The organism is uncultured Chitinophaga sp. (assembly GCF_902168175.1).
Taxonomy (GTDB): Bacteria; Bacteroidota; Bacteroidia; order Chitinophagales; family Chitinophagaceae; genus Chitinophaga.
Map to the genome: position 1 here is coordinate 1 of NZ_CABHOU010000009.1, position 57,671 is coordinate 57,671.

The following is a 57,671-nucleotide window of genomic DNA, read 5'->3' on the forward strand; positions in this document are numbered from 1 at the left end:
CAGTAGCCCCGCTCGCCGACCTGATGCGCTGGAGCAAACCCGTTCTCAAAAAAGCCCCCTATGATAACGGCGGTGTTCCTGCCGGACTCATTTGCCTGAAGGGCGGCGACCTGGCCCAGGAGATTTCCGAAAGTGGTTTCCGACCGAAGAAACAGGACATCTACAGACTTTTCCCGGAAGAGTATTTCAAAGACAAATACATTCTAAGCGTCAGATAATCACCCACTTATCTGGCCCAAAACATCCTTTTCCCCGTTCAACAATGTGAAGGTAGGTGAATTGAAAACCACCGCAAAGCTGCGTGTCGCTGCGTGTCGCTGCGTGTCGCAGACTGTCGTGATTGTCGCGGAATGTCGTGATTGTCGCATATTGACTCGTCCTAAAATAGCAGAGGGTATGCTGAGAGCGTAGTGAGAGCGTGCTGAGAGCGTACCGAGAGCGTACCGAGAGCGTAGTGAGAGCGTAGTGAGAGCGTACCGAGAGCGTACCGAGAGCGTAGTGAGAGCGTGCGAGAGCGTACCGAGAGTATGGACAGCGTATCAAAGAGCATAAAAAACACACGTCCCCAGTCCTCAAAAATCTTTACATCTGTAAAGAATTGCGCCAGTTAGCGAATCATGAGATCAGCAAACCGCTATTCATTGATTTTATACGATATCTCGCGGCCTCCTGATCATTATACCTGCCAATATCCTTTCCATCCTCCAAATAAAACCTTCCTGCATAGGGGCTACCTGCTGCCAGAAGCGTCAAATTGATTATCAGGATGTTAAGAACATGTAGTACATTGACCTGGCGTACCGGGATAAAAATATTTCCGGTTTTACAATATCGGAAACGCACGCTCGTCTTCCTTAGTAAGATGAGAGAGTTGCTCTTCATACAAACAGCTATGGCAGCCGAACAAAACGAGCGCATAAAGGAAACGGTGCAAAAGGAACGGAAGCGTTTACTGCATTTCATCCGGAAACGGGTAGATAATGTGGATGATGCTGAAGACATTTTGCAGGATGTTTTCTACCAGTTTACCCAATACCTTAGGGTGGGTACTGAGGTAGATTCCATCACCGGATGGCTGTTTGCCGTAACCCGGAACAGGATCACGGACTGGTTCCGCAAGAAACGGGAAGACAACTTTTCTGATATCCAGTTTAAAAGTGACGACGGCCAGGACACTCTTTTTCTATCCGACATACTTTCTGACAACTCCCCCGGTGCCGATGCTCCCATGGTGCGCAAGCTAACGATGGAAGCGATTATGGAAGCCCTGGGTGAACTCCCGGAAGAACAGCGGTATGTGTTCCTGCAGCATGAGGTAGAAGGTAAATCCTTCAAAGAAATTTCCAAAGCCACCGGCGTGTCCGTGAACACGTTATTGTCAAGGAAAAGATATGCGGTGCTGTATTTACGTGAAAGACTGGCAGATTTGTACAACGAGTTTTTAAATTCTTAAACGAATAGTTATGAAACGATTTTCTGTGGCCCACTTTTTAAAGTTTGTCGTAATGGCAGTTGCCTGCGTTGGGCTACTGGGTTTCGTGACCATGTTCCTGTGGAACTGGCTGATACCCGTACTTTTCAGTGGTCCCATCATCTCGTTCTGGCAGGCACTTGGCCTGTTACTGCTTAGCAAGTTGCTGTTAAGCGGCTTTGGCAGAGGCGGTGGCCCCTGGGGCGAAAAAGGCCAGCAGCGATGGAAAGAAAAGATGAAAGCCAAAATGCAGCACATGTCTTCGGAAGAGAAAGCCAGGTTTAAACAGAACCTTTCCAAATGTATGGGAGGCAGATGGGCAAAACTGGAAGAGGAAGAAGAGAAGCAACAGCCCGGAGAAAGTAATAAGCCGACTGAGTAATAAATATGCCACGTCCCGGCCACTGCGCCGGGACGTTTTAAATAACCTGACTATACTGACGAACATGGAAACCGCTCACTACCTAAATCACAGCGCTATGATAGGGATATTTAAAACCAATATCGCCACGCAAAGCGAAAGTTATAACGTACTCAAAGCTATCCAGCAACACTTCGACGTAGGCCAATGTAATGTAGATATTGAAGATTGCGACAGGGTGCTGCGCATCGTAGACCTGAAAGTCCCGGAAGATAAAATGATGGAATTCGTACGCATGCAGGGCTTCCTGTGCGAGGCACTTGAATAGCCACCTTAACGTTAGGCAGCACCAAAAAAGAATAGTACATTAGCATACCACAGTACTATCACTGCCCGGGTACCTGCTTAACCATCAACTGTAAAACACTGTTCACAACGAAAAACCTTAAGACCATGAACAGGAAAGAAATAGGCACGCTGCTGAACACAAACTTCAATGCATTCGCAGACTTTATAGATTCATTATCCGATCATCGCTTTACGGTATCGCCGGAAGGTAAATGGTCGGCAGGGCAACAGCTGGACCACCTCGTTCGCAGTACCCGCCCCGTAAACAAAGCATTGAGCTTACCTAAATTCGCGCTGCGCTTTTACGGCAAACCTAAAACATCCTCCCGTGCTTACGAAGTAGTGGTAAGCGATTACCGGAAAGTACTGGCGCAGGGCGGAGAATCGTCCCGGGCCTTTATTCCCGGCGTTGTACACCTGCCACAACGGGAGTCATTACTCAAACAGTTCCATCAACAAAAAGACCGGTTAATAAGCCTGACCGAACAGCGCGACGAAGCCGAGCTTGATAATTACCAGTTACCTCATCCACTGCTTGGAAAAATTACGGTAAGGGAGATGTTGTACTTCACCGCTTACCACACCGCTCACCACCTGCACGATTTGCAAACCCGTGAGCAGTTGCGTAAGAACCCGTGGAATAGCGCATTGGAACAAGTTATATTCTGAGGAAAAAATTTGGCGGTGTATACATATACCCGTCATGAAAAAAGGGACCGGCGAAGAAAGCCGGTCCCTTTTTTGTTTTTTGAAGATACGATAATTTTATGTTGAGTAGCGCGATGCCGATGAAAGGAGCGTCGCAACGGACGCTTCATCGGAAATCTGTCGCTAAGCTACTGCCTTATTATTACTTCTGTCGATATCAGCCATGCGCTGGCTGGGGTCTATCTCCACGCTTTTCAAATCTTTAATGGGCACGCCCAGGTTGATTTCGTACGTAGGGTGCGTCCACTTCCAGGCGTCGTGCATGGTGCGCGGGATGCTTTCGGTTTCATTCGGTTTGGCGCCGAACATCAGGTCGAGGGGAATGTAGTGCGTTACCTTACGACCGTCTTTCATTTCCACTACAAAATCAACGGGCATCGGCATCAGGCCTTTGCGGCGCAGGCGCACGATAGTGCTGCCGTTTTGCTCGTAAACACTATCCAGCGCATAGTCGATGTGTTTGGTCGTGTTTACGAAGTACATTTTGTACCAGTCGAGTTGTATACCGCTTGTTTTTTCCATCACGCGAACAAAGTCGTTCACGTTGGGATGTTTAAAACGCCAGTCCCAATAGTAGCGCAACAGCCCTTTATCGCGGTTGGCCGCACCGATGATGTAGCCCAATTGCTCCAGGAACACCGCTCCTTTTGAATAGGACGAAATACTGTAACCGTTGTTGGTGCTAAAATGGTCGGCATGTGTACTCATTGGCTCTTCACGGCCGCTTTTGATCAAACTGAAGTAGTTGTCGTACGAGCCGGCCAGCGGCCATTTACCCACGAGCGTATCGATAGTAGCGTGCAGGATATTTTCTTCCCCGAAAGTCGTAAAACCTTCGTCCATCCATGGATACAGGCTTTCGTTAGTTCCCAGCATGCCCTGGTACCAGCTATGCATCCATTCATGCACGGCAACACCATACAAGCCAGCTATTTTGCCCGTACCTAATATCAGCGTAGCCATGGGGTATTCCATACCACCATCGCCGCCCTGGATAAAGGAGTATTGTTTGTAAGGATAAGGGCCGTAGTGCGTTTTAGCGTAAGCATACGCCTTCGCCATCATGTCGGGCAACAGCGGCCATGTTTTGGAAGTGGTATCTGTAGCGATGTAAAAGAAATGCGCGGTGAAGTCGTCTATCTTTTTGGTGATATGTGTATACTTTGTATCGGCTGCCCAAACAAAATCATGCACGTTAGGAGCAACGAACTGCCAGTTCAATTTGCTACCCGCAGTCACTACCTTTGTACCCGGCGCCTCGTAACCATGCCCGATCTGCTGCGGATTTTGCAGGTAACCGGTAGCGGCAATGGTGTAAGCTTTATCCATGCTGATGGTCACATCGAAGTCGCCCCATACACCGTAAAACTCGCGCGCGATGTATGGTGTTGGATGCCAGCCTTCATAATCGTATTCGCACATTTTCGGGTACCACTGCGCCATGGAATAATCCACTCCTTCTTTGTTATTGCGGCCACTGCGGCGGATCTGTACAGGCACCTGCGCCTCAAATTCCATATCGAACGTTGCACTGCTTTTGGGCAGAATGGGTTTGTCCAGCTCCACTACCAGGATAGTTTCCTGCATGTTGAAAGTCTGTTTGCGGCCATTCATTTTTAAGGAAAGTACTTTCTGGTAGCCGATTTCGTTTGGCTGTAGTTTGGAAATGCGGTCTACAACACGGCCATCCCAGTCGTAACGGTTGTTGCCGTTACGGTCTTTACCCAGCAATACTTTACCTAGCTCAAGGCTGCGTACGTCCATGGAGCTGTTAGGCTGAAAGGCATTCCAGTAAAGGTGATAGAATACTTTGTACAGGGTATCGGGCGAATTATTAAAATATTGCAGGCTTTGTTTACCTGCAAACCGGTTAGTGGCCGCGTCCATGTCGATATTCATCTTATACTTTACGCGCTGCTGCCACCTGTCGGGCTGGGCGGATGCCGACAAAGCTGTCAGCGCCAGGAGGCCCGAAAACAGAAAATTTCTCATACGAAGCAGAAATAGTTAAGCAGCGAAAATACAAATTATAGCGACTTCTCCTCCTTCCCGAACTCTTTCCGCACTCCTTCGAGGATATCCTTGAGCAGCAACTCCCCTTTTTGCCGGGCAAAAGCCTGTAGACTGGCGTATTGCATAATGTTAAGGATGGCCGCCCCCGTAAGATCGAACCGTTCAGCTAGTTGCTTCAGGTCCACGGAGTTATGAAGTTTCAGACTGGCGGGCATCGACTTTTGCCATAACTGCAGCCGCTCGTCGGGACTGGGCATTGGGAAGTGAATGATGGCGTGAAAACGGCGCAGAAAAGCCTCGTCGAGATTATTTTTTATGTTGGACGCGAGGATGAGCAGGCCCGGAAAATCCTCGACGCGTTGCAACAGGTACGACACTTCCTGGTTGGCGAAACGGTCGTGGGCGCTTTGCACATTGGTACGTTTGCCAAAAAGCGCATCTGCTTCGTCGAAAAACAGGATCCAGTTTTTATGTTCCGCGCGGTTGAATACCTTTTCCAGGTTCTTCTCCGTTTCACCGATGTATTTAGAGATCACCTGCGAGAGATCGATGCGGTATACATCTTTCCCGAACTGTTTCCCTAACAGGTTGGCCGTAAGCGTTTTGCCGGTGCCCGAAGGACCATAAAACAAGGCCCTGTAGCCGCGTTGTACTTTACGGGCGAGGTTAGCATCGCTGCTAAACTGGTGGTGATATTTCAGCCAGGTGCTGATGTCGCCAATCTGTTCGCGGGTGATGGGATGTAACACTACATCCTCCCAGGTCATTTTTGTTTGCAGTTTACGGGCAGGGAAATCCGGGCTAAAACGGGGCGGGCGTTCGCCGCCATGCAGGGTTTTGTCGAGCCATTCCTGCGAAAGCACCAGGCGTCCGCTCATTGGAGGCTCGCCTGCTTTCACCTCACCGAGGGTCAACACCTCCTCGCGGTAAAAATTCCCTTCGTCGGCGAAGTAGCTTTGTACCTGCAGGCGTTTACTGATTTGCCGCCCGGCCAGCAGCAACTGCGCCGTTTCTCCAGTTGGCAGCATTCCGCGATGCGTCACTCCTTTTACCCCGCCAAACTCCGCGAAATCGCCTCCCTGCGGCAGGTACTGCTGAATAATCGTTTCAAAAAAGTTAGGTTGAAGATGCGGCACTAACGCCAGTAATAACACCACTTGCTCTCCAGGCGTGAAGGAGGCGAAAGAAGATAACGACGAGGTGCTTTCGGCAATATCATCCAGGTATACCTTCGGTTCCATTTCTTTATGCGAGAAGTGAGCAGCCAGTCGCGCGTGCATAAAAACAGCCAGTTGGTCCAGCGCCTGCGTTAATTCGTTCATTTTTATAACTTCTTAAACCATTTAATGATATTGTTCTCATCGAACTTCAGCGGCGGCAGTTTAAATATCTGCTCGCCGGGGGCAGGTTCGTACTTAGGGGCACCTGAAGGCGGTATTTCATATGGCGAAGGAATGGGCGGCGTCCACCTTTTTCCTTTCGCTGTTTGTATGGCAGCCTTAAAAGCTGCTTTGACCGCCTTCTTCGTGTTTTCGTCCGTCGGAATAAAATCAAGTGCTTTATCTACCAGCGATTCATCTGCATCCTTCGCCGCGTCGATTACTTTCTCCCTCCAGTCTTTCGGCAACTTTTTCAGGATAGGATCGTGTTCGAGTACTTCCTGGATGGGCGTTTTGCGGGGGATGTTAAGATCCGGAACGGGTTTGTAATTGAAAGACGGATCGGTTTCGCCTTCGGGGGTGTATTGATACGGCGGTATGATTTGCGGCGTTTTGTAATCGAAGTTGAGCGGTGGCGGGCTTGTCCAGTTAAGCCTGGGCGCAAAGGTGCGCCGGGCGGTGAACATCAGTTGCACCCGCCTGTTTTTCGGCTGCTTCTGGTCCGATTTCACAGCAGGTTCGCGTTCGCCCATACTGCGGGTGCTGATCATGGCTTCCGGCAGGGCGCCGTCACCGGAGGTCAGTTCTGCCTTCACCGCTTCAGCGCGGGCCAGTCCGAGCGCTTCATTTTTCGCTTCCGTATCTACCGCATCTGTATGGCCCCACAACGTGAGGAAGGAGTCGGGATAATTTATAAGCATGGCGCTGATCTGTTTTTTATATTCTGCCAGCCTGATGATATGTTCTGGTGTAAGTACCGGTTGCCCAAACTCAAAGGCATCTATTTCAATCGAGTTTTCGTAAGAGTCCCATAAGGCTTTACCGCTCTCCCCTTCTTCACCGCCCAGCGGTTCGCGCTGGATATTACTTGTTTGTCCTCCCACCTGTTGCGCCACATGCGTCAGTTCATGCGCCATCAGTCGATTACCTTCACGCGTGCCCGGATTATAAAATCCATCGTTAAACACTACGTGGTTACCATGTGTGTATGCTTTGGCCTGCAGCGCATCAGCCGAAGCTGCCGCCTCTTTGCCCGTATGCACCTGCACCTGCGACAGATCAACGCCTAAACGCGGGGCAAAGAACTGTTGTTCTGCCGGCGACAAAGCCTTGCCTGTTCCGGGATTAAAGAACGATTGTTCATTCCCGAAAAACGGTGTTTCTTTTTGTTTGTCCTGCTGGACATGTTGTTTCCTTCTTTTACTCCGAGGTTTCATAACAATTCAGTTTTCGGTGGAAGGGGAAAGTTTTATTTACAGGTGATTAATTGAAAATCTTCCTGGATAAGCTTTGTGAGCGAGCGGCCGGTGAAGGCCTCTATGATGGCGAATATGCGCTCTTCATCGTTTTTATCTTCTTTGCTAAAGTGTTTTTCTGCGGGTAGCAGTTCACCTTCGTCCATTGCTATCTTACCATTGAGGATACCCCGTACGCGTTTACGTTCGCCATTTTCGAATAAAGAAAATCCGTAAGTGCCTGTAACTCCATCCAGCCAATAGATCAATATGTTTGTTTGGGAAGATGCAGTGGCGAGGAGTTCGTCCAGTTCGTACAATTCGGTGTCGTAAAAGTTCGCGTCCATTACGTATTCGTTTGCCTGTATCAGCGTGCAGTCATCCACGTAAGCGTAGGCTACGCCCGCCCAGGTGGCGCTGGTTGCTGCTTTCATGGACACAGTACCTCCCTCACCGGCACAAGGTATCTCCAGCAGTTGTTGCCAGGTTTTCGGGGTTTGTTCGTAATTTTTTGAGAGGCACGCACCTCCGAATTTATAACTCATCTCTTCCTTTTTATTGTTTCGGTACTAGTTTTGCTTCGGCCCTCATGAGGTATTGTTTGGTGTAAGCAAGATACAATTTCTCCATTTCCGGGTTAACCACCTTCACCGCATCGAATTTATTGGCTTCCATCAACTTGTACACCACATCCTGCGCAGCGCTTACTTCGCCTTCCAGGGCTTTGCACTCTATGATCAACAGTTCTTTTCCTTTCACCGCCCAAATGTCAGCCCTCATCAGGTCGCCGCCGGCAGCCGGAATCATTTCTATTTCGCGGAACACCTGGTAACCGAGGTTTTCGTAGTATTTGAGGTGAACCCTCGTCCATAATTCCCCAATCAGGTTATTTTTTATACTGCCATTGATGTTGGCATTCATCACCACTTTTTTGAGTACCTCCCAGCGGGCGAAGTTAATTCCTGAGCTGTCTACAACCGCATTGGCCATTGCGGTTGCTACGTCTTTCTCACCACGCGTTACCTTATTAAACACCGCCTTCCCTGAATCCTTCGTACCCTTACGCATGTTAGCTGCTACTTCTATTGTATCGCCAGTCACCTGGGCATCGGCGCCCCACATTTGTTTCGCCAGCGTTTCAAATCCTTTTTCTCCATCCGCCATTGCCAATTTTACACTTTCGGCAAAAGCATCACTGGCTTTAATCGCCTCCACCATCTCTTTATAGTCCGGAAGCGGCTGTGCCGGCATACCCTGGCGGATGCGCCAGAGCCTGTCCAAATCGCCTTTCCCACCCTTACCCGCTTTGGCAATAAGGTCCGCGATTTCTTCTTTAGTAGCCTTAATACCAGTTGTTACATCAAACAGGTTCAACACAAACGCATCTACCCAGCGGGCGTCACGTAGTTTGGAAAGATCAGCGAGAGAATAGGTATCCAGCAGCGCGTTCGCTTTTTCAAAGCCGGGGTAAGTGAAACGGCCGGCATCGCCTTCACGTAGTATTTTAAACCTCACTGCTTCGTCCATCAGGTGTTCGGCTGTACGCATGATTGTTTTGTCAGTACTTTCCAGCCCTTTGAGGATGACGTTGATGTGTTTGGACGGCAGGTTACGTTCCAGTTCGAGCAAAGCACGCAACGTGTAAATGAAATCCTCCGCATTGGCGGCGCCGTGTAAAACGAAGGTGTTCATAATATTGTTGAGTTGTGCTACAGGCACGCCCATATCATTGATCAGCTTCAGGTTATTTTTGATACCGCTTACTGCTTTAAATTTATCCGGCACTACCAGTGCCGGTATATTCACTCCATTAATTGTTGCCGTAAACCGGTTCACCAGGTCATCGATAGCGCCATCGAGTGCTTTGGGATCGTTTCTGTGTTTATAGATAAACTCATTCGCCTTCCGCAGCTCATCCGGCGTTTTACCATCCAGTGCGGCACTCAGTCTTTTAATTTGTTCCGGGGTGAGACTTGGCGGGAAGCAGGGCGATGCGCATTTCTTCAGTACGAGGATAGCCGTTGGATTATCCAGTAGCGTTTTACGGATAACCTTATCGTCGATCAGTTTGATAATCGTGCCTTCATCCGTCATCGGGCCGATCTTCAGCAGGTCGTCATACACATCGGCGGGAATGTTTTTCTCCAGTTTGATCTTTTCCAGCAGGGCCAGGTACTTATCGCGGCCGAGCAGGTTTACGGCCGAATTTGCCACGATGCGTTTGGAAAAAGGATCGTTCAGCAGGCTCATTACGCGCACATAATCCGACTGCATTTCGATGCTCTTGCCCAGCGTTTCCAGTTCGCGCAATACACGTTGCTGGGCACGGCCAACATCATTGGTAAGGCCGAGCAGGTCTTTTGCCAGCAGTTCGCCCATCTTTTGTTGTAAAACAGGAGAAAGGGCATTCGCATCAAAAGCGTCCAGCAGCCTCGGTTCCACCGAACGTAATACCTGCCGGTTTTTAGCGGTGGCCGACAAGGCATTAAAGCCCTGGCCGAATTGTTCCACCAGTGGCACCGCTCGTTTTGCTTTTGTTTCGAAACCAAGCGCTTTCAGGTGATCTGCAAAACTCAGCGCTTTACCTTCCTTCAGTGCTTTTTCCCATAAATCAAATTCCTTCACTACCATTTCCGGTTGATGACTATCGAGCAATACTTTTTGTACCCTGAAATCAGTCATTACGGCTTCCAGTGCCTTCGCGTTAGTTTTCAATGGCCCTGTTTCGATAAGCCTTACCAGTTCCGGCAGTTCTCCTATTGACTTACGGCCCATACCTGCGTAGAAGGTCATGATGCTTTTAAACACATCCTCCGAAATATTTTTACCAACATATTTAGACAGGGTGGTGAAAGCTTCCAGCACTTGTTTATCACGCATCGCTTCATTCATTACCCTCATGGCATGCGGATTACTACGCAATGGCCGCAGGAGTTCTACGTGCTGAATATATTCCCCTTTGTTTACGCGGCTTAAGGCTTCGTCTATACGGGCGATACGCCGGCCGGCCTCTTCCACTTCGCGGGCCGTTGTTTTGGCGGAGTTTTTTATTATTTCTTTTTCCGCCTCCAACGCCTTCACTACATCATTGGCCATTTTAGCGCCTTCACCAATTTTTCTTACCACAGATACAGCTGCGCCGAGGTCGAGCCCTAATGCCACCAGGCTCACCACAAACCAGAAATAGTCCGGGTTTTCGGTACCCAGTGCAAGTGCGGGGTTCATGGAAGTATTGTATGCATCTCGTTTTTGAGAAATATCCTTATAAGTATCGTATGCATCGTAAGCCCCCAGTACAATACTGGCTGCCAGTGCTGCCCAGCCTACAGGGCCGCTCAGCAATGCCAGCAATCCCACTCCGAGTGCTACTGCAGCAAAGCCCATCTTCCTGTAGAAGCCAGATGACTGGTGGGCCTTCATGGCATCCATCACATAAGAGTCTAACACCGTTCCTTCCAGCACGCCCAATTCGGCCTTTGCATTCATGATCACCGGAGGCATTTCCCATACCGTATCCGGTTTGTCGCGCAACTGCGCGCGGGTATTGGCGATGCTTCCAATAATACCTTCGCCATCGGCCGGTTTTATTTGGTCCTTCAATATCTTTCCCAAACTTTCAGGTGCCATGCCCGCATAAGCCTTTGCGTTTTTACGGATGCCCAACCCTGGATAAGCGAGCAGTGGGAACCGTTCCGCCTTCTGCATCAATAATTTTGTAGCCTCCGTTTCAGCATCGTAGTACCGGGCATAGTGAGGATTCTTTTCATTTCGCTTTTTGAGCTCGTCCACACGCAAATGCGCCAGTCGTTCCCGGGGATAGGCATACTCATCGTCGGCACCTGGTTTTTTCTTTGCCTCCATATAATCGTTCTCGCTGGCATATTTGTTTTCACCCGCCTCACCCGATTCCTGGAACCCAATCCCTTTCATCAATGCCGCATCCGACTTATCATAAATCAACTGTAGTTCTTTTAATGCGCCCTGCAAGTCTGTTACACCATCGTTTGAACTGTAATGATTCAGTTCAATGTTCGCCTGCTTTTCATTACGCGAAAGCATTTCAAACGCTTTACCCAGTGCCAGCGCCTTAAAACCTTTGATGAAAGATTCCTTCTTCTGGCTATAGATATCAGAGGTAAGACCCAATCGTTTTAACTCTTCGTCACGCTGTTTTACCACCTGCGCTAACTCAGCCCTTTTTGCTGCTATTTCTGCAGTGGGGCGCCGCTCCTTCATTTCCCGTGGTGCGTTCTGCATTGAATCGATAGCAGATTCAAGTTCCGCAACCCGTTTGCTCAGGCTATACAACGTACCCGTCACCGACAAATCGATCGCATCTGCATCGAGTTGTTCTCGGCGCTCGCTACTACCCGGAGACAGGGCTTCCAGGTTACCTGCCAGCGCTTCATAATCCGTTACAAACATCTTCACTTCCAGGTAGCCAATTTTCACATGTTCCGGCTTCACTCCGGGATACTCTGTCCAGAACCAGGTATTCTTTCCAATGTAATCCTGGGCCTGTTCCGTCGTAATCGGGAACGCAGCCAACAGCACTTTGATCAGAATATCCTTCCTGATCGTATCATACTTCGCGTCCGTTTTATCTACCGCATCAGCTTCCGTTACCGGTATGCGGAAAACCATCGCACTACCTGCATTTACCTGGTGCTGCTGGTTGTATATGAACAGCTTCATATCCAGTACGCGTAACGTAGTTTGGCCCAATATCCCATCGGCCTCCTTCCCTTCGGCCCCGTTATCTTTTTGAAACGAGCGCACCGCCTCCCTGGTACCTTCACCGTATTTGCCCGTGCCCACCTTAGGCAGTATCGGATCTACCTCTTTTACATCACTCCCCAGGTCGTATTTCAATGCAGACAAGGCATACTGTATACCGGTTACGTAGTCGCCCTGATCATCAAACTGGATGTACATCCTGGAGTTATGGTTCACATCATCCAGTACCGGATAGTTACGCAGCGGCGAGATCAAAGGTGAAGGTTTAGGCTCATGCGCCATGGCTATACCATAAATACGCTCCAGTTTTTTAGGATCGATGCCGAAAGTTTGCGTATTGTTACCGGCATGCAGTATGGAGGCATCTTTAATAGCCAGTATAGTTAAGGATGACCGGTAATCCCCATCCAATATACCATTGGCCTCAAGCCCATTATAATCATCTTTTTTCCAGCTGATAATATTCAGCTGCAATTCGTACACGTGGTTCGCATATTCCACCCCGTTTTCCATACCGGGGTAAATCTTCTCCTCGTGGAAAAGATTATAAAATTTATATCCCGCATACCAGGATTTAAGATTTGCGTCGAATGCAGCATCGTAATCGATCTTGTATTTTTTCTTATCATCGCCCGGCTTAAGCTGTATAGAAGGCATGAGCTGCACCTTTTCCTCCGCTGCTTCGCAGGTTGCACATTTCAGTTGAATCATTGGTGCTGCAACTCTTTTAGGTTGAATTTCTTCCTCCGCTTCGCATTCGGCACACAACTGTACATGCTCACGGGTTGCCGGTTCTACTGCAGATTGTTTCATCTGCACGGGTTCGTCTGCTGCCTCACACTTTGCGCACTTACGCTGTACCTTATTCATCTGTACGGGGCCTTCTTCGGCCTCACATTCAGCGCATCGTTGCACCTGCTCCTCTCCAGCTCCGATTACCGGTGTAAAATCATCTTCCGGCATCCGCATCACCTGTTCCGCCACCGCATCTGCCTCTTTTTCATACTCATCATCCGGCTGCCCCACGGTGAGTTTAGGTTTTAGGCCAACGAGATTAATGCGGCCCAGGAAATAGGCAGCGCGGAAATTATCGTCTTTTACAGTGTTCAGGATATCTAATGCGGCTTTTCCTGCCACACCATAGTCGGTTGTAGAAGCAGGGATCGTAGCTGCCGCACATTCCGACGGTTTAATACCACCCTCGAACTTCGCCCGGAAGGTAGCATCGGCCTTACTTCTTTTTACGATCTGATTATACAACTGATCGCCCAGTATTTCGGTAAAGCCTTCGCGTATCAATTGCCTGCTCTTATGAAGCGTATAGAAGTCCTGGTGAACAAATACATGCATCAATTCGTGACACATTACATTTATCGTGGCCCAGCGGTCTTCGCACTCATTTTTTGCACTGGGGAATTTGGTGGATAATGTTACGGTGGCGGAAGTTGAGTCCTGCCCCGTAAACGACATCAATGCCGCAATTTTATCCGCATAACCTTTGATGGTAGCGTCCTTTTCCATATCCGCCACCAGGTTCACAAATTCCGTTTGATCGTCAATACAACGCCAGTCGAAATGTGAGCGTTCAAACAGCTTGCTAAGTTCTGCCTGTTTCGTGGCGCGGTTGCTTATAAAATCCAGTCGCCATTGCAAGGGCACTGCCGCCCCGGCTATTTGCAGGTTTTTCGAATACTCCCAGGTATTCAGGAATAACCGGCTGCTGCCACGGGAAATATAGGGAGAGAAGAAGTTCATAGCTTCTTCCTCAATTACATCAGAAATATTAATGATTTCGGTTGAACTGTGCTGCTTCATCGCCGCGCCACCGTTGCTTCGCTTTTGCAGTTCTTTGTATAAGACAGCTTCTGTAAGGGCGGGCAGTTCCTTTTTCAACTTCGCCTTATCCAGCGCATCACCAGCGGCACGCGGACTAGGACAAGTGCTGCTGCCCGGCGCCCCGGCAGCAGCCACGGCAGCTCCCGCAAAGTGTCCTTCGAGTTTTGTGAGGTCGGCCCCGGTGGGGGCAGTTAAATTAGCTGCCAGCGCCACATCGAACCAACCGCTGAAGCGTAGTGCTTCGTTCTCAAAATCATTGTTCGCGGCACCTGGCGTAAACTGCGCCATCGAAGCGTAGGCCACCAGTTTTTTAGCGCCTTCATTTTTATCGTAACCTGCCAGTTTGTTATCAATCAACAAATCCAGTGCATACATCAGCCATTGCTGCTTGTCGGCCGAAAGAGCCGCGATGACGGCATCCAGATTGGCCTTTGCAGCTGTTTCGCCCGTACAGCGTTTAAATGTATCCAGGGCTCCCTGTTTAAATTTGGCTGCTTTGTATTTAGCCACATCTTTGTAATTCGTACTTACACTTACCTGGTTGGGTGGCGTACCTACTACAAACGGGGCGCGGGCAATACGTTTCATGCCGTTACGCTGCTGCACCACGTGCGTTAATTCATGGGCCAGTAGTTGTTTACCAGAAGATGACTGGGGCTGATATTCGCTCCTGTTAAAATAAATGTCGCTGCCCACTGCAAAAGCGCGGGCCTGCAACTGACTGTTAAGTCCGGCGGCATTCGAATCGTTGTGGATACGCACATTCCCGAAACTGGTGCCGAAGCGGCTTTCCATAAATGTTGCGGTTTGCCCGTCCAACGGCTGACCGTTACCGCGGGAGCTTTTAATACCTGCGTCCACGCTGGCAGGCACCGCGGTTTGGCCTCCGCCGGAGCGTTGTATCAAACTTTCGCCTTCAGCTTCGCATTGGGCGCACTTGCGTTGTATACCTGTGGAACGTTGTACAATGCTTTCACTAAGTGAGAAACGCTGCACCTGTTCACCGCCGTCGCTACGGGCGCGGGTGCGTTGTACCGGGCCAGCCTCCATGCGCATCACCTTCTCAGCCACTTCGTCGGCCTCCTGCTCAAACTCATCGCCAGGTTCGTTTACACTCAGCTTGGTTTGCACGGGTGCAAAAAACGACGGCGCTGGTGTAGCTACCTGGTTGGCAAAGGAAAAGAATGGCTGCGCCTCCTGCCCAACCGACGGTTGCGCCTGCGCTTTTTCCTCCCGGTGTTGGGTGGACGTTACCGATTTTTCCTTTGTATGCGACATCTACGGCACTTTTACTCCGTGCGCTAACACAGTTTTTTCCAGGTTCCAGTTATCTTTTTCCATTTCGTTCAGGAAACATTCGGTGCGATAAACCGTAGGGTGCAACACTTTACGTTTATGTGTGGCCAGCCAGTTTTGCCGGGCTTTTGCGTAAGCCTTGGTCCATGCTTTTTCGTCGCCGCCACGTAACGGTGTTTTTTCAGAGAAACGTGTGCGTAAAAAAACGGGAATGCTGCCTGAGTGTATGTAACTATCGTAAATCACCAGCATGCTTAGCGGAAGCGTAAACTTCTCTGCCTCAAAAAAGTGGACGGCGGGCTGGTAGTATAGTACTTCAAAAGTTTCGTCCTGCGCCTGCCGCATCAGAACATCTTCTTTAGCGCTGTTCCGGAGCAGGTCTTTAAATTCCTTGTTATCTACCAGGGCCGTTTTACCTATTTTAGGAAGATAGGGTTTGAAGGCGGCGGCGTATACGCCGTTCAGGGCCACATACCTTTCAACGAGGTTACCGAGGTTGCCCTGTTCGGTCGTCTGGCTGCGGCCATAAGTAATTTGCCTGCTCCCATTGCGGCCATCCGGAAAAATGGCGATCAGGTCGTAGCGGCCTTCGGCGCTTCCGGTTTCAAACACATTTACAATACTGATAATCTTTTTTTTGATATCGGGACTAATCATACAATAACTGTTTTATGTTAACATCGGGGTTATAAAATCAGATGGCCCAGTTTACTTTAAGCAGGTGTTTCATCCAGGGCAGGCGTATGATGCTGGTGCCCCAGGGCAGTTTGTTCAGCAGTACATCCACCGTTTTTTGTTCCACCTGCAACACCCACTCTTCATTTTTAAATTGCAGCAGGCCTTCGCGTTGCAGGAATGTTTCGCGTAATGCATCAACACTCGAGCTGTTTAGCGGCGGCCAATGCTCCAACACGGCCTGTAGTAAAGACTCCGCCTGCTGCTTTTCAGATGCATCCAGCACAATATCACGTTCTATAGCGGTTTCTAATGGAACACCGCACAGTACTTTCGCCATCACCATATCGTATTCCGGCGACTGTTCGTTGCCGGTGCAAAGGAACTGGAGCAGGTGTATCGCACGGTTAATGAAGGGGTCTTTAAGTTGATGATCTTTTTCGCCCAACCAGCTGAGGTGCCGGAACAAGTGAGTGAGAAAAGGATGCAGCAAAACCAATCCGGCCCCGTTTACGCAAATACCTTCTGCTGGCAATTCGGGGAAATGAATGGGGAGCATGGCCTCTTTAGGCCTTTCCACTGCGGAAACTCCTTTCACTTGTAAAACATCGCCGGCAGCTTCGGGCGATGGAGCCTTAGGAGCTACCTCCACTGATGATGTTCCGGCTCCGGCCGACTGCCGGAGGAACTGCTTTCCCACTTCCTCCATCTGCTGTCGTACTTCTTCTGGTAACACAGTATTGGCATACCGCTCCCATTCTTTTGAAAAGTGTTCCAGTTGCAGTGCTATGAATCTTTCCAGGGCAGCCCCCTTATACTGGGCACCTGTATCAATAAAAAGAAAAAAGCAATGCCAGCTGGTGTACCGTAAAGATTTAAGCGGCAATTGAAATGCCGCCCATTCCGGTGCTGCCATTTTTTCTAACATCTGTAACCATGTCCTGAATTGCTCTAGTATCGAAGCGGGGCATAATACTTCCAGCATCAGCTGCCTTAAAGCTGGTGAACATTGCAGTTGCCAGCGTGGGACATTTATGGTGCGATGGTTCCAGGCACGGTACCAGTACTCCCTGAACATCACAGGCGAGTGGCGAATGATAGCCAGCAGCTGTTCCTCCAACACCGACTGTTCATCGTGCTGCATCCACCAGGGGAGAATTCCTTTCTCTAAAAAGTAGAACCAGGCTCCCAGCGTACGTTCGTCTTTCGACATCTTTAGAGAAATACTGCCAGCCGACTCTTGCGGTGGTACAGCACCGGCTTTTACCGCAATATCCTGTTGCACCAATTCCTTCAATGCTTCATCAAGGGCTGCCAGCAGCGCGAGTTTAAAGTGTTCTTCAAAATCCTCCTCCGGTAACTTCTCCAACTCTATTTTCAGGAAAGGGATGTACAAATACTCCCCGTTGCCGGCATATTTATCCAGTATAGCATCCAGCTTACCGTTCCAGTTCTCTTCCATGCACTTTTTCGCCCGCTGCTGTAAAGCAAAAGCTTTGTCCATTCCTGGTATTTGCAGGCGCAGTTGCATGTTGCGGATAATATGTGTTTGGCTGTCGCCGGCCATTAACGCTGTATTTTAAACGTAAAGTATTCGTTAAAGTCCTCGCGCGAATCGGCCATGAGGTTCAAGGCGTCGTTATAGTTCTTCGCGAGTTGTACCATTTCTGCTTTGCTCATGCGTGCCACGCTGGCCTTATCCAGGCCCATTTTACCGATATCCCCGATATCTGCGACACCGGCCGTACCCACTTTGGTTTTATTCAGCACATTGTCGTAAGAAGTTACTACGCGGTTAAATGTTTCCTGGTAGTTCTTCACGACATCGGTCATATTACTGTTGATGAGTGCGCGCACGGAAGCGATGTTTTCTTCGACCTCTCCTTTCCTGGCCACTCCGCTAAGGCGGGTGTCTACATGATCATTTATATCTACCAGTTTTGTATTGACAGAGGCCTTCAGATCGGCCACCCTTGTTACGAGGTCTTCCCGGTCCAGGAATACATTTTCCTTCAGTTTTATCAGGTCTGCATTAAACAAAGGCGGTTTAACCAGGTCGGGCCTGATCTGGAAGATATCTGGCGGAATATACACCGGCGGGGTAACTACAATACCAGGCTTAATGGGCGGAACGATCACAGCGGCCATTGTTTCCGGTTTCACGGCGTATGGCAGATAGAAATCGCCTACCACCCGGCGCTGCGTGTTACCATTGGCATCCGTTGTTTGTGTATAGATAAGCAGGAAGGTGCCTCCTTTGGTAACGCCTGCGTTATGTATTACACCTGGATTTACTTTAGTAAAGTTGGAGAAGATGTACGACTGCCTCAACGCCTCCCGCGTATCCGTGGCAAGCTGCGTAAGCCACGACAGAGCTTCGGGATGAGCAATCTGGGCGACGTTCTGCAGCGGAGTGGCCAGCGTTGTGCGGGTCAGTAACTTCGCGCTGTTATTTACTACCGCCGCCTTAGTGGCGATAGAAGCATGAATATTTGTGAACTGGTTGGGCGAGGCCTGTGCTGCCGTTACCTGGAAAAACGGCTTAACATTATCGATCTCGATGTCCAGTGCTTTCTTGCGGTCCAATGCGGCGGTACGCAATTGTTTGGCGCTACCGTAATGCTCGGTAACACCCGGCACGTCTAGGTCTTTTTCGGTTGGAATGTTCTTCTCCAGTTCATCGTTGTACGACTTCATTTTATCGAGGTAGTTGGAGAACTTGTATTTCTGCAACTCAAACACGGTATCAAGATGGGGTGGCGTAAGCTCCCATTTGGGCAGTACGAAACGCGGGTTATTATCCAGTTGCAGGCCCAACACATCGAACGGCAGGTCTTTATCCTGGCACAACTTGTTCAGTTGCCCATACACCGATTCGTACGTACGGCCAATATGTCCTTCTATGCGGAAGAAGTCATATTTATCAAGGTCGTAATCCAGCGGATTAACCACATTGGCCGGGCCATTAGGATCAATAACGGGGGCAAAGTACGACAGATGTTTACCTGTTTCGTTACGGCGGAACTTCTCATAATCCCACTCTTCGTTCAGTTTACCTGCAGCATAATAAGCAGGGATACTACGCTCGCCCAGCGGGCCTTTGTAACTCACACTTGGCGTTACCCGAAGCGCTGTTACGTTCTTTTCTTCATACTCATATTGCTGTATCATTTGCACGAGGCGGTTGTACAGGAACAAAGCGCGGCGCATCTGCGCATCTTTATGATTAAGGATAGGCGACTCTATAAAACACTGCCTGTATTCGCAACTCGGTATGGGTGAAGTGTCTACCAGCAAACCCAGCGCCAGGTGTTTGGGGAACAGGTCGGGCGATACACAGCAGCCCTGGCAAAGATCGAGCGTAGCGGCTTTAAATTCCAGGTAAGCATCTGTTACATCTTTAATGAAATCATAGAAGTATTGGACGCTATAATCGTTCTGCGCTTTGGGCGCTTCCCTTAGTAAGGCGGCAGAAAATGAAGGCGCCGCCGCACCGGACAATACGCGGAAACGGTTGAGCAAACTGGCGGGCAAACGCAGCGCCAGGCCCGATATGCGGGAGCCGATATCGCCAATATCTGTAACACGGGTTGGCCCCTCTGCCCGCGGATCGTTTCGTACAATCACCGTGGCAGCACGGGGTAACTCGCCGTTCTGCGCAAAACACCGCTCCAGCGAAGCAGCTACGGTATCTGCCTTCGCCAACGCCACATCCAGCACTTTAGCCGTAGCCTGTATAGCCTGGTTGTAGCGGTTCCACATTTCACCGTAAGTGTATATACCGCTGGCCGTGGGATTAAATACCGGCCGCGCCACAAAAGCATCGGGTAATGAGAAATAACTCTCCCCGCAACATTCATCTTCCTGTTTAAAACGATCATAATCGGCCTTGCTGATCAGTAGTGGCCTCAACAGCGACTGCATCAGTATGCCTTTATTATCACAGTCGTTGGACGAACAGATGTCTGAATCTTCAAAGTACTGGCTGAGGTACAGCACCACTACATAGTCCGAAGCCTGCCGCTGCACGAAGAAGTTAGCCAGCGTTTCTACCTCCGTGCTGCCACCTCCATCGCCACGGGCGGGCAGCAGTTCATAGAGTGGTATCTGGCCGGTTTCGGCCTGTTTAAACAAGTTGTATTGCGCCTTTTTATCATCAAAGGGCAATACCTGTGTATACTGAACATCCTGTTCCAATGTAATTAAATCGCCATCGGAGGTGATACCGCAACCTTTTGTAACGGTTATAACACCGCTTCCATTTACCACTTTCAACCCGCAAACAATACCAGCGCCCAGCAAACGTGTGCGTGTAAGGCGGTCCTGGTAATCGAAATAACGCACCAGGTTATTCAGTTGCGAGGCGGTAAGCACCTGGTTATCCTCGAAATAATGACTGGCGGGCGGGGTTACTTTCAGTTTTACAGGAATGTTTTCCATAAATATCTGTTTATAATTTTTTTCAGGATAATGTTACACGTCGAGGTTACCAAGACTGGTACGGCCCAATACCACCGGAGTATCGGTGGGATGGGTGCAGTCGCTGAGGTTACCTGCCGGATATACGCTTTTAACGTTGTACAGTACGTTCACAAACCGTTGCAGGGCTTCCAGTCCGTCTTCGCTATTCAACTCGCCCGCCTGTTTGTGCGTAAGCCAGTTTTTAAAGGCTTCTTCGAATTGCTGTAGTTCACGGTCGTTGAGCCAGCAAATCTTTGGTTGTACATGCGCCGGTGTTTCCATACGCACCAGTTGTTCGATGTAGGTGTGGAAGCCACTTTCCCGGAAACGCGCCGTTTCTGCGGGTAATACAATGGTTATGCGGAAAGAGTAAGGATCTTCGCCACAACCGTCTGCACAATCCTTCTCCGGGCATACGGGTAAAAAGTTTGCCGCGTTCTGCAGCTCACTTTCCGTTTCACCCAACCACTGTAAATCAGGGCGTAACAGCAGGTGTTCTACAACGAAGATGCCTTCATCGCTATAATTCTTTCTTACAAACTGTAACAGGAACGCAATGGCATTTTCCATCTTCTCTTCGGCATCGAAATATTCAATGCGGCGGGCGATTACATCATTGGTTTCATCCACCAGGTTGAAGTAATACTTGTTATCGACAGTGCGTTTCAGGCTGTAATTCCGGCGATCGGCTGCCAGGCGCATAGCGGTTTTAAACACCGCTTCACAATCGGCCTTATCGTAATATTTTGTGCTGCTGCTTAACAGTATCTTATTGGTCACAGGGTCCATCAGGCGAAAACGGTATTCATCCTTGCCATCGCTATCTTTCTCCTGGAATATTTCATATTTGATGGTGGATAATACGCGACGGTTAAAATTGGGCATCCCTAACAGGCGGGCAATGCGATGTTCCATCCCGCACACATTATCTGTATCCCAAATTGTTACATCTTCATTGTAATAATCGAAACCTCCGCCACGGTTGGCGCTTATGCGTGGATATTCATTCAGGAAGATGCGTTTATCGGCCACCACATCTTCTGCTGCTTTCTGACCATACAGCGAATAAAGCTGCATTACGTAGTCGGAAAAATGTTCGGCAAAGCGGGCCAGCAAGTGGTCCATGAAGCGGTTGCTGCGACTTACCGCATCGTCGTACGAGCCTACCAGTTCCGGCAGGTGTTTTACTGCGGGATTGGCTGATGGTGTTTCGAACGTGTCATAATCGGTCAGTAATTTTTCCAGTCCGGGAAACGACTGACTGCCAATCTTCTGGTAGAAGTAGGTTTGCGGCGATTCTAATAGTTCGGTGTCGGAAAAATTCAGTTGGAACAGTTCACGCACATTGGCCAACTGCGACAGGTAATTGGCCAGTACCTGGTCAAAAAAGAGCAGGTAGGCTTTTAACTGGGCACTTTGCGCCTTGCGTTCGTCCGACGAATTAGCAGGCAGTCCGGCGGGGCCTACGCCATAGGTGACAGGCAACTGGTGCAGCAGGGGCGTGTAATCGGCCACGTTATGATAGGTGCCGGTCGTAAAAGCGAGGTCAGAACTCTTCACCGCATTAGCCGCATCCTGCTGCGCTTTTATTTTAGCCGCCAGCTTCTGCGCCAGGCGGGGCTTATCTACACTTACAGGTATTACATCTTTAAAAAGATGAATGGCATTTTTATCGGTACAAAGGGCAGGTTTGCGCCAGGCAGTAACCGGTATACACCATTCGTAACGTTTGGAAGCAGGCGTATCGCAGTAGTTCAGCAGTATCGTTTTAACAGACCGCACACCGGGTATATCCATGATCAGGTTGATAATGTCGGAAGTATAAATGTTCTTCCGTAACTCCGCCTTTGCCAGTTCTTCATCCGGAATAAAACCGTTGTCGAGCCAGGGGCCTTCAAATATTTCGTCGGTGGTGTAATGAGCGCCGTCTTTCTTTTCCATGGCCAGCATATCGCCCAGGGTGTACTGGCGTACGGGGGGCGAAAGATAATTCTGCACCACGAACAGTATTTCGGCCAACACCTCTTCCGGATCGGCGCCGGCGGTAATTTCGATATCTGAACAAATGAGAAACTTCTGCTCCGCGATGAGCGAAATATTACCGAGGTCCTCGCAGAGGTTGCGGTTGCGGTGGTATACCTCCCGGGCGGCTTCTATAATGCCATCAATCCTGTCCTGCTTTTGCCCGTTCGTCATTTCCTCTTCCTGTGCAGGCGTGAGGGCGTCCAGTTCCAGGAACACATCATAAATACCATTGAGCGCCATCGGCTTGAAGGCATGCCCTTCCGGGGGAGTTCCCAGCAACACATCATCTTTAAGGTCGTGCTGCAGGGTGTAAACACTTTTGCGCAACCAGGCGTTTTTAACACCGGGTATGTTGATGAACAGTTTACGAAGGTCGTTAGCAGTAACCGGCCTTACTGGCAGAATACGGGCGGCGGAGTAAAACTGTTGGTTAAATGTATCGCGGTTATTTTCCCTGGTAGCCAGCAAATCGGCTACTGGGAAATTCGTGCGGTAACCAAGGTCGGTAATCGCATAACAAAGCAGTTCCAGCAACGTAATACCCGGATCGTGTACGTTGTAGTCCGTCCACAGGCCGCTGGCAATTTGCTCGATATACTGCAACCCTTCCGTCCGCAGCAGGTTGTAGTCCATACTCTTTATGGAAGGTGGTTGTGGCGATATAGTGATGGCGTTACTCATGCGCAAACATCTTGTAAGGTGAAATCAGAAATGGTATGCTGCTCGCCCGAAACGAGTATGGCCCTGGGATCGGAAACAATGATCTCGCTCACGTCGGCGCTACGCTGCCCGTTAACCACATGGAACATATGGCAGTCGGTCACAAAGTCTACGTAAGGCCTTTCATCAATAAAATTGAGGATAACGCTTTTGCGTACGGCCCCACCGAACGTGATCTCCAGCTTACTATCAAAAGCCCAGGGAGAAAGGAACTGCACCAGTTCCTGGTTCAGTAGTTTTTTATAGTGACCGTTGGCACCCTGCGTAGTGAAACGCACTTTACATTCCAGCAGCACTTTTTCGTATTGGGGGTTTTCTACCTGTACGGTGGTAAAAAAGCTGCAATGCTGCCGGAGGTAATCTGCCGCCCTTACCAGCACATCCTTACTTACTTTCGGCTCCAACGGATTAATGGCATTGGCGTTCCGTAAGTCGGGCACCACGATGAGTGTTACGCTTCCGGGCGACTGGTACGCGCAGCAATGCCCTGCCTCCTGGCTGCTATGTTGCAGGCACTTCGCTTTGTATATCTCCGGGAAGTATTGCAGCACCAGGTGTTCATAATCCCAGGCAGTGATGGCTCTTTGTTTATGACGCAGCCTTTCACTTGTTCTAATGGCAAATGCGTCGTTGGTTTCAGGCAACTGGCCACCTTCGGAGCCATAAGGCTGTGTTACTTTCTTAACGGTCGCCAGTTTCTCTTTCAACTTTGAGATGGTTTCCGAGGCCAGTACGTTCATTAACGGCGTACCCGATTCCGGACGAAAAGTAGCGCGCACGGCCTGTGTATGCAGTTGTATGAACCTGCAAACACCCAGTGGATTGTTTACCCGCCCTCTTATCCAGAACTTGCCTTTGCCCATCAGCGTATTATCGGTCGTCGCTTCGTTTGGAATAGCCCACTGGATAATACCCGAGCGAAGGAGGTGGTTGGTGCGGTCGAGTACAATTTCTTCCGGCAGCAATTTTCGCCATTCATTACTACACAATACACTCCACTCTATATCCTGTGTATCGGCTTCCGGGTCGGCACTGCCCTGCGCCAGCTGGAACAGGCAACTTACCGACTGGCCGTGTTCCACTTTATCTAACCCAATATAAAAAGCCCCGCCGACAGCATATTGCGGCAACAACGTTACGTTGGTGGCAGGCAGGTTAAGCAATGTGCCAAAGCTGTTCTTTAAATACCCATGCTGCTCCGCCACACCAAATACATCTACACTAAAAAACTGCACCCCACGGGTATTGTAAGCCGCAAAATTATTGCTGTCCAGCGCCACCAGGCTGGTGCTGGCGGTATAGTTAAATGAAAAGTTCTTGATCAGCGGGGTATAAGGCTCAAGTGGCAATTGGTCTTCCGGCGCTTCATTCCGCATTTTAATAGCGTATACACCAGGATATTTTTTATGGAAGAAGTCTTTATCCAGGTCGATCCGTACAAAACCCTTAGAGGTATCTACAGGTTTAACGGGGTTGATGATACTGAATATCGGCATCTGCCACCAACTGCTGATAGACATTCCTATATTGGAATAAGCGGAAAAATTAGGATTAGAATAAAGGCTGTACTGGGAAGGATAATACGCATTGAACGTAGTGGCCAGCCCGGCATAAGCCGAATAGATACTCGTGACCACGGGCGTGTTATTCTCTTTGAACGGCCACTCTATATGTGCTGTACCATCGCTGGCAAAGAGGCGCGTACTTACTTTATCCGTTTTCCCTTTAATGTGAATACTGGCCGTGAAATAACCATTATCATCGATAGGCGAATTATCAGCGGGTACAGCCAGCATCGAAGGCCCCGCCCAGATGCCTACGTAAGGAAAACTGCCTGGAAAATAATTTAGGTTCAGTACCGGCGGGAAGTAATTCTTATAATGATTTTTAAAGTTCTTCGGCGCGCCCTGCCAGTCCACATCAAAAGAAAAGGTGTCGATGTTCTTCTGCAACACCTCATCATAACCGATATAAAAACTGGCGCCCACTACCGGTATCGGACCAAAGGGCATAAAGGCCTTTTTCGGGTCCAGCACACCCAGGTCGTTCTGGAGCTGCAGGGAAGTAACACCTTTTACGTCTGCTTTCAGTTTGATATTATGAACTATCGCTTTCTGCAACATCTTCCGTAACTGGCTGGTACCGGTTTTAGAGAATAGCACCTGCATTAGCGGCAGTGTGGTGTTAAAGTCTTTGCCCAGCAACGCTGCATTGTAACCTGTAACACCGGGTACCGTTTTGGTAAGCCCGGCATCGGTCACCGTCATTTTAATACGTTGCCCCGAGGCGGAAAACTTAACGGTGGCGGCATTGGGGCCTATCCATCCCTTTTCGCCACTGTAAAACACTTCAAAAGCGCCGGTAGTTAAGTTGTTAGCGGTATTGATATTGAAAGATCCGTCTACTGTTAACTCAATTTCTGCGGTTACGGTACGATCGCCTTCTTTCAGGAATAATAATTCTGATGCTGCGGCGAACCCCGTTTTCTGCACAGGCAGTACGGGTAATTGTCTACGCTTGTCCTCACCTCTGCCAAAGGCTGCCCAGGAAGGGCCTTCCGGCGGCAGTTTACCTCCAAGACCATCGTTACTGTTAGCCACAGTGGCATAATGAATTACATCAGGGGTGGATGCGGTTACATATGTACTGCGTAAATCCGTAATGCTGGCGGTGTTTACGGCAATATCATTATCCAGCTCATAAGCCAGTTTGTTGCCGCTGTTATCTTTACCGCCATCCAGCAAAGTGCCCTGTACCAGGAATTGTTCTGTAATATTTTTAGCCAGTTCAAATACCACATGCACCTCATCGGGGCGGCCCGATAGATGTTGCATGCCCAATACCTGCTGGTAGTAAAAATCGAGGTGTTGCTGTGTAATATTATTTACCTGCTGTCTGGCGTGCTGTAGTAACTGTATAAAAGCGAGGTATAAAGCCAGATGCGGTTCAAAGTCGTTCCGTTTTGCCAGCTGTTTTTCTATAGCGGCGGTATCGAAATCGAAAAAAGCGTCCCAGCTGCCGTTTACCGTGTTGGGTGCAGCACCGGTATGATCGTAGTACTTAACAGACTTTGCGTATTGTTTCGCAAATTCCAGCAAATCGGTCAAACTGCGCTCATCCACCTGCACAAACCCGCCTTTTAATTCGGCAGTGTTTCGTGCAGCCTGGCTGGCGCCATCGCGCAGGTGTGTGCTGATATGTGTGTTGGGGCTCATTGTCTACATTAAAAAAACAGTAAATAAAACGTGTATTATTAACCGCCTGCTACCATACGCTGGCCGCTTTTAATTTCGGTGCCTTCGTTCCGGTAGAAGGGGAATACATAGTTCATCCTGCTGTTGGTGCTGCGGATCCGGTAATCTATCTGCACTTGTATCAGGCCTTCCAGCGAGTTATCAGTAAGAATATCTATTTTTTCTGTTTCGATACGCGGCTCAAAAAACAACAACGCCGTTTTAACACGGTCCATCATCAGGGCCTTTAGCGAAGTATTTACCGATTCGAATAACAGGTCTTTCATGTCGCAGCCATAACGTGGCTGCATCACTCTTTCGCCCAGCATGGTGCTGAGCAGTATATCCAGGCTGCTATGTATATCGGTTTCGCCTTCGAGCATTTCTACCTGTTTGGTGTTTTTGTTAAACACCGGGGGAAAACTCCATCCCCTCCCAAGAAAAGGTTGATCCGCCATTGTGGAATATTTTTACTTGAATTATCCGCCTATTAATACTGAGGGGCAGCCCAATACGATCGTACCCCCATGAGCCGTACTATCGCCCATCCTGGCTGCAGGCAGGCCGCCTATTAACACGGTGGCCGAGCCCAGCACAATCGTATCGGGTGGCCCGGTACATACCGCCATATCACTTACCCGCGCTGCCGGCAAACCACCTATCAATACATTTGCGCTGCCTGGCGGGAGTATTGGCCCGCCCACATGTGGCACGGTGCCGGTTACCATCGGGCATACATGCATATCACTTACTCTGGCTGCTGGTTTGGACATATACAGTTTGTTTCTAGTTAATTTGCACCAGCGATCCCTGCACAACACAAGTACCGCTGCTCGACAATTTTAACGATGCGCCGCCACTTACTTCGCAAACGGCATCGCTTTTAATGGTAATGTTCGGGGCAGCGAATTTTAATTCCGTGGCTGCCTTTAGCTCCAGCGCTGCGGCAGACTCTATCTTCACCGCAGCCGGCTCCATGGTTATCTTATTACCGTTCTCATCTTCTATCCTGATCAGACTTCCATTATCGTCTATCGTAATCACTTTGCCTCCGGGCGTTTGTATCGTTATCGATTTTTTGTCGTCATCAAACGCCAGTTCCAGTTTGCTGGCAGTATGTATTTTTTTGATGTAGTTGTCGTTACTGTGCGCCTCGGGCGAAGCATTGGCCGCGCTGTGTAAGGAGCCCAATATCACCGGGTAATTCGGGTCTTCGTGCAAAAAACCAATGATCACCTCATCTCCTATCTCGGGCCTGAAGAACGCTGTTCGATCGGCACCGGCATAAAAAGAAGCCATACGCGCCCAGGTACCTTCTTCTTCTGTAGATATTTCGGGGAGCTTCACCTTTACACGGTACGCACCGTCCGGATCTTCCAGGTCGGTCACTACGCCTATATGCAGCCCTTTAATACCCGGGATCACCGAACTGGCTGCTGTATGTGTTACTTCATGTTGTTCTGCAAACCACTGCGGCGAAAGGCCAAACTGTATGTCGGTATGCCATAACCCGTTCTTCATTTCCTGCCGCACCCCGCTTACGAACACGTCGCCATTAAAGCGCTGCCCAATACCGCCGAGGGTTATCACCTGCCCGGGCATTACACCCGCATAACCCTGAAACTTAACGCGACCGCGTATTTTAGACAGGCGGTTCTTCATCAGTTGTGCATCGGCCCATGCCTGCAATTCGGTTTCGGCCATTGCCCCGCCATGTTGCAGCAGGTAAGGATCGGCCTTAAAAACACCGGCCAGGTCGCTGCTGAATATATTGCCGGGTTCCGGAAAACCAGGTTCCATCGCAGATGCTGTCACCATCGCCTGGGCCGAATGGTCCCAGCCATTGGAAGCAACCGTTGATACCTGGTTACGGGCATCCATCTCTGCATCCAGTTCTATAATGGTGCTGCCGAACAACAGATCAAGTGCCGGAGGCTGTGAAAAATCAGGCTTCTTAATCACCAATACGCCATCCTCTGTAAAACATAATTTACCATTTGCTTCCGCCCGGGTTATGATGAAATCCCAGTCGGTACAGTAGTATTGAACGAGTTCTTTATGTTTAACGGTTGTCGCTTCCACATCGGCTTCGAGGCCGGCGGTGCTGATCATATCTTCGATCACCTCACTGTCTGTCATCTCCGCAAAGTATTTGTTCTTCCTGCTGATGCTCAGTTTGGCGAGTTTATCCATACATTCTATACATAACAGGGGCGAGCCGGCAGAACGGATCTTTATATTGTGTTTCACCACTACGCCCTTAAAAACTTTCTCGTTGGTATTGTTATAACCCATCTGAATTTCTATTTCATTACCGGGCAAAAATGTGGCTTCATTACTGGCGGGAAAATCGCCGGTAGAAGCGCTGCCGTCCATAATAAACAGCGTGGCACGGGCAATACGGTTAGCCTCCCGGTACACCACCACGTGCATAAGGTTCATCGAACGTGGTATCTCCACGTTATTCACTTTCACGATCACGGAAGCGAGTCCCGCGGCACCATCAACCGGTATAGTTCTGCTAAGGGGCAAGTCTTCTTATTTTAAAATGGGTGGGAAATAGATTTTCTGTCCTACAGTCAGTTTCCTGAAGTTCACGAGTTTGTTGACCCGTGCTATTTCCAGGTAATGTTTCGAGTCGCCGTAAATGCGGTAAGTCATCAGCGGCAGTGTATCGCCTTCCTTTACTACGCGCATGTGTGTAAGGTCGGGGGAACTGTTGCTTTCAATCGCTTCCCGTTCCACCGGCTCCACGCTTTCGCGGAAAGTACATTTGGCGGATGCCCGCAGCGGTGTACCGTCGGGCTTGAATAATTTGTACGTTACACGCAGGTTGGTAAGGCGGCATTTGAACAACAGTGTGCCCCATACAAGCTTTACATAACGTGGTTCGTGTATTTCGCCGGAGTAGGTGAGTACCACCAGCTTGAATTTTTCCAGTTCATCCGGCACGCTTAGTTTCTCGCCTGCACCAAATATGCTGGCGATTTTGAGTAACGCATTTCCCTGGCTGATTACACCTGTGCCGTCGAATATAAAGTCGAACTCCAGTTCCTGCGGACTGCTATTGCAGAATTGCAATTGTGCGGCGCTGTTTCCCTGGGCCTGCGCTTCGTTGAAGTTGATCTGCTGGCTCAGCGAGTACGACTCGGGATTGATCTGCACGAGGTAGGGTTCCATTCCCGGCGCTTCGGTATAGTTCGCATCCACGCAGGGGATGATCTTCATTTTCTCCAGTGTGCCTTCGTCGAACATAACTTAACGTTCTTCTTTTTCGTGAATAATACGCAGCACTTCTTCCACACAGGCAGCCACAATAGCATCGCGATCAGCCCCGCGGCCGGCGTTGGCAGCCGGTGCAGCCGCGGGAGCACTGCTGCTACCCGCGCCCACTTCGGCCGTTATTTGTATTTCCTGGATAATTACCGGCATATACAATAGTTTAAAAGCTTACCGATACGCTGCCCGAAATGGCCCCTGCGAGGCCTGCAGCCAGCGATACCGGAGAAATGATCTTGAAATAATTATAGCTGAGCGTCAGCGATTCTATCGCTACCTGTCCCCGTTCCGCATGCAAACCGCTCACCTCCCACTTCACCGGTATGGCGTTCATCACATACCAGCCAAATACCGGGATGTGGTTCTCGTCCTGCAATGAAATGAGTACGTTCGTCGGCTTAAAATCGTAGTTCTCTATCGCCTGCCGGCACCATTCGGTGATCAGCGCGGTATTGAACAGGCCTCTCTTAAGCGTGATGTCGGTATAAGCGGCCCTGGTGGGTAGTTTGTGTTCGAAACGGTTTTCCCCGCCTTCCTTCACACTTTCGGTGTTCATGGTAACGGACAGCCCGGTTACTTCCTGGAAACACACGTCAACCGGCGTTTGCGGAAATATTTCAAACACAACCAGGAAATGAAACCCGGTAAGCGGATATTCAAAGTTCAGCATGATACAATGTCTAAGCAGTTTCTATTTCGAGGCCTTCATGTGCCAGTTCCAGTGTTTCTACCGCTACCTCGTTGCCATCGGCTTTGAGGTCGGTACTTTGCACTTTAACGGGCCAGGCGTTCTTCACTTTCCAGTTCACCACTGGTTCGTGATTTTCGTTCAGCAGCGATATAATCAGGTCGCGGCGTTCGATGGTGTTAAGTTGTACGGTTTTTAACCAGTTAAAGAACTCGTTATCGCCCGCAAACGTGCCGCGCTTCAGTGTGATGTTCGAGAACTTCTGCATGCCGGGCATTTTTATTTTGTGGTACTCGGGACTGGCGCCATGGCGGTATTCGATGACGTCCACGCTTTTATCGAGGCCCGATACTTCTGTGAAACCGATATTGCTGCCACCCCATTCTACGCGGAAATGGAACTTCGGTAACGGATAACTACTAGCCATATGTGTAATTTTTTTGTGTTGATGTTAAGTGATAATGAAACCTAAGACTCCTGCATTTTGTGGGAGAATTTCAGGATGATGAACTCTGCAGGACGCACAGCGGCCATGCCTATTTCAACGTTCATCTTTCCTTCCAGTATGTCCTGGGCGGTCATGGTAGTGCCAATACCACAGGCCACGTAAAACGCATGCTCTGGTTTAGCCCCTGCCAGCGCACCCTGGCGCCATAAGTTGGTCAGAAAGTTGGAGATCATCGCCCTTACCTTAGTCCAGGTGTTGGCGTCGTTAGGTTCGAATACGAACTGACCACTGGCCTTTTTACAACTTTCTTCCACCATGTTAAAGAACCTCCGTACCGACACATAACGCCATTCGTTATCGTTACCTGCCAGTGTACGCGCGCCCCATACGAGCGTACCTTTACCGGTAAAGGTGCGGATGGCGTTTACTGATTTACCGGCAGTAGGATCGATGTTCATGTAACCGTTTTCCTCATCGGTAATAGGCACGGCCAGTTTCATCACGAAGTTCAGACCTACATTGGCCGGCGCTTTCCACACACCACGGTTCGAATCGGTGGTAGCGTACACGCCAGCTATGGCGGAACTTGGCGGCAGTTCTACATTCAGTTTGCTGATGGCGTCAATGGCTGAAGCATATTGCGCCGTACCGCGACTAGCCGGATCGGCCAGGTCAAACTGTGAGGTGACATCAGCCTCTCCTTCTACCGATACGGTACGATTTACTACGATCTCGGCCTCGTTGATTTTGTAGGTAAGCGTAGTCACCAGGTTCGGATAATAAGCCGCTCCGTACTTCAGGTTGTTAGCCAGCGAAGCATCGCGGAAAGCGTCTATATTCAGAGTATTGGTATCGTTGTTCTGGTACAGGTCGATGATGGAAAACCTGTCCTGCAAAAGATTACATTGGTCAAGTGCAGATTGTTGCAGGGTGTAATACAAAGCAGGTGTACTCATATTAGGTCCTTCCGGGAAGAGGATCAGCGTTGGTTCATCAACTGTTGCCAGTTTTCTTAAACCATTACCCAGCGCGGTAGCATCGGGTGCGGTACCAAGGGCGAGGTAAGTTGCCACGGAAACAATGTAACATGGACCACCACCGTTTCCGAAGTACATCTGCATGGCGTAGTACATGTTATGGCGCGACTTCGTTGCACCGGCAAAAGCAGCAGTAGCGGCGATAGACAGTACATTGTCATCAACGTCCTGGCGTTCGGCCATGGTTACCACAATGGCCTCTTCGGGTTGCGGGCCGCCGAAATAGCTTTCGTAATCCAGCAAAGAAGTAATGCGGGTGGGCACCATGTTAAGGTCGCCCGGAAGTCTTTTATCAGCTTTTTGCGTATAACCTATAAACGCCGGGATGGCGGTTTCCACCTGCGCTACCGAAGGGGGGAATTTAGGTTCTTCGATGACGTAAACGCCGGGAGTCTTAAATGTGGAAGGCATGTTGAATATAGTTTGTGATTATCAATTGAGGTTACTACGATATTAATAATTGAGGTGTATTTCCGAACAGTAAAAAATGTCTCCGTCCCGCTCTATCGTTTTGATCCTTTCGGCCGATGCATTGCGGATGTTCAATACCGGCGGCCCCATGTTGCTGGTTTCCAGGAAGATGGACTTTATGGGCGTTTCAGAAAGCGGTATCGGTTTATTGGAAAGGAACACATTGCTGTTTTGTGCGAACTCGTAATTGTTCTGGCTGTCTTTAATCGCGGTAACCGTAGATCCCGCGCCTGGCACATATTTCCAGATAGCAGAACGGTTCGCGAAATGAATGGTGAATACTTTTTCTTTCAGCTCCCCATTGTTATTAAGCAGTGCAAAATCATTATTGCCCGCCAGGTGGTTGAATATTTCCACCACCCCAAATACCTGCTCGCGCCGCAAACGGCCGTCGATGTACAGCAATACTTCGGCACCATTGGCTGTAATGCGGTATTTGCCTGGCTCCAAACCTTCTATCTTCACCGCCTGCGTGGTAACAGGCGCATCGTAGTTGCTCATCTCGGCGGGGAGTGCGGGTTTATCATAAATACCTGTAGCCGTATTGAATGCGAATACCTCTGTTAACACTGCCTCAGCCGGTGCAGGTAACGTAAAAGTGTAAGCAGCGCCTACATGCGTAATCAGATCATTGCCCGTAACATATCTTTTCGCTCCACGATCGCGCCAATACACTGCATCATTCAGCGGATGTGCATTGCCGCTATTGCTGTTTCGCAAAGCTTCGGAAACATTGTTCCCGTTGCTGGCCAGCGCTCCCGGCAGATAAGTACTGCCACTGTTATAACCCGCAATCGGAGCCGACAAATAATGCGTGTTATTTATTTTAAGCTGATGCAGGTTGTTAAAATACAAGCGTGATAACGGGCCGTAGGCACCTTCGAGGTTTGTATAATTGGCGAACAGTGGCTTTTTCAATTTCAGGTAACAACGGTAAACGTCTGTGGCAGCCGGCGCCGACAGCGGTTTGCCGTTTACCACGCGCACCAGTGCGTATCCTTTATTGCCGAGGTTTTTCCAGATCACCTGCTGATCACGGAACAGCTGCGCGGTTTCCGGTGAAGGCACGATCTCGAAATCTTCGCAACGGCCACTGGCAAAGTAGTCGTGCAATATTTCTATTGCAAACAATATCTTGTAACTAAGCTGCATAACGTTTTCTTAGTTGTTTACCTGGTTTTCGCTGATGTTTACTTCGGTAATTAATCCTGCTTCCGCCTCTTTAGTATCATCGTCTATCACCACCATACGCATTTTGTACAAAGCACTGGGGTAGTACTTGCCGCCCAGCGTGGCCCAGAGGTGGTTCACCTGTTCGAAATTCATGCTGTACAAGTCAAGCACCAGCCGCTCCAGTTTATCGTCCATGCCCGGCGAATTTTCGCGGGTAAACACGTTACGGTACTGGAAAAATTGTACGACCAATGCGAGCCATTTCAGCGCGTCATCATACGTATTCCGATTGATGGAAAACAGGCAGTAGAGATTGAGGTACACACGTGGATTTTTATACGACACACTATTACTGTCCAGGTTTCGGCGGAAATTATCCGGTGATTTCGAAATCCTGTCTTCCTCGATATTCACAAGTGTAAGTATGGCCCTGTTAGCCATCGGATTGGTAGTGCCGCCCTGGTCGCTATCCTGCAACCGTGCTACATTTCCCAATACAAGTCGGGGATCCGTTACCGGCCCTAATTTGATCGACAGATACTTGTTTACTTCGTCAGAAATAAACTTAAGCGCCTCATTTATCATGCTGCGTTTTTTGGGGATGTAAAATCAAATTTAATCCAAGGCTAGTGCTGCTGCGAAGTCAGTTTTTTTTGGGGCAACTGAGCATTCGGGAACTCTCACTGTAATATTAGGCAAATATTTTTATTCAGCAAAAAAATTAACGATTGCGTGCTGTGGCACAATGGGATATGGCGTTCATGCATTAGCAAATTATTTTATAAAACAACTTTATCAGGAATCCTAATAAAATTTCGCAGGGTCATAGTGCATTCACATTGGACTCATATCGAACTCGCATGCCCTCCCCCTCTGGCAATTTGATCTATTTTCAGGTTGACGATGACAACACTGACACAATTTTCTCCCTCTTCTCCTTCTCTTCTCCTTGCTTTCAGGTACTCTTCAGGTACTCTTCAGCTACTCTCGGGCACTTTTGTTAAAATGCTATCACCGGCAAATATTTCTGCTTTCAGGACAATTTTTTCTGCTTTCAGGACAACTTTTCAGTCTTGGGCTGAACGATATTTGTGTTGTATCGAAGGTTATTTATCGTTGGACTAAACGATGTTGGTTAAGAGACGAGGGCGATAATAGCAGGGGTGGATGCGCGATGGCGGTCAAACTGGCAGAGGTTATGCCTGGAATTGCACCGCCGCTGAAGGGAGTGACACAACGGCGGCTGAGGAAAGGATTTGAAGATGGCTAAATAAAAAAATTACTCAACACCCGCTACGATGATCACGATCTCACCTTTTACGCCTTTCTCTTTGTAGTAATCGTGTACTTCCTGGAGAGTGCCGTGTTTGTTTTCTTCGAACATTTTGGTGAGCTCGCGGCTAACGCAGCACTGGCGGGTGGGACCGAAATACTGGATAAAGTCGGCCAGGGTTTTAACGAGGCGCATGGGCGATTCGTAGAACACCATGGTGCGCTCGTCGGTGGCGAGTTGGGTAAAAAGGGTTTGCCGGCCTTTTTTAAGGGGAGGAAAGCCTTCGAAAGTAAAGCGGTTCATGGGGATGCCGCTATTAACGAGGGCCGGAACGAAGGCCGTAGCGCCTGGCAGGCACTCTACCGGCACATTGGCGCGAATACACTCACGCACCAGCAAAAAGCCCGGATCAGAAACACCGGGAGTACCGGCATCAGTAAGCAGGGCCATGGTTTTACCGCTTTGCAACTGCATCACCAGGCGCTGCAGCACTTTATGTTCATTGTGCTGGTGATAAGGAGTGATGGGCTTATCGATGGCATAATGGCGCAACAGCACGGCCGAAGTGCGGGTATCTTCCGCCAGTACAAGATTGGCTTCTTCCAACACCTTTACAGCCCGGTAGGTCATATCTGCCAGGTTGCCGATGGGCGAAGGAACGATGTAAAGCTTAGACATGTACGGGCGTTTATAATGCCGATCCCGCGGAAACATGGACTGCCGAAGCCGTCATGTCCGCGGGACCCGGAACTAATTATGTTAGAGGATGGTGATCTCGAAGAATTCCATTACCTGGTTAGCCAGCAGTTTCTGGCAGGCTGTTTCGGCAATCTTGTGTGCGTCTTCCTTAGTAGCCGCATCGATCTGCAGGGTGATGTGTTTGCCAATCCTTACATCCTGTACCTGGATGCCCAGGTTTTTCAGTCCACCCAGTACAGTTTTACCCTGTGGGTCCAGCAGTTCTTTCAGCGGCATCACATTTATATGTGCAGTAAATGTCATCGTTCTTAAAATTTTGACGCAAACCTACGTGATTTTATTAAAAATCGGAAGAAGAGATGCGCTTAATGTACAGATGGTTTAGGTGGTTTTACCAGCGAAAGCAGGATGTAGGCGATAAAAACAAAGGGCACCGCTGCAAAGCCCAGCACAGGAATACTGCCTATAGTAAGCAGTATCAGCAAAAACCGGGGCCAGTTATCCTTCACCGAAAAGTTCTTAAACTTCAGGCTGATCATAGGAATGGAGGAAACCATGAGATAACACAATAACCCGATGATTACATATAGTACCCACACATTTTCCAGCAAATGCGCCATGTTAAAGGGATTATACAGCATAATAAGCGGGAACGACGCCACCAGCAAGCCTACTGCGGGAGTAGGCACGCCAATAAAATGCTCCGACTGCCGCGTATCGAGGTTGAACTTAGCGAGGCGATATGCCGCAAAACACGGCACCAATAAGGCCGGGGCCAGGTTTACGTATGAAACGTCGAACACATCGGGCGTTTGCATGTAAGCACTGCGTAACAGGCGGAACAGCACCATGCCAGGCACAACACCGAAACTTACGACGTCGGCCAGACTGTCCAGCTCCTTGCCCATTGGGCTTTGTACCTTCAGCAGCCGGGCCACCATACCGTCGAAAAAGTCGAACACACCGGCCAGTACCACCAGAGCCGAAGCCCAGTAAACCGGGGCGGGATTGGTGATCATATAATCGGCGCCATTAAAGGTGGCAATGTATTCAGGAGCATGCAGAATAAAGATTACGGCAAGGGCGCCGCAAAAAAGATTGGCCAGGGTAAGGATATTAGGTACTTGTTTCATTAGCGTTTTCAGATATATAAGATGCGCGTTGCCGTAACAACGCGCATCCCGGGGAAATTATTTTTTCATGAGTGCCTCGATCTCGTCGGCCGTGATCGGGATATTCTTCATCAGGTCGATGTTTCCGCTGTTGGTTACCCAAATATTATTTTCGATGCGGATGCCTAATTGTTCTTCTTCGATGTAAATGCCCGGCTCCACTGTAAGCACCGATCCTGCGGGGATAGCGCCGTACATCGACGGACCGAGATCATGTACGTCCACACCCAGGTGGTGAGATATGCCATGGTACAGGTACTTGCGGTAAGCGCGGTTCTCCGGATCTTCGTTCTTTACGTCCGCTTCGGTAATCAGTCCCAGTTTTATGAATTGTTTGCTGGCCTCATCGCCTACCTTCTCGTGATAATCCATCAGGCGCATGCCGGGGCGTAAGTAAGCCTTACAGAAATCGTGCAGGTGCAGGCAGGCGTTGTACACCTCGCGCTGGCGAACGGTAAACTTGCCATTAACTGGTACAGAGCGGGTGAGGTCGGCATTGTAACCGCCATAGGCAGCGCCAAAGTCCATTAATATTACCTCTCCGTCTTTACATTCCTGGTTATTGCTGATGTAGTGGAGCGTGCGGGCACGATCGCCGCTGGCGATAATAGAGCCGTAAGCTTCTCCGGTGGCGCGGTTACGCAGGAACTCGTGCATAATTTCTGCATGAATTTCATGCTCCCATACGCCGGGTTTAATAAACTGCAGCACACGGCGGAAGGCCTTTTCGGTAATATCCATGGCCACCTGCATCACTTTCACTTCTTCTTCCGTTTTAACGGCGCGTAATTGTTTAAATATCACGGCAGCACGCAGGAAATTATGGAGCGGGTAACGTTCGCGCATTTCTTCCGCATAACGGTAGTCGCGTACGGGAACGTAGTTCGATTTGCGGTTGTTTTCGTTGGTATTAAGATAAACACTGCCGGCTTCGTGTACCCAGGGTTGCAGCAGGCCGTCCAGCGTATCGAGCCACACGATGGTAGAGATGCCCGAGATGGCAGTAGCTTCCTGGCGGCGGAGGCGTTTACCGTCCCACTTCTCTTTCAGTTCGTTAGGCCGCACCAGCACGAGTACTTCGCGGTACTTAGGATCCGGATGGTCGGGGTAAAGAATGACCATGGTGTCTTCCTGGTCGATACCCGTTAACCAGTACAGGTCGGAATTTTGTTTAAATGCGTGTAAGGCGTCGCCATTGGTGGGCAGCTCATCGTTGCTGTTGATAATAGCGATCGACTGTGGTACCATCTTTTCCGTAAAGCGCTGTCGGTTCTTAATAAAGATCTGTGGATCAAGTGGTAAAGACTTCATATGATGATATAATTCGTTGTTTACTGCTTTGGCGAGGATTAAGGTGCCAAACCTACAGGAAAATGGTCAACTATCAAAATAGGCGATAAGTGTCTGCTAAACGCCTTATAAATTATTAGCAAAAGATTGATTTATATATTTCAGCAATCGATATTAATTAGCGACTATCTAATATTAATACCAGATAAACCAATATTGGCTAATTTTACAAGGTGCAACACCTAAAAAATTAGATACTTTCAAAAAAAGCCTAGTTTTGCTTCTACACCAAAACAATCTTTCTTTATGCAAATCAGTAGTGTGAGAGATACACTTACGGAACTTAAAGAATTGGGCATAGGAGATATTGCGAACGTTTATTATCAGCTTTCACCTGAAGAACTGATTTCGCAGACCCTGGCCCGCAGGCAGGGTAGCCTGACCGACAGCGGCGCATTAGCCGTTAACACCGGAGAATTCACCGGTCGTTCGCCCAAGGACAAGTTCATCGTAAAGGACGGCAAAACTGCCGACAGTGTTAACTGGAACGACTTTAACCAGCCATTTTCAACAGAAAATTTCGACAACCTTTTTGGTAAGATCAGTGCTTACCTGAAAGACAAACAGGTATGGGTACGTGATTGTTACGCCTGTGCCGACCCCGCTTACCGGGTAAACATCCGTGTGATTACGGAAACGCCCTGGGCTAACTTATTTGCCTACAACATGTTCCTGCGTCCTTCTGATGAGGAGGTAGAGCACATGGACCCCGAATGGACAGTGATCCAGGTACCCGGTTTCCTGGCCAATCCGGCCACCGATGGTACCCGCCAGCACAACTTCTCCATCGTAAGTTTTACGAAGAAGATGATCATTATTGGCGGATCGGCTTACACCGGCGAGATCAAGAAAGGCATTTTTACGATCCTGAATTACGTGTTACCGCACGAGCATGGCGTACTGCCGATGCACTGTTCGGCCAACCAGGGTAAAAAAGGCGATACGGCTATCTTCTTCGGCCTCAGCGGCACGGGCAAGACGACCCTCAGCGCCGATCCCGAAAGAAAACTGATTGGCGACGACGAGCATGGATGGAACAGCCACAACGTGTTTAACTTCGAAGGAGGTTGTTACGCCAAAACCATCGACCTGAGCGCCGAGAAAGAACCACAGATCTTCCAGGCCATACAGGACGGGGCTTTGCTGGAAAACATCGGCTACTACCCCAACAGCAATAAAGTTAATTATGAGGATGGCAGTATCACGGAAAATACCCGTGTATCCTATCCCCTACATTATATTGATAATGCACTGGAGCCTTCTATCGGCAGCACTCCTAAAAACATCTTTTTCCTAACCTGCGATGCGTACGGTGTGTTGCCACCTGTTTCCAAATTAACACCGGGACAGGCCATGTACCAGTTTATGTCTGGTTACACGGCTAAAGTAGCCGGCACGGAAGCTGGTATCACAGAACCTAAATCCACGTTCAGCGCATGTTTCGGGGCTCCATTCATGCCGTTGCATCCGGCTCAGTACGCGAAAATGCTGGGCGAAAAGATGCGCGAGCATGAGGTGAACGTATGGATGATTAACACCGGCTGGACGGGCGGTGCTTATGGTACGGGGCAACGTATTAAACTGGCCTTCACCCGCGCTATGATCACCGCCGCCCTTACCGGTGAGCTGGAAAAAGTAGCTTACCGCGAGCATGAAGTGTTTGGCGTAGCCATTCCCGAGTCGTGCCCGGGCGTACCCGACGAAATCCTTGATCCACGCAATACCTGGAAGGACACAACCGCTTACGACAACAAAGCAGCCGACCTGGCCGCCCAGTTCGTACGCAACTTCGAAAAGTATGCGGACAAAACAGACAAGGAGATCCTGGACGCAGCGCCTAAACCGCTGCAATAAATTAGTCTGTTCATTAGCAACCATATGTATTCCGGCGGGGCCTTAGCGACCCCGCCTTTTTTTACGATCAATTTTTCGTAATTTTGCGCATGCAAATTTTAGACGGTAAATTAGTATCCCAGGCTACAAAAGACCTGTTAGCACAAAAAGTAACGGAGTTAAAAGCTTTAGGAAAAAAAACGCCTCACCTGGCCGCCATACTGGTGGGCAACAGCGGCGCCAGCGAAACTTACGTAGCGTCCAAAGTAAAGAGCTGTGCCGAAATTGGTTACAACTCTACCCTGCTGCGTTTCGACGAGCAGATATCTGAAAAACACCTCCTGGACAATATTCAACTGCTGAACGAAAATCCCGACATCGACGGTATTCTTGTACAGCTGCCTTTACCTAAACACATTAACGAAGAGCTGGTAATCAACACTATTGACCCGACGAAGGATGTAGACGGCTTCCATCCCATGAACGTGGGTAAAATGGTAAGCGGCCTGCCTACTTATGTGCCTGCTACCCCATACGGCATTATGTTAATGCTGGAACATTATAATATCGACACCAAAGGCAAACATGCCGTAGTGATAGGCCGCAGCCATATCGTGGGTACGCCCATGAGCATACTGCTGAGCCGCAATACCAAACCAGGTAACTGCACGGTTACCCTCTGCCACTCTCAAACCAAAAACCTGAAAGAGCTTTGCCTCCAGGCCGACATCATCGTAGCTGCCATTGGCCGCCCCGATTATGTTACCGCCGATATGGTTAAAGAAGGTGCGATCATTATCGACGTAGGTATTAACCGTGTAGCCGACGCCAGCAAAAAAAGCGGCTTCCGCCTCGTGGGAGATGTAAAGTTTGATGAAGTAGCACCCAAATGCAGCTTTATTACCCCGGTACCGGGTGGCGTTGGCCCTATGACCATCGCGGCTTTGCTGAAAAACACCTACCACGCTTCTATTGGAGAAAAAGAACACCTGAACTAAATACCGAAGGGGAAAAATTTGACAAAGGCCGGTATATACCAGACCTTTGCAATAATATCATGCTCATTACAGCAACACATACCGCTACCAAACTGCCTGTCATGGAATACTTCTACACCCTCCAGGGTGAAGGGTTTTACCAGGGCCAGGCCGCTTACTTCATCCGTCTTGGCGGTTGCGATGTAGGCTGCCATTGGTGCGATGTGAAAGAAAGCTGGGATGCCGGCAAACATCCACAGCTGAACATCAACGACATCGTAAACGAAGCGGCACAGTTTCCAGGTAGAATTGCCGTAATTACGGGCGGCGAACCGCTGATGCACAATCTCGGCGACCTTACCGAAGCCCTGCACAAAGCTGGCTTCCGCACTCATATCGAAACATCGGGTTCCTCCCCTTTAAGTGGAGAACTGGACTGGATCACCTTATCGCCTAAGAAATTTAAAGCGCCATTACCCGAAGCCTGCGAAAAGGCCAATGAACTGAAGGTGGTCGTGTTTAACAAATCAGACTTTGCCTGGGCAGAGAAACATGCTGCTATGGTTGGCCCCGATTGTAAACTTTACCTGGCCCCGGAATGGAGCAAAAAAGAGGAAGTAACCCCGCTGATCATCGATTATATCAAAGACCACCCGAGATGGCAATTGTCTTTGCAGATACATAAATATATTAATGTACCATAGGAAAAGCGGGGTAGACACCCCGCTTTTTTGTTATTTAGTTTATGAGAAAGTATGGGTAAACACCCCACTTTTTATTTCGTGAGTTATTGTTAATTACTGTAAAGGTTTTTTACAGTCAACGCAAAATTTATCTTGTAGGCCTAAGCCCGATAGATGTTTCAGTGATATACTACTAAAGACGACGCAGATCGAAAAAAGTAACAACATCTATCAATAAAAAACACAATACCATATCCCCATTTTCCGTTATTTTACAACATGATAAGAGTACGTATCCTATTAACCGGTATCTGCCTGGCATTGTTTGGCCTTTACGCAAAGGCGCAAACAGTAGGCTATGAAAATGCCGGCAAAAAAGCCCAGCAACACTTCGACAACGCCATCACGGCAGTGGGCAGTTTCCAATACAAAGAAGCGATATCACAACTGGAGAGCGCCATTAAGGCACAACCTAGGTTCATCGATGCGTACGGACAATTGGGCCTTACATACGTAGAACTCAAACAATACCAACTGGCAGTCACCACTTTCGACAAACTGAAACAACTCGACTCCAATGCTATACGGCCAGCCAGAATGCCTTATTCCAGGGCACTGGCAGGACTGGGCAGGTATGAAGAGGCATTGGCAGTAGTTAACCAGTATCTTGCTATTTCTAAATCGGCAAGTCCGAACGCGGTGAAACTGAAAGCGAACTACGAGTTTGCCATTGCCGCCAAAAGCAATGCAGCACCGTTCGAACCTAAAAACCTGGGCGACAGCATCAACTCAAAAGACCCTGAATATTTTCCTTCATTAACCATCGACGACCAGACGCTGGTATATACACGCCGCGTGAACGGCCGCAACGAAGACTTCTTCATAGCACTGCGCGACAGCGCACACTGGCGTAAATCCAGGGATATGGGCGAACCGGTGAACACCGCCTTCAATGAGGGCGCGCAGAATATTTCGCAAGATGGAGAAATGCTCGTATTTACCGGCTGCGATTTCCCCAACGGTCGTGGCAGTTGTGATATTTATTACTCCATAAAAACAGCCGAAGGCTGGCAGGCGCCCGTGAATATGGGCGGTGCCATCAATACCCGCGAATGGGAATCGCAGCCCTGTTTATCGCCCGACAAACAAACATTGTACTTCGTGAGGGCCACCAGCGATGCGGCGGCAGATATTTTCATAAGCAAACGCCTGGCGAACGGCCAGTGGGAACAGGCACAACGCCTTGGCCCTAACATTAACACACGTTTGGCCGAGAGTACACCATTCATCCACGCGGATAACCAAACGCTCTACTTTTCTTCCGCAGGCCACCCTGGCTTTGGCGCACAGGACTTGTTCTTTTCGCGCCGCCAGCCCGATGGCAACTGGGGACCAGCAGTAAACCTTGGCTACCCGGTTAACACCATTGACGAAGATGCCAGCATGGTGGTATCGTCGGATGGCCGCACCGCCTACTTTGCTTCAGACAGAGCCGATACACGCGGCGCGCTGGATATTTACAGCTTCGAACTACCTGAAACAGCAAGAGCACAGAAAACGCTGTATGTACGAGGTTATGTATACGACGCTAAAACAGAGCAACGCCTGCCCGCAACCCTGGAGCTGATTGATCTGCAAACCGGTTTTAACATTGCCACCGTAAGGAGTACAGCAGACGGCAGTTACCTTGTTCCGCTCCCTTTGGGCAAAGATTACGCGTTTAACGTTAACCGAAAAGGCTATTTATTTTATTCTGATAACTTCTCTTTGTTAGCCTCGCAGGATGGTAAACCTTATGAAAAGAACATTCCGCTGCAACCGCTGGAAGCTAATGCTGTAGTGATATTGAAGAACATCTTTTTTGAAACAGGCAAGTACGCATTAAAAGAAGATTCGTATACCGAGCTGGATAAAACAGTAAAACTCTTGGGAGAAAACAGTTCGATGAAAGTAGAGATCAGCGGTCACACCGATGATGTGGGTGCCGATAAAGACAACCAGGTGTTATCTGAGAACCGTGCAAAAGAAGTGGTAAAATACCTCGTGAGTAAAGGCATACCGGCAGACAGGGTGGTGGCTAAAGGCTACGGCGAAACACAGCCAGTGGCGCCAAACGACACCGAGGACGGAAGAGCCCAGAACAGGCGGACCGTGTTAAAAGTGATAAGTTTGTAATGATTGTTTTGATAAAAAGGAAGCGGCGATGGATGAGACCCGTCGCCGCTTCCTTTTAGTATATGTGGCTTCTTATTCAAGGCGGTGTATACACAGTTTAATTTCGGGTGCATCGATGCTGTTATGTTAAAATCTGGCGACATCACGAGCGGTGTATACACCTACATCACCAGTTTCTTCGGCACCTTCTCCGCCGGGTAATCCTTTAGCGACGCCCTGTACAGCGAATCCTTCTGCTGCTGCGTTAAGCCGTTATTATATTGGCGTAACGCCGACTCCCAATCGCCATACATAGCGTTAGGCAGTACAATAAATCTTGATCCGAATGTTTGCTGCAGGCTGTCCACAGCACGCTGGCGGTCGTTGCTCGTGCGTTTATCAAATACATCTGCAAAGTCGCCGAGATTATCGCCTAACAGCATGACGATGTTATGTGTTCTGGCAATGCTTTCGCGGCGCGGACCTTTGGCCGACTTGTCGGTTTGCAGGATCAGGTGTTGATCATCAGCATAAGGAAATACCCAGCGTTCCAGGTTTTTCCGCGTAGCTATACGCTCCTGTTCCATGCGGTTCGTAACATAAAATACTTCTACCCCTTTGGAGGCGGCGTATTTCAGGAATGACACCGCACCGGGAATAGAATCTGCATCGGCCCTGCTGGTCCAGGCGAACCAGGTATCTTTTGTATAACCGTTATGAAAACCCGACTGCATGGCCGAATAGGCACTGTTATCCAGCACCGTTTCATCGATATCCGTAACGATGGCGCGCGGCAGGCTGGAAGGTTGCTGCAGTACTGCGTCCAGCTCAAGTTTGGCGAGGCGGTAAGCCTGGAAACACAGCGCCCGGTATTCGCCGGAGCGTTGTTGCCACAAAGCAGCCCATGCAGCGCCATTGTGGCCGAACGAAGCGGCTGATAGCGCCGATGTTTGTGAGGGCTGTGCGGTACGGCAGGAGGCAGATATTATCACTAAAAATATAGCGGCGTATTTTTTCATCATCATACATTTAAAGTAAATAAATTTCGGAAGAATGGCGTAAATTGAACAGAATTGTATTGTTAACCAACCATTTATGACCGAAGAAACACGCTACCAGCTTGCGCTTACGCAAATTCCGCAGATAGGTGATATTGTTGCCAAAGAACTGCTCCAGCATTTTGGAGAAGCCTCTGCTATCTTTAAAGCACGCATCGCTGAACTGGAAAAAATACCCGGCATTGGCACCGTACGCGCCCGCGCCATCAAACAGTTCAATGATTTTGCCAGAACGGATGAGGAAATAACTTTTATGAGCCGGTACCAGATACAACCCATCTTTTATACCAGCCCTGCTTATCCCCAACGCCTGCAACATTGTACAGACGCGCCTGTTATGCTTTACTTCAAAGGCCACGCAGATCTTAACGCCAGTCGTATTGTAAACATTGTAGGCACACGCAGGCCAACAGAGTACGGAAAAACGATTTGCAGGGATATGGTAACAGAACTGGGGCTTCACGACATAACGATTATCAGCGGCCTCGCGTACGGCATCGATGTAGAAGCCCATAAAACCGCCATCGCCTGTAATGCGCCGACTATAGGCATACTTGCGCACGGGCTCGACCGCATTTATCCCGCCACCCATCATAACATCGCCAAACAAATGCTGGCGAACGGGGGTTTGCTCACCGATTTTATGAGCGACACCCAACCCGATAAACAAAACTTTCCCAGCAGGAACCGTATCGTGGCCGGCATGTCTGATGTAACCATCGTGATAGAAAGCGGCGAGAAAGGCGGTTCTCTTATCACAGCAGATATTGCCATTAGCTATAATCGCGATGTAATGGCCATACCAGGCCGCATTAACGACGACAGGTCGGCAGGATGCCTGCAGCTCGTAAAAGCCAATAAAGCCGCGCTAATTACCGGCGCAGGCGATGTGATGGAAATGATGGGATGGCAAGCGCACCAGAAGAAAGAAAGTGTGCGCCAAAAAGAGTTATTTATTTCGTTAAACAGGGAAGAACAGCAACTGGTATCACTCTTTCAACATAAAAAACAACTACATATAGATGAAATTTATCGCGAATGCCAGCTTCCCGGAAGCCAGGTGGCCGCTACCCTGTTAAACCTCGAAATACAGGCTGTGGTAAAGGCTTTGCCAGGAAATTGTTATATGCTTACCTGAATAGTGCAAAATGTTGCGTTTCGTTAATTGGGTAAATACTCGTACATTTGCGTGCAATTATTTTTCATTCGACTCAATAATTGCAACATGCCTGCGGGAAAATCAAAACCGAAATTTGTAGCTGACGGTCTCACCTTTGACGATGTACTCCTTGTGCCAGCTTACTCTGAAGTGTTACCAAGGGAGGTAAACATCTCTACTCAACTTACCAGGAATATACGCTTAAACATCCCGATGGTGTCTGCCGCCATGGATACTGTAACTGAAGCCCAACTGGCCATTGCACTGGCGCGTGAAGGCGGCATCGGCATCCTGCACAAAAACATGTCGATCGAGAAACAGGCCGAACAGGTAAGAAAGGTGAAACGTAGCGAAAGCGGTATGATCCTCGACCCGGTGGTACTTACTCCCGACCAGACAATCGGTCAGGCGCTCCGCCTGATGAAAGAAAACAAGATCGGTGGTATTCCCATTGTTGATAAAGACAACAAACTGGCAGGCATCCTCACTAACCGTGACCTCCGTTTCGAAAAGAACACCAAACGCCTGATCAAAGACGTGATGACGAAAGATAAGCTCATCACTGCTCCTGAAGGTACCGATCTGAAGAAAGCGGAAAAAATCCTCGAACAGTATAAGATCGAGAAACTGCCCGTGGTTAATAAAAGCGGCAAACTCGTTGGTCTTATTACCTATAAAGACATCCTCCAGCTTACCTCCTTCCCTAACGCGGTAAAAGACGAATACGGCCGTTTACTCGTAGGCGCCGCACTCGGCATTACCACCGACGTACTGGACCGCGCAAAAGCCTTGATGACAGTAGGCGTAGACGTAGTATCGCTGGATAGCGCACATGGTCACTCCATACACGTACTGGAAGCAGTGAAAAAGCTGAAAAAAGCCTTCCCTAAATTACAGGTGATAGGCGGTAACGTAGCCACAGCAGCAGGCGCACTGGCCCTTCAGCAGGCAGGTGCAGATGCAGTGAAAGTAGGTGTGGGCCCCGGTTCTATCTGTACCACCCGTGTGGTAACCGGTGCTGGTTTCCCTCAACTGTCTGCCGTTATGGAAGCAGCTAACGCACTTAAGAAAACAGGCGTTCCTGTAATTGCCGACGGTGGCATACGTTACACAGGCGATATGGTAAAAGCAATGGTAGCAGGAGCTTCCACCATCATGGCCGGCTCCATCTTCGCGGGTGTGGAAGAAAGCCCTGGAGAAACGATCATCTACGAAGGCCGTAAGTTTAAATCTTACCGCGGCATGGGTTCTATCGAAGCCATGAGCGAAGGTAGTAAAGACCGCTACTTCCAGGACGTAGAAGCTGATATCAAGAAACTGGTACCGGAAGGCATTGTAGGCCGCGTTCCATACAAAGGTTTCCTGAGTGAAGTGGTACAACAATTCGTGGGTGGCTTAAGGGCAGGTATGGGTTATACCGGTTCTAAAGACATCAAAACATTGCAGGATGCACAGTTCGTGAAAATCACTTCCGCTACGGTAAAAGAAAACCACCCGCACGATGTGGTAATCACCAAAGAAGCTCCGAACTACAGCAGGTAATAATCAGAAATGTTAAAATAGAGAAAAGGAAGGCGCTGCCTTCCTTTTTTTATACCCGGTTAACATCAATAACCTATTTTTGAACACTACAGCCTCTAAATGGCGTTTACGTATATGCGCAAACTCATTCCTCCCGCCCTTTCTATTTTAAGCGCCCTGTTTTTATGGGCAGCATGGCCTACGTCGCCACTTACCTTCCTGATATTCATTGCTTTCATTCCTTTACTGATGTTGGCAGACAGGGTTAAAAATCCGCTGGCCTTTTTTGGCTGCGCTTACCTGGCCCTGGTATTATGGAATGTATTAACTACCTGGTGGGTGGGCAATACCCCCATACCTGTGAGCGGAGCATTGGCGAACATTGCTAATGCCCTGTTAATGAGCATTCCCTGGTTAGGATACAGGTCGGTACGCGAAAAGCTGGGAAGAAGAATGGGCTATTTCGCACTGGTCGTTTTCTGGATTACGTTTGAACACATTCACTTACGGTGGGAACTCAGCTGGCCCTGGCTTACGCTTGGAAACGTGTTTGCGTTGTATCCGGACTGGGTACAATGGTACGATGTTACCGGCGCCATGGGCGGCACGTTATGGGTATTAGTAGCCAATATCAGCCTTTATGAATTAGGCCGTAAACGCCAGGAAATGAAAACGTTGCCAGGAGGTTTTATCCTCTGGAAAGAAGGTTGGAAACCACTGGCAGTATTAGCAATCCCCCTGCTTATTTCAGGCTTAAAAATACTCTCCTTTTCATCAGATAACGCAAAGGATAAAACAGAAGTCGATGTTGTGATCGTACAGCCCAACATCGATCCTTATAATGAGAAATTTGAATCGACCGGAGAAGAGGCGGTTAATAAGTTCCTGCAACTGAGTGCGCAAAAGACCAATACAAATACACGTTATATCATATGGCCTGAAACTGCGTTATTTACACGTGGCGCCTGGGAACACGAACTAAACGACCGGCCCGAAATTCAGACGGTCCGTTCATTTCTTTTACAATATCCGAATGCAAGTGTTATTACCGGAGCGGTTACACTTAAACGCTATAATAATCCCCGGGAAGCTTCTCAAACCGCACGTAAAAGCCAAAGCGGAGAATTATGGGATGCGTTTAATTCTGCCTTGCTGATCGACACCTCTTTTAATGTGCAGGTATATCATAAGTTCAAGATGGTACCGGGCGTAGAGATCATTCCTTATTCACGCTACTTCAAGTTTATGGAAAACTGGGCGATGGATATGGGCGGCATTAGCGGTAGTTATGGAAGAACACCCGGAGTAGAAGTATTTAACGATCAGGCGATTAAAAATAAACTGGTGCCAATCATCTGTTATGAATCTATTTATGGAGAATTTGTAGCCAGGAAGGTACAACTTGGGGCCAACCTCATCGTTATTACTACCAATGACGGCTGGTGGGGCGAAACACAAGGATATAAACAACATTTGGAATATGGCCGCCTGCGCGCCATAGAAACGCGTCGATGGATAGCCCGCTGCGCTAATACCGGCGTAAGTTGCTTTATTGATACTTATGGCAACATTATTGCGCCCACCGAGTACTGGAAAGAGGCAGTTATCGATGGAAAAGTAACACTCGGCCATGAAATGACGTTTTACGTAAAATATGGCGACTACATTTCTAAAGCTGCCATTATCTTTAGTATATTGTTATTAGTATACACCTCTATCATATTACGTTTTATTCGTAGGCAAAATGTGGAAAGAATTAAGCAACGGAAATCATAAAGGAGCATACCGCGACGAGGGTAAAGGGAAAGTAGTTGTGCTGATACACGGTTTTGGAGAAGACGGAACTGTTTGGGAAAACCAGCAGGCATATCTTTCCACCTACTTCAGGGTAATTGTGCCTGACCTTCCCGGCTCGGGCAAGTCGCCACTGGCAGATGTTAGTATGGAAAACATGGCAGCGTTTATACATGCCATACTTATACAGGAACAAATCGTGCAGGTAACTATGATCGGCCACTCTATGGGAGGTTATGTAGCACTCGCCTTTGCCGACAAACACCCGGAAATGCTGCAGGGTTTCGGGTTATTCCATTCCACTGCACGGCCAGATACAGAGGAGAAAAAAGAAGGCCGCCGCAAATCCATTCGTATGATAGAACAGTATGGTGCAGAAGCTTTTCTAACGCAAACACTGCCCAACATGTTCAGCAACTCTTACCGTCAGGCACAGCCAGACAGGGTGGACGAATACATACGCCGTGGCCTGGAACTTGATTCTAAGTCGCTGATCGCCTACTACGAAGCAATGATACAGCGGCCAGACAGGACGGCCGTTTTAGAAGATACCAAAGTACCCGTGCTGTTCTTTATTGGAAAAGATGATACGGCTGTGCCGCCGGAAAGCGTGTTACCTCTCGTAACCATTCCCCGGGTGAGCAGCGTACACATATTTGAAAAAGTAGCACATATGGGTTTATGGGAGGTTTACGAAGATAGCAACATACTATTACATCAGTTTGTAACGTTTTGCCAACAGTCGTAGCCTGTTTTAGAGGCAGTAACCATTTAAATAGAACATCTGTAGGTTGAGATCAGTAATTCTTACATTTCTGCTCGGCATGATATGCATTGCCGCCAAAGCCGATCATATAATCGGCGGGGAGATGTATTATGATTTTGTGAGGAAAGTAGGCACCAGTAACCAGTATCGCATCACACTCAAACTCTTCGTCCGCTGCGACGCTACCGACCAGCAGTTCGATTCGGAGGTTGATATTTCTATATTCGACAACGGGTCCAAACAACTGATCGCTAACCCCAAAGCGATAGGCAGGACGGCAGTTGAAAATTACAATACACAGGATGTAGATCCCTGTATCGTAAACCCTCCCAATATTTGTTATGCCATTGGCTATTACAGCACATTGGTTACACTCCCTGAAAATACTTCGGGTTATACCGCTGCTTATCAACGTTGTTGCAGGCGTGTGAACCTGACCAATATTAATTCTGCCGGTAATGATGTAGGTGCTACCTATACCGTGTTTATTCCGGGCAGCATGAATAATTTTGATGAGAACAACAGCGCGAGGTTCAATAAAGAAAAAGTAGTGATCGTATGTGCCAACATGCCATTCATTTACGATTACGCAGCCTCCGACGACGACGGCGATTCGCTGGTATATTCATTCAGTACTGCTTATCGCGGCGCCACACAGCGTAATCCCAAGCCGGCCACTACCAGCGCTCCTACTTATTACTCTGTGGATTATTTCAGCCCTTTCAGTGCTGCGGAACCACTGGGACCTAACGTTACCATCAACCCAAAAACCGGCGTTATATCCGGAACGGCGCCCAAGGTGGGTTTATACATCGTTACCGTAACCGCACAGGAATACCGGAATGGAGAATATGTTGGCGAGCATAGTAAAGAGTTCCAGTTTAGTATTACCGGTTGCGTAAAACAAGTGGTAGCCGCTATGCCAGACAAATACGCCGATTGTAGTGGGCTCACTATCAACTTTATAAATAACAGTACACCCGGCAAGCCCTATTACTGGGACTTTGGAGATGGTAATACGATGACAACCATGAGCCAGGACCCGCTGCCACATACCTACGCAAAAGCTGGTATATACACCGCAAAACTGGTAGTAGACAGAGGCAGTAACTGTAACGATAGCGCCATCACCAAGGTATATGTGTTCCCGACACTGGCTCCGTCCTTTAGTCTTAATGGCTTGTGTACCAGCAAGAAATCAGAATTTGACAATACAACAACGAACGATATTGGCAACATCATTTCTTATAAATGGGACTTCGGCGTACCTAATATTACTACCGATGTATCGTCACTGGAGAGGCCGGAATATCACTACACCGCGCCCGGCACTTACACGACCACCCTTACTGTTACAACGGATAGCGGCTGTGTACATACCGTTTCCGAAACGTATACCATTTACGACAAGCCGCCATTGAATGGAACAGCGGATACATTACTTTGTTATAAAGACACACTCCAGTTGTTCGCCAGCAGTACCATCCCTGGCACCTACTCCTGGTTACCATACGATTACAATATCATCGATGCCCAAACGGAAACACCAAAAGTATTTCCAAGAAGAGATACGTCGTACAGCGTAACCTTTACCGATAATACAGGATGCGTAAACACCATGAAAGTGGCCATAGATGTGCGTGATACATTGTTAATCACCGCGTTGCCCGATAGTGTTGTATGTACAGGCGATCCGATTAAACTGCGAAGCATTACCGATGGCAACTACGCCCTTAACTGGACAGACCTGACCAGCAACACCAGCGCCGGACCGGGGGCAACCGTTACGGTAACGCCTATGCAAACCAGCCAATACCAACTGTTAGCTACACTTGGAAGCTGCTTCACCAACGACACCATACAACTGCGCACCGTAGATCCGCCACGCGCTTTTGCCGGCGATGATACCACCATTTGTTATGGAGATAGAATCACTCTGTTGGCCACCGGCGGTTCCAAATACCAATGGTCACCTACCAGGTGGATGAACAGTCCTGCCAGGGCTCAAACGCTTGCAGCGCCACTTGAAACCATTAATTACATCGTAATGGTAACCGATACGCTTGGCTGCCCCAAACCGGTGTACGATACTGTTACGATAGGCGTAGTACCGCCCGTACCTGCATTTGCCGGTAACGATACACTTATCACTTACGGACAGCCATTCCAGTTACACGCCAGTGGAGGCTTAAACTATCAATGGTATCCATCCGAAGGTCTCGACAACTCCGCTATTTATAACCCTACCACCACCGTAAACCGCGACATCACCTACCGCGTAGAAGTATTTACAGCAGAAGGCTGTATGGGCACCGACGATATTTTTGTACGCTTTATAGAAGGCCCCCAGATTTATGTACCTACCGGCTTTACACCTAACGGCGACGGGGTGAACGATATTTTCCGTCCATTACCTGTTGGTATGACTCTTGAATCGTTCCGGATTTTTAACAGATGGGGGCAACAGATCTTCCAAACCAATGCTTATTTAAAGGGATGGGATGGCCGGAGAGGCGGTTCAATGGCCGAAGTAGGCACTTACATCTGGGTGGTAACCGGTAAGGATCAAAGCGGTAAATATGTGGAAAGAAAAGGTACTGTAACCCTGCTCCGCTAAACAAAAGTTTATTTCCGCACGTTATCTATTTTACGTAAATTCAGATAGCACGTTATTCACCGTTTTCATACCCCCTCAACATGAGCAAATTCCTGTATTTGGTCTTTTGCTGTATGATGATTCACACAATCACCGCAGCTTACCATATAATTGGGGGGGAGATCTATTACCAAACGGTAGGCATATCCGACAGGGTGGCCGGTTACAAATATAAAATCACCTTAAAACTTTATCGCGACGGCGACTTTGTATGCGGCACCCGGCAAGGGTGCCTGGACATTTTTGAGAACCCCATACCCATCAACATCTTTAATGCAGCCGGCCAGCGGATAGGACCTCAGATACTCTTTTACATACAGGAAACACGCCCACTCCGCGATACCTTGAAAAACCCCTGCCTCGCCCCACAATCCATATACCTTGAAGTAGCATTTTACAGCGACACCGTTCACCTGCCCGCCATACCAGGAGGCTATTATATCGCCTACCAACGCTGCTGCCGTGGCGAAAGTATTACCAACATTCACGACTCGGAAAGAGAAGGATCTACCTTTTATACCGTAATACCCGGAACAGAAGGCCGCCCCGACAACAACTGCGCGTTTTTCGACAAAGACGAAGCCGTGGTAATCTGCGCAGGCCTCCCTTTCACTTACAACTACTCCGCCTACGATGCGGATAATGATAGTCTTACCTACAGCCTTTGCAGCGCCCTTGCCGGCGGTGCCACACGTAACAATGAATCTATTTCGTCGCCACCATATAGTACCACCGTTAGTTACATCTCTCCCTACTCAGGGCTTGACCCAATGGGAGGCGCGCCCAAACTAAGTATATCGGCAACGGGAATTATAACGGGCACGCCCGACAGAGCGGGCAAGTTTGTAGTTACCGTATGTGTAAGCGAATACAATCGCCGCACAGGCGCCTTTATAGGTACACATAGTAAGGACATACTTATCACCGTATATAATTGCAATACCACTATCCGCGCAGTAGTGCCGGGTATTGTAAATAACTGTGTAGACGAACCCCAACTGGCCGTGGCTATTCCCAATACCAGCACCGCCGGCTTTACATCTACCTTCCACTGGTACTTTGGGGATGGCACAGATACGATCACCAACAACCAGGACATCTTTTTCCACCAATACCCGGACACTGGCAAATACAAAATTAAACTGGTGGTGAATCGTGGTTTGCCCTGCACCGACAGCACAACAGGGCTGGTGAATAACTACCCGGGATTCAGGGCCGGCTTTACCGCCAATGGACTTTGCCGTGAAGACCCGGTATTTTTTGAAGATACCTCCAGTTACCTTTACGGCAACATACTTAGCCGAAAGTGGGACTTTGGCGTAGATAAGATATTGAACGATACCTCTGTTGCACAGCGAACGAATTACAAATATGGCAAAGCCGCTATCTACACGGTTACGTTAAAGCTTACTACGAACCGGGGCTGTGATAAAACCATTACAAACAACCTGCAACTGTACGAGGTGAACCCGTTTGCCGGTAACGACACTATACTGGCGCGGGGTCAGCCGCTTACCCTAAAAGGAAGTGGTGGCGACTTATACACCTGGTGGCCTGGCGCAGGCCTTAGCAGCACTGGCGCGCCTGATCCGGTGGTGCTTGGCAACGATGATATCAGCTACGTATTAAGGGTCGATAACCTGCAGGGATGTTATGGTTACGATACCATCAACATAAAATATTACACCGGCCCCGACATGTACATTCCTAATGCATTTACACCCAATGGCGATGGTCAGAACGATCGTTTCCGGTTTATACCCGTGGGCATACAGCAGTACAACTTTTTCAGGATATTTAACCGCTGGGGCGAACTGGTTTACAGTTCCACCGACTTCCGCAGCGGCTGGGATGGTAACGTAAACGGCCGCCCCTCTAAGCAGGATACCTATATGTGGATAGCCGAAGGCATTGATCTTAACGGCCGTAAGATTTTACGAAAAGGTACGGTAACTTTGCTTCGCTAATCAAACAACAAGCAGTAACATGAAAGGAACGATATTCATTACCGGCGCCACTTCCGGTTTTGGCGAAGCCTGTGCAGAAAGGTTCGCGCGCGAAGGATACCACCTCATCATCACCGGTCGCCGCCAGGACAGGCTGGATGCATTGAAGGAGCGTTTGGAAAAGGAATCGGGCATACAGGTGTTGCCGCTCTGTTTTGACGTAAGAGACCGCGCAGCCACCGAAGCAGCCGTTAACTCGCTTACCGGCCAGTGGAAGGAAATAGACATACTGCTGAACAATGCCGGCCTGGCCCTTGCCCTCACCCCCATTGACGAAGGCGATGCCGACGATTGGGATACCATGCTGGACACCAACGTAAAAGGCCTTTTATACGTATCTAAAGCCATTATTCCGCTTCTAAAGGCCCGCGGCAAGGGTCATATCATCAACATCGGTTCTACCGCCGCAAAACACGTTTACGCCAAAGGTAATGTGTACTGTGCCAGTAAGGCTGCCGTCGATGCCCTGTCCCAGGGTATGCGCATCGACCTGCTGCCGTATGGCATTAAGGTAACAGCTATTCACCCCGGTGCGGCCGAAACGGAGTTTTCGCTCGTACGCTTTAAGGGTAATCAGGGTAAGGCAGATGATGTATACAGGGGTTTTACACCCCTCAGCGGCGAAGATGTGGCAGATATCGTGTTCTATTGCAGCACTTTACCTAAACATGTATGTATAAACGACCTGGTAGTAACCCCCACGGCACAGGCCAATGCGTACTACATCCACAAAGACGCATAGAAAATAACACACAAATGTTATTTGCGTAACATATTTTTAATTTATATTTGAAGTCCGGTAACACATGTAGCAGTAGTTATCGGACTTCTATTTGATATTTCCGGCTTATATTGGATCCTATGAGAAAAACAGCCGGTAACGATGAGCAAAGTTCTTAATTAGTCTGGAGTTGCGACGTAGCATCAAATGTAAAAAGCGATTAACGTGCCTATTAATCCTATAACCATATCCCTATGTTGACATTTATTACTATTTACATGATCCGGCTCTATTATCCAAAATGGATGGAGCAATTCCGCTTCTACGCCGATAAATCCCGCAAAGGAAATTACGGACGCTGGGCGATGAGCCAACGCTGGCAAGGTGAAAAATCATTCACCTTCAGTTACAGCTGATAAAATTATTAAAGGGCAGGCTTCACAGTCTGCCCTTTTTTATTTCGCCTTCTCCACCGCTTTGCCCGGGCGGCAAATTATGTAAATTTGACAGGGTTACGGGTGGATGGGGAATTGCTGCCAGTAAACCTGCTCCGCTTCTCCCACCCTCTTTTTGTAAGCCACCAGCACCTTGTTATCAGCCAGCGGTTTTAATACCGGAAAACTGGCGAAAGCACTATCTGGTGTCAGGTAAATCATCTCTTTTTTACTCCCGTTCGCTGCTTTCACTTGCAGGCCTATACGATTGTTATATTTATCGCCCGCTTTCACGGCTTCGTCCCACACCAAAGCCAGCTCACTATTGCCCATTACTGCCATTTGCGGATGTTTGGCCGTAGGCAGTGCGCTGATACTCTCTTTCTTTGAACAGGTAATGCCATTGTCCTGCGACTGGCAATAGAACACCCCTTCTCCCCCGCCCATCGTAAACCAGGCGAAGTGCAGGCCGTATTCGTTCTTTACCATGGTGGGGCCAGTATGCGGGCAACCTTTAATGACCCAGTTATCTGCGCTGATGCGCGCTGGCTGGGAGAAACTGGCGCCGCCATCAGTAGACTGCACGTGTACCATATCGCGTACGGTATCGTTCAGGATGGCGCGGTAGGCTATGTGAATAATGCCTTTATCATCGATATACAGATCGGTGCGGCAGCACTGGCATACTTTATCGGTAATAGCACGCTCCTGTTCAAACTTGCCGCTATTGTCCATGACGGCGTAGTATAGCGAGGAACCTTCGGCCGTTGTGCGCTTCCGGTTATCCAGCCACACTGCGGCTACTTTGCCATCGGGTAACAGTGCCATGTCGAAGTAACGCTGATCGTAACTATTGGTATCACTTACCAGCGGTTGTGCAGCATCCCATGTACGTCCCCCATCTTTCGAAACGGTGTAACTAACCTTGCCTGCGTACTTATTGCGGGCATCGTTAGCTTCAGTTCCAAACATGGCAACTGCCTGCCCGTTAGGGCGGAACAATAATTTAGGCAGGTTCTCTGCGTGCGGATGAATGTTGTTGGCGGCCGATATCGCGATCGCATCTCCCAAACCATTTTCTTTTGTCACCGCATAATACATCTGGCCTTTACCATTATCATTCTCCTCCACCCAACTCAATACCGCATTGCCCTTTGCATCGGCGGTAAGATAAGGGCACGAGGCTTTAGCACCTTTGGATACCAGGTGTTCCTCTCCCGGCATTAACGCCTTTTGTTTGCAGGATAAAAAAACTAACGTCAATGACAACACGCTTATCAACTTCCTCATTTACTTTTCTTTTTTACCGGTGAATGAATAGCCAATACCTACATTAAACGTGCGTTTGGGCCCAGGGCGATAGCTTTTGCCGGAGGCTGTTTTGTCTACCGTTACGGCATATATATCATCAGCCACGTTGCGGCAGTTTATCCAACACTCGAAGGCGCCAATGGTGTACCCTGCGCGGGCGTTAAACAGGCTGTAACCATTATATTGCTCTGTATTCGCCACGTCCATATAATACTTACTTACATACTGCCACTCTGCCCCGATACGCAGACCTTTTACGAAACCCGGCTTATAGGTTACTTCCGCATTGGAGATAACGCGGGGAGCAGTATTCATATCATTACCATCATACTTAACACCCTTCTCCTGGTACTCTTCGAAACGGTGTTCGGCGTAACTACCACCTATACGCAGCAGTACCGATTTTACAATGGCATAACGCAGATTCCATTCTACTCCGGTGTGGGTGGTTTTACCTGCATTCTGGTTTTCGGAAGAGCCATCGGCCAGTCTTACGCTAACGATCTCGTT

Annotated in this window: 43 protein-coding genes and 1 pseudogene (1 of these 44 running past the window's edge); 17 read left to right on the top strand and 27 right to left on the bottom strand. The window is 48.9% G+C overall.

Annotated features, from left to right (window positions below):
- The 5 genes and pseudogenes from QZT80_RS00545 to QZT80_RS00565 all read left to right on the top strand — a co-directional run.
- A pseudogene (locus QZT80_RS00545) lies at nucleotides 1-218 on the top strand (16S rRNA (guanine(527)-N(7))-methyltransferase RsmG); the annotation flags it as partial.
- 674 nt (nucleotides 219-892) lie between these two features.
- The gene (locus tag QZT80_RS00550) at nucleotides 893-1,453 is read left to right on the top strand and encodes an RNA polymerase sigma factor (RefSeq protein ID WP_295116552.1); all 561 of its coding nucleotides are present in this window, start codon (nucleotides 893-895) and stop codon (nucleotides 1,451-1,453) included.
- A gap of 10 nt (nucleotides 1,454-1,463) precedes the next feature.
- Nucleotides 1,464-1,853, top strand: a complete 390-nt coding sequence (locus tag QZT80_RS00555; protein WP_295116553.1) for a hypothetical protein — start codon at nucleotides 1,464-1,466, stop codon at nucleotides 1,851-1,853.
- A gap of 97 nt (nucleotides 1,854-1,950) precedes the next feature.
- Complete coding sequence (locus QZT80_RS00560) at nucleotides 1,951-2,160, top strand: hypothetical protein (protein WP_295116554.1); 210 nt, start codon at nucleotides 1,951-1,953, stop codon at nucleotides 2,158-2,160.
- 125 nt (nucleotides 2,161-2,285) lie between these two features.
- Complete coding sequence (locus QZT80_RS00565) at nucleotides 2,286-2,849, top strand: DinB family protein (protein ID WP_295116556.1); 564 nt, start codon at nucleotides 2,286-2,288, stop codon at nucleotides 2,847-2,849.
- A gap of 162 nt (nucleotides 2,850-3,011) precedes the next feature.
- Here QZT80_RS00565 and QZT80_RS00570 read toward each other — a convergent pair whose 3' ends face one another.
- The 24 genes from QZT80_RS00570 to QZT80_RS00685 form a co-directional block, all read right to left on the bottom strand.
- A complete protein-coding gene (locus QZT80_RS00570; protein WP_295116557.1) occupies nucleotides 3,012-4,880 on the bottom strand; it encodes a M1 family metallopeptidase in 1,869 nt (622 codons plus the stop codon).
- 35 nt (nucleotides 4,881-4,915) lie between these two features.
- Nucleotides 4,916-6,223 carry an ATP-binding protein gene (locus QZT80_RS00575; RefSeq protein ID WP_295116559.1) on the bottom strand — a complete coding sequence of 436 codons (1,308 nt, stop codon included), beginning with the start codon at nucleotides 6,221-6,223 and terminating at the stop codon, nucleotides 4,916-4,918.
- A gap of 2 nt (nucleotides 6,224-6,225) precedes the next feature.
- On the bottom strand, nucleotides 6,226-7,497 hold the full coding sequence (locus QZT80_RS00580) for a DUF4157 domain-containing protein (protein ID WP_295116561.1): 1,272 nt from the start codon (nucleotides 7,495-7,497) through the stop codon (nucleotides 6,226-6,228).
- Nucleotides 7,498-7,529: 32 nt separating this feature from the next.
- Entirely contained in the window at nucleotides 7,530-8,060 is a 531-nt protein-coding gene (locus QZT80_RS00585; protein WP_295116563.1) for a hypothetical protein, read from the bottom strand.
- Between the two features lie 10 nt (nucleotides 8,061-8,070).
- On the bottom strand, nucleotides 8,071-15,366 hold the full coding sequence (locus QZT80_RS00590) for a DUF4157 domain-containing protein (protein WP_295116565.1): 7,296 nt from the start codon (nucleotides 15,364-15,366) through the stop codon (nucleotides 8,071-8,073).
- Nucleotides 15,367-16,041 carry a chitosanase gene (locus tag QZT80_RS00595; RefSeq protein ID WP_295116567.1) on the bottom strand — a complete coding sequence of 225 codons (675 nt, stop codon included), beginning with the start codon at nucleotides 16,039-16,041 and terminating at the stop codon, nucleotides 15,367-15,369.
- Nucleotides 16,042-16,078: 37 nt separating this feature from the next.
- A complete protein-coding gene (locus QZT80_RS00600; protein ID WP_295116569.1) occupies nucleotides 16,079-17,626 on the bottom strand; it encodes a contractile injection system tape measure protein in 1,548 nt (515 codons plus the stop codon).
- On the bottom strand, nucleotides 17,626-20,499 hold the full coding sequence (locus QZT80_RS00605) for a hypothetical protein (protein ID WP_295116571.1): 2,874 nt from the start codon (nucleotides 20,497-20,499) through the stop codon (nucleotides 17,626-17,628). Before QZT80_RS00605 ends, QZT80_RS00600 begins: the two co-directional genes overlap by 1 nt.
- 33 nt (nucleotides 20,500-20,532) lie before the next feature.
- Nucleotides 20,533-23,226 carry a hypothetical protein gene (locus QZT80_RS00610; RefSeq protein WP_295116573.1) on the bottom strand — a complete coding sequence of 898 codons (2,694 nt, stop codon included), beginning with the start codon at nucleotides 23,224-23,226 and terminating at the stop codon, nucleotides 20,533-20,535.
- Nucleotides 23,223-26,480, bottom strand: a complete 3,258-nt coding sequence (locus QZT80_RS00615) for a hypothetical protein (protein WP_295116575.1) — start codon at nucleotides 26,478-26,480, stop codon at nucleotides 23,223-23,225. Before QZT80_RS00615 ends, QZT80_RS00610 begins: the two co-directional genes overlap by 4 nt.
- Before the next feature lie 38 nt (nucleotides 26,481-26,518).
- On the bottom strand, nucleotides 26,519-26,956 hold the full coding sequence (locus QZT80_RS00620; protein WP_295116577.1) for a GPW/gp25 family protein: 438 nt from the start codon (nucleotides 26,954-26,956) through the stop codon (nucleotides 26,519-26,521).
- A gap of 21 nt (nucleotides 26,957-26,977) precedes the next feature.
- Nucleotides 26,978-27,271: a PAAR domain-containing protein gene (locus QZT80_RS00625; protein WP_295116579.1), complete on the bottom strand. Its 294-nt coding sequence runs from the start codon at nucleotides 27,269-27,271 to the stop codon at nucleotides 26,978-26,980.
- Between the two features lie 13 nt (nucleotides 27,272-27,284).
- The gene (gene vgrG, locus QZT80_RS00630; RefSeq protein WP_295116581.1) at nucleotides 27,285-29,030 is read right to left on the bottom strand and encodes a type VI secretion system tip protein VgrG; all 1,746 of its coding nucleotides are present in this window, start codon (nucleotides 29,028-29,030) and stop codon (nucleotides 27,285-27,287) included.
- Nucleotides 29,031-29,036: 6 nt separating this feature from the next.
- Entirely contained in the window at nucleotides 29,037-29,753 is a 717-nt protein-coding gene (locus QZT80_RS00635; protein WP_295116583.1) for a LysM peptidoglycan-binding domain-containing protein, read from the bottom strand.
- Nucleotides 29,754-29,756: 3 nt separating this feature from the next.
- A complete protein-coding gene (locus tag QZT80_RS00640) occupies nucleotides 29,757-29,930 on the bottom strand; it encodes a DUF5908 family protein (protein ID WP_295116585.1) in 174 nt (57 codons plus the stop codon).
- Nucleotides 29,931-29,940: 10 nt separating this feature from the next.
- On the bottom strand, nucleotides 29,941-30,447 hold the full coding sequence (locus QZT80_RS00645) for a phage tail protein (RefSeq protein ID WP_295116586.1): 507 nt from the start codon (nucleotides 30,445-30,447) through the stop codon (nucleotides 29,941-29,943).
- Between the two features lie 10 nt (nucleotides 30,448-30,457).
- Complete coding sequence (locus QZT80_RS00650) at nucleotides 30,458-30,892, bottom strand: phage tail protein (protein WP_295116588.1); 435 nt, start codon at nucleotides 30,890-30,892, stop codon at nucleotides 30,458-30,460.
- A gap of 41 nt (nucleotides 30,893-30,933) precedes the next feature.
- The gene (locus QZT80_RS00655; RefSeq protein WP_295116590.1) at nucleotides 30,934-32,361 is read right to left on the bottom strand and encodes a phage tail sheath C-terminal domain-containing protein; all 1,428 of its coding nucleotides are present in this window, start codon (nucleotides 32,359-32,361) and stop codon (nucleotides 30,934-30,936) included.
- Nucleotides 32,362-32,403: 42 nt separating this feature from the next.
- Nucleotides 32,404-33,573 (bottom strand): hypothetical protein, encoded by a 1,170-nt coding sequence (locus tag QZT80_RS00660; RefSeq protein ID WP_295116592.1) that lies wholly within the window; start codon nucleotides 33,571-33,573, stop codon nucleotides 32,404-32,406.
- A 9-nt stretch (nucleotides 33,574-33,582) separates the two neighbouring features.
- Nucleotides 33,583-34,179, bottom strand: a complete 597-nt coding sequence (locus QZT80_RS00665; protein WP_295116593.1) for a DUF4255 domain-containing protein — start codon at nucleotides 34,177-34,179, stop codon at nucleotides 33,583-33,585.
- A 694-nt stretch (nucleotides 34,180-34,873) separates the two neighbouring features.
- Nucleotides 34,874-35,545, bottom strand: a complete 672-nt coding sequence (gene rsmI, locus QZT80_RS00670) for a 16S rRNA (cytidine(1402)-2'-O)-methyltransferase (RefSeq protein WP_295116594.1) — start codon at nucleotides 35,543-35,545, stop codon at nucleotides 34,874-34,876.
- An 81-nt stretch (nucleotides 35,546-35,626) separates the two neighbouring features.
- Complete coding sequence (gene purS, locus QZT80_RS00675; RefSeq protein WP_295116596.1) at nucleotides 35,627-35,869, bottom strand: phosphoribosylformylglycinamidine synthase subunit PurS; 243 nt, start codon at nucleotides 35,867-35,869, stop codon at nucleotides 35,627-35,629.
- Nucleotides 35,870-35,931: 62 nt separating this feature from the next.
- The gene (locus QZT80_RS00680; RefSeq protein WP_295116598.1) at nucleotides 35,932-36,699 is read right to left on the bottom strand and encodes a CDP-alcohol phosphatidyltransferase family protein; all 768 of its coding nucleotides are present in this window, start codon (nucleotides 36,697-36,699) and stop codon (nucleotides 35,932-35,934) included.
- Nucleotides 36,700-36,756: 57 nt separating this feature from the next.
- Nucleotides 36,757-38,049 carry an aminopeptidase P family protein gene (locus QZT80_RS00685; RefSeq protein WP_295116600.1) on the bottom strand — a complete coding sequence of 431 codons (1,293 nt, stop codon included), beginning with the start codon at nucleotides 38,047-38,049 and terminating at the stop codon, nucleotides 36,757-36,759.
- A gap of 285 nt (nucleotides 38,050-38,334) precedes the next feature.
- Between QZT80_RS00685 and pckA the strand changes: the two genes are divergently transcribed.
- From pckA to QZT80_RS00705, 4 genes are all read left to right on the top strand, one after another.
- Nucleotides 38,335-39,942, top strand: a complete 1,608-nt coding sequence (gene pckA / locus QZT80_RS00690) for a phosphoenolpyruvate carboxykinase (ATP) (protein WP_295116602.1) — start codon at nucleotides 38,335-38,337, stop codon at nucleotides 39,940-39,942.
- An 89-nt stretch (nucleotides 39,943-40,031) separates the two neighbouring features.
- Nucleotides 40,032-40,919, top strand: a complete 888-nt coding sequence (locus tag QZT80_RS00695; protein ID WP_295116604.1) for a bifunctional 5,10-methylenetetrahydrofolate dehydrogenase/5,10-methenyltetrahydrofolate cyclohydrolase — start codon at nucleotides 40,032-40,034, stop codon at nucleotides 40,917-40,919.
- 59 nt (nucleotides 40,920-40,978) lie between these two features.
- Nucleotides 40,979-41,602: a 7-carboxy-7-deazaguanine synthase QueE gene (locus QZT80_RS00700; RefSeq protein WP_295116606.1), complete on the top strand. Its 624-nt coding sequence runs from the start codon at nucleotides 40,979-40,981 to the stop codon at nucleotides 41,600-41,602.
- A gap of 258 nt (nucleotides 41,603-41,860) precedes the next feature.
- Nucleotides 41,861-43,756, top strand: coding sequence for an OmpA family protein (locus tag QZT80_RS00705; protein WP_295116608.1), 1,896 nt, complete (start codon nucleotides 41,861-41,863; stop codon nucleotides 43,754-43,756).
- A 161-nt stretch (nucleotides 43,757-43,917) separates the two neighbouring features.
- On the opposite strand, the gene QZT80_RS00710 is transcribed toward QZT80_RS00705, so the two are convergent.
- Nucleotides 43,918-44,760 carry a 5'-nucleotidase, lipoprotein e(P4) family gene (locus QZT80_RS00710; RefSeq protein WP_295116609.1) on the bottom strand — a complete coding sequence of 281 codons (843 nt, stop codon included), beginning with the start codon at nucleotides 44,758-44,760 and terminating at the stop codon, nucleotides 43,918-43,920.
- Between the two features lie 70 nt (nucleotides 44,761-44,830).
- Between QZT80_RS00710 and dprA the strand changes: the two genes are divergently transcribed.
- From dprA to QZT80_RS00750, 8 genes are all read left to right on the top strand, one after another.
- Entirely contained in the window at nucleotides 44,831-45,931 is a 1,101-nt protein-coding gene (gene dprA / locus QZT80_RS00715) for a DNA-processing protein DprA (protein WP_295116611.1), read from the top strand.
- 87 nt (nucleotides 45,932-46,018) lie between these two features.
- Nucleotides 46,019-47,494: an IMP dehydrogenase gene (guaB, locus tag QZT80_RS00720; protein WP_295116613.1), complete on the top strand. Its 1,476-nt coding sequence runs from the start codon at nucleotides 46,019-46,021 to the stop codon at nucleotides 47,492-47,494.
- A gap of 114 nt (nucleotides 47,495-47,608) precedes the next feature.
- Nucleotides 47,609-49,249 (top strand): apolipoprotein N-acyltransferase, encoded by a 1,641-nt coding sequence (gene lnt, locus QZT80_RS00725; protein ID WP_295116615.1) that lies wholly within the window; start codon nucleotides 47,609-47,611, stop codon nucleotides 49,247-49,249.
- Nucleotides 49,218-50,015 (top strand): alpha/beta hydrolase, encoded by a 798-nt coding sequence (locus QZT80_RS00730; protein ID WP_295116617.1) that lies wholly within the window; start codon nucleotides 49,218-49,220, stop codon nucleotides 50,013-50,015. The genes lnt and QZT80_RS00730 overlap by 32 nt, the downstream gene beginning before the upstream one ends.
- A gap of 43 nt (nucleotides 50,016-50,058) precedes the next feature.
- Nucleotides 50,059-52,650: a PKD domain-containing protein gene (locus QZT80_RS00735; RefSeq protein WP_295116619.1), complete on the top strand. Its 2,592-nt coding sequence runs from the start codon at nucleotides 50,059-50,061 to the stop codon at nucleotides 52,648-52,650.
- 113 nt (nucleotides 52,651-52,763) lie between these two features.
- Nucleotides 52,764-54,656, top strand: coding sequence for a gliding motility-associated C-terminal domain-containing protein (locus tag QZT80_RS00740; RefSeq protein WP_295116621.1), 1,893 nt, complete (start codon nucleotides 52,764-52,766; stop codon nucleotides 54,654-54,656).
- A 19-nt stretch (nucleotides 54,657-54,675) separates the two neighbouring features.
- The gene (locus tag QZT80_RS00745; protein ID WP_295116623.1) at nucleotides 54,676-55,437 is read left to right on the top strand and encodes an SDR family NAD(P)-dependent oxidoreductase; all 762 of its coding nucleotides are present in this window, start codon (nucleotides 54,676-54,678) and stop codon (nucleotides 55,435-55,437) included.
- Between the two features lie 233 nt (nucleotides 55,438-55,670).
- Entirely contained in the window at nucleotides 55,671-55,832 is a 162-nt protein-coding gene (locus tag QZT80_RS00750) for a hypothetical protein (RefSeq protein WP_295116625.1), read from the top strand.
- Nucleotides 55,833-55,928: 96 nt separating this feature from the next.
- Here the strand turns inward: QZT80_RS00750 and QZT80_RS00755 are convergent, their stop codons facing one another.
- Both QZT80_RS00755 and QZT80_RS00760 read right to left on the bottom strand, forming a co-directional pair.
- Complete coding sequence (locus tag QZT80_RS00755; RefSeq protein ID WP_295116627.1) at nucleotides 55,929-57,140, bottom strand: sialidase family protein; 1,212 nt, start codon at nucleotides 57,138-57,140, stop codon at nucleotides 55,929-55,931.
- Nucleotides 57,141-57,671, bottom strand: partial view of a TonB-dependent receptor gene (locus QZT80_RS00760; protein ID WP_295116628.1) — the 3' portion only. The gene runs 1,752 nt beyond the window's last position; the window shows 531 of its 2,283 coding nt (coding positions 1,753-2,283); the start codon falls outside the window, past its right edge; the stop codon is at nucleotides 57,141-57,143.

Bases quoted from the DNA above. Each gene is read 5' to 3' on its own strand.
- QZT80_RS00550 (WP_295116552.1), top strand. From the start codon at position 893: ATGGCAGCCGAACAAAACGAGCGCATAAAGGAAACGGTGCAAAAGGAA.
- QZT80_RS00555 (WP_295116553.1), top strand. From the start codon at position 1,464: ATGAAACGATTTTCTGTGGCCCACTTTTTAAAGTTTGTCGTAATGGCA.
- QZT80_RS00560 (WP_295116554.1), top strand. From the start codon at position 1,951: ATGATAGGGATATTTAAAACCAATATCGCCACGCAAAGCGAAAGTTAT.
- QZT80_RS00565 (WP_295116556.1), top strand. From the start codon at position 2,286: ATGAACAGGAAAGAAATAGGCACGCTGCTGAACACAAACTTCAATGCA.
- QZT80_RS00570 (WP_295116557.1), bottom strand. From the start codon at position 4,880: ATGAGAAATTTTCTGTTTTCGGGCCTCCTGGCGCTGACAGCTTTGTCG.
- QZT80_RS00575 (WP_295116559.1), bottom strand. From the start codon at position 6,223: ATGAACGAATTAACGCAGGCGCTGGACCAACTGGCTGTTTTTATGCAC.
- QZT80_RS00580 (WP_295116561.1), bottom strand. From the start codon at position 7,497: ATGAAACCTCGGAGTAAAAGAAGGAAACAACATGTCCAGCAGGACAAA.
- QZT80_RS00585 (WP_295116563.1), bottom strand. From the start codon at position 8,060: ATGAGTTATAAATTCGGAGGTGCGTGCCTCTCAAAAAATTACGAACAA.
- QZT80_RS00590 (WP_295116565.1), bottom strand. From the start codon at position 15,366: ATGTCGCATACAAAGGAAAAATCGGTAACGTCCACCCAACACCGGGAG.
- QZT80_RS00595 (WP_295116567.1), bottom strand. From the start codon at position 16,041: ATGATTAGTCCCGATATCAAAAAAAAGATTATCAGTATTGTAAATGTG.
- QZT80_RS00600 (WP_295116569.1), bottom strand. From the start codon at position 17,626: ATGGCCGGCGACAGCCAAACACATATTATCCGCAACATGCAACTGCGC.
- QZT80_RS00605 (WP_295116571.1), bottom strand. From the start codon at position 20,499: ATGGAAAACATTCCTGTAAAACTGAAAGTAACCCCGCCCGCCAGTCAT.
- QZT80_RS00610 (WP_295116573.1), bottom strand. From the start codon at position 23,226: ATGAGTAACGCCATCACTATATCGCCACAACCACCTTCCATAAAGAGT.
- QZT80_RS00615 (WP_295116575.1), bottom strand. From the start codon at position 26,480: ATGAGCCCCAACACACATATCAGCACACACCTGCGCGATGGCGCCAGC.
- QZT80_RS00620 (WP_295116577.1), bottom strand. From the start codon at position 26,956: ATGGCGGATCAACCTTTTCTTGGGAGGGGATGGAGTTTTCCCCCGGTG.
- QZT80_RS00625 (WP_295116579.1), bottom strand. From the start codon at position 27,271: ATGTCCAAACCAGCAGCCAGAGTAAGTGATATGCATGTATGCCCGATG.
- QZT80_RS00635 (WP_295116583.1), bottom strand. From the start codon at position 29,753: ATGTTCGACGAAGGCACACTGGAGAAAATGAAGATCATCCCCTGCGTG.
- QZT80_RS00640 (WP_295116585.1), bottom strand. From the start codon at position 29,930: ATGCCGGTAATTATCCAGGAAATACAAATAACGGCCGAAGTGGGCGCG.
- QZT80_RS00645 (WP_295116586.1), bottom strand. From the start codon at position 30,447: ATGCTGAACTTTGAATATCCGCTTACCGGGTTTCATTTCCTGGTTGTG.
- QZT80_RS00650 (WP_295116588.1), bottom strand. From the start codon at position 30,892: ATGGCTAGTAGTTATCCGTTACCGAAGTTCCATTTCCGCGTAGAATGG.
- QZT80_RS00655 (WP_295116590.1), bottom strand. From the start codon at position 32,361: ATGCCTTCCACATTTAAGACTCCCGGCGTTTACGTCATCGAAGAACCT.
- QZT80_RS00660 (WP_295116592.1), bottom strand. From the start codon at position 33,573: ATGCAGCTTAGTTACAAGATATTGTTTGCAATAGAAATATTGCACGAC.
- QZT80_RS00665 (WP_295116593.1), bottom strand. From the start codon at position 34,179: ATGATAAATGAGGCGCTTAAGTTTATTTCTGACGAAGTAAACAAGTAT.
- rsmI (WP_295116594.1), bottom strand. From the start codon at position 35,545: ATGTCTAAGCTTTACATCGTTCCTTCGCCCATCGGCAACCTGGCAGAT.
- purS (WP_295116596.1), bottom strand. From the start codon at position 35,869: ATGACATTTACTGCACATATAAATGTGATGCCGCTGAAAGAACTGCTG.
- QZT80_RS00680 (WP_295116598.1), bottom strand. From the start codon at position 36,699: ATGAAACAAGTACCTAATATCCTTACCCTGGCCAATCTTTTTTGCGGC.
- QZT80_RS00685 (WP_295116600.1), bottom strand. From the start codon at position 38,049: ATGAAGTCTTTACCACTTGATCCACAGATCTTTATTAAGAACCGACAG.
- pckA (WP_295116602.1), top strand. From the start codon at position 38,335: ATGCAAATCAGTAGTGTGAGAGATACACTTACGGAACTTAAAGAATTG.
- QZT80_RS00695 (WP_295116604.1), top strand. From the start codon at position 40,032: ATGCAAATTTTAGACGGTAAATTAGTATCCCAGGCTACAAAAGACCTG.
- QZT80_RS00700 (WP_295116606.1), top strand. From the start codon at position 40,979: ATGCTCATTACAGCAACACATACCGCTACCAAACTGCCTGTCATGGAA.
- QZT80_RS00705 (WP_295116608.1), top strand. From the start codon at position 41,861: ATGATAAGAGTACGTATCCTATTAACCGGTATCTGCCTGGCATTGTTT.
- QZT80_RS00710 (WP_295116609.1), bottom strand. From the start codon at position 44,760: ATGATGATGAAAAAATACGCCGCTATATTTTTAGTGATAATATCTGCC.
- dprA (WP_295116611.1), top strand. From the start codon at position 44,831: ATGACCGAAGAAACACGCTACCAGCTTGCGCTTACGCAAATTCCGCAG.
- guaB (WP_295116613.1), top strand. From the start codon at position 46,019: ATGCCTGCGGGAAAATCAAAACCGAAATTTGTAGCTGACGGTCTCACC.
- lnt (WP_295116615.1), top strand. From the start codon at position 47,609: ATGCGCAAACTCATTCCTCCCGCCCTTTCTATTTTAAGCGCCCTGTTT.
- QZT80_RS00730 (WP_295116617.1), top strand. From the start codon at position 49,218: ATGTGGAAAGAATTAAGCAACGGAAATCATAAAGGAGCATACCGCGAC.
- QZT80_RS00740 (WP_295116621.1), top strand. From the start codon at position 52,764: ATGATGATTCACACAATCACCGCAGCTTACCATATAATTGGGGGGGAG.
- QZT80_RS00745 (WP_295116623.1), top strand. From the start codon at position 54,676: ATGAAAGGAACGATATTCATTACCGGCGCCACTTCCGGTTTTGGCGAA.
- QZT80_RS00750 (WP_295116625.1), top strand. From the start codon at position 55,671: ATGTTGACATTTATTACTATTTACATGATCCGGCTCTATTATCCAAAA.
- QZT80_RS00755 (WP_295116627.1), bottom strand. From the start codon at position 57,140: ATGAGGAAGTTGATAAGCGTGTTGTCATTGACGTTAGTTTTTTTATCC.